Source organism: Epilithonimonas bovis DSM 19482, assembly GCF_900108115.1.
GTDB lineage: Bacteria > Bacteroidota > Bacteroidia > Flavobacteriales > Weeksellaceae > Epilithonimonas > Epilithonimonas bovis.
In genome coordinates this window covers 37,464-95,134 of sequence record NZ_FTPU01000007.1, presented here as the reverse complement: position 1 = coordinate 95,134, position 57,671 = coordinate 37,464, and the positions used below count along the sequence as shown (strand labels likewise).

59 protein-coding genes and 1 other RNA gene (1 of these 60 only partly in view) are annotated in these 57,671 nt (G+C 39.6%); 56 read left to right on the top strand and 4 right to left on the bottom strand.

Annotation, left to right across the window (positions count from 1 at the left end):
• The 41 genes from fusA to B0B05_RS04440 all read left to right on the top strand — a co-directional run.
• Nucleotides 1–707, top strand: partial view of an elongation factor G gene (fusA, locus tag B0B05_RS04645; RefSeq protein WP_076782313.1) — the 3' portion only. It extends 1,411 nt beyond the left edge of the window; 707 of the gene's 2,118 nt are visible here — the last part of the coding sequence; its start codon lies beyond the left edge, outside the window; it ends in the stop codon at nt 705–707.
• An 18-nt stretch (nt 708–725) separates the two neighbouring features.
• The gene (gene rpsJ, locus B0B05_RS04640) at nt 726–1,031 is read left to right on the top strand and encodes a 30S ribosomal protein S10 (RefSeq protein WP_002661363.1); all 306 of its coding nucleotides are present in this window, start codon (nt 726–728) and stop codon (nt 1,029–1,031) included.
• Between the two features lie 179 nt (nt 1,032–1,210).
• A complete protein-coding gene (locus B0B05_RS04635) occupies nt 1,211–3,391 on the top strand; it encodes a TonB-dependent siderophore receptor (RefSeq protein WP_076782312.1) in 2,181 nt (726 codons plus the stop codon).
• Between the two features lie 9 nt (nt 3,392–3,400).
• Nucleotides 3,401–4,021: a hypothetical protein gene (locus B0B05_RS04630; protein ID WP_076782311.1), complete on the top strand. Its 621-nt coding sequence runs from the start codon at nt 3,401–3,403 to the stop codon at nt 4,019–4,021.
• An 82-nt stretch (nt 4,022–4,103) separates the two neighbouring features.
• Nucleotides 4,104–5,303 (top strand): PepSY-associated TM helix domain-containing protein, encoded by a 1,200-nt coding sequence (locus tag B0B05_RS04625; protein WP_076782310.1) that lies wholly within the window; start codon nt 4,104–4,106, stop codon nt 5,301–5,303.
• 109 nt (nt 5,304–5,412) lie between these two features.
• The gene (locus B0B05_RS04620; protein ID WP_076782309.1) at nt 5,413–7,671 is read left to right on the top strand and encodes a zinc-dependent metalloprotease; all 2,259 of its coding nucleotides are present in this window, start codon (nt 5,413–5,415) and stop codon (nt 7,669–7,671) included.
• 91 nt (nt 7,672–7,762) lie between these two features.
• Nucleotides 7,763–8,227 carry a low affinity iron permease family protein gene (locus B0B05_RS04615; protein WP_076782308.1) on the top strand — a complete coding sequence of 155 codons (465 nt, stop codon included), beginning with the start codon at nt 7,763–7,765 and terminating at the stop codon, nt 8,225–8,227.
• Nucleotides 8,228–8,295: 68 nt separating this feature from the next.
• The gene (locus B0B05_RS04610; RefSeq protein ID WP_076782307.1) at nt 8,296–8,577 is read left to right on the top strand and encodes a hypothetical protein; all 282 of its coding nucleotides are present in this window, start codon (nt 8,296–8,298) and stop codon (nt 8,575–8,577) included.
• Entirely contained in the window at nt 8,577–9,401 is an 825-nt protein-coding gene (locus B0B05_RS04605) for a GLPGLI family protein (RefSeq protein ID WP_076782306.1), read from the top strand. Before B0B05_RS04610 ends, B0B05_RS04605 begins: the two co-directional genes overlap by 1 nt.
• Before the next feature lie 422 nt (nt 9,402–9,823).
• Nucleotides 9,824–10,039, top strand: coding sequence for a hypothetical protein (locus B0B05_RS04595; protein ID WP_143745944.1), 216 nt, complete (start codon nt 9,824–9,826; stop codon nt 10,037–10,039).
• Between the two features lie 40 nt (nt 10,040–10,079).
• Nucleotides 10,080–10,862 (top strand): GLPGLI family protein, encoded by a 783-nt coding sequence (locus tag B0B05_RS04590; protein WP_076782303.1) that lies wholly within the window; start codon nt 10,080–10,082, stop codon nt 10,860–10,862.
• Nucleotides 10,863–11,072: 210 nt separating this feature from the next.
• Nucleotides 11,073–11,699 carry a 50S ribosomal protein L3 gene (gene rplC, locus B0B05_RS04585; protein ID WP_076782302.1) on the top strand — a complete coding sequence of 209 codons (627 nt, stop codon included), beginning with the start codon at nt 11,073–11,075 and terminating at the stop codon, nt 11,697–11,699.
• Nucleotides 11,690–12,319, top strand: coding sequence for a 50S ribosomal protein L4 (gene rplD / locus B0B05_RS04580; RefSeq protein WP_076782301.1), 630 nt, complete (start codon nt 11,690–11,692; stop codon nt 12,317–12,319). Before rplC ends, rplD begins: the two co-directional genes overlap by 10 nt.
• A 3-nt stretch (nt 12,320–12,322) precedes the next feature.
• A complete protein-coding gene (rplW, locus tag B0B05_RS04575) occupies nt 12,323–12,613 on the top strand; it encodes a 50S ribosomal protein L23 (protein WP_072997618.1) in 291 nt (96 codons plus the stop codon).
• 19 nt (nt 12,614–12,632) lie between these two features.
• Nucleotides 12,633–13,454: a 50S ribosomal protein L2 gene (gene rplB, locus B0B05_RS04570; RefSeq protein ID WP_076782300.1), complete on the top strand. Its 822-nt coding sequence runs from the start codon at nt 12,633–12,635 to the stop codon at nt 13,452–13,454.
• 2 nt (nt 13,455–13,456) lie between these two features.
• Nucleotides 13,457–13,735 (top strand): 30S ribosomal protein S19, encoded by a 279-nt coding sequence (gene rpsS / locus B0B05_RS04565; RefSeq protein WP_048499083.1) that lies wholly within the window; start codon nt 13,457–13,459, stop codon nt 13,733–13,735.
• Between the two features lie 2 nt (nt 13,736–13,737).
• Entirely contained in the window at nt 13,738–14,136 is a 399-nt protein-coding gene (rplV, locus tag B0B05_RS04560) for a 50S ribosomal protein L22 (RefSeq protein ID WP_076782299.1), read from the top strand.
• Nucleotides 14,137–14,144: 8 nt separating this feature from the next.
• Nucleotides 14,145–14,888: a 30S ribosomal protein S3 gene (gene rpsC, locus B0B05_RS04555; protein ID WP_076782298.1), complete on the top strand. Its 744-nt coding sequence runs from the start codon at nt 14,145–14,147 to the stop codon at nt 14,886–14,888.
• 96 nt (nt 14,889–14,984) lie between these two features.
• A complete protein-coding gene (rplP, locus tag B0B05_RS04550; RefSeq protein WP_076782297.1) occupies nt 14,985–15,410 on the top strand; it encodes a 50S ribosomal protein L16 in 426 nt (141 codons plus the stop codon).
• An 11-nt stretch (nt 15,411–15,421) separates the two neighbouring features.
• Nucleotides 15,422–15,607 carry a 50S ribosomal protein L29 gene (rpmC, locus tag B0B05_RS04545; RefSeq protein WP_076782296.1) on the top strand — a complete coding sequence of 62 codons (186 nt, stop codon included), beginning with the start codon at nt 15,422–15,424 and terminating at the stop codon, nt 15,605–15,607.
• A 12-nt stretch (nt 15,608–15,619) separates the two neighbouring features.
• A complete protein-coding gene (gene rpsQ / locus B0B05_RS04540; RefSeq protein WP_076782295.1) occupies nt 15,620–15,874 on the top strand; it encodes a 30S ribosomal protein S17 in 255 nt (84 codons plus the stop codon).
• A 2-nt stretch (nt 15,875–15,876) separates the two neighbouring features.
• Nucleotides 15,877–16,245 (top strand): 50S ribosomal protein L14, encoded by a 369-nt coding sequence (gene rplN / locus B0B05_RS04535; protein WP_027383311.1) that lies wholly within the window; start codon nt 15,877–15,879, stop codon nt 16,243–16,245.
• An 18-nt stretch (nt 16,246–16,263) separates the two neighbouring features.
• On the top strand, nt 16,264–16,584 hold the full coding sequence (gene rplX, locus B0B05_RS04530) for a 50S ribosomal protein L24 (RefSeq protein WP_076782294.1): 321 nt from the start codon (nt 16,264–16,266) through the stop codon (nt 16,582–16,584).
• An 11-nt stretch (nt 16,585–16,595) separates the two neighbouring features.
• Nucleotides 16,596–17,147, top strand: coding sequence for a 50S ribosomal protein L5 (gene rplE / locus B0B05_RS04525; RefSeq protein WP_076782331.1), 552 nt, complete (start codon nt 16,596–16,598; stop codon nt 17,145–17,147).
• Nucleotides 17,148–17,150: 3 nt separating this feature from the next.
• Nucleotides 17,151–17,420 carry a 30S ribosomal protein S14 gene (rpsN, locus tag B0B05_RS04520; RefSeq protein WP_076782293.1) on the top strand — a complete coding sequence of 90 codons (270 nt, stop codon included), beginning with the start codon at nt 17,151–17,153 and terminating at the stop codon, nt 17,418–17,420.
• 138 nt (nt 17,421–17,558) lie between these two features.
• Nucleotides 17,559–17,957, top strand: a complete 399-nt coding sequence (gene rpsH / locus B0B05_RS04515) for a 30S ribosomal protein S8 (RefSeq protein WP_027383307.1) — start codon at nt 17,559–17,561, stop codon at nt 17,955–17,957.
• A gap of 18 nt (nt 17,958–17,975) precedes the next feature.
• Entirely contained in the window at nt 17,976–18,521 is a 546-nt protein-coding gene (gene rplF, locus B0B05_RS04510; protein ID WP_076782292.1) for a 50S ribosomal protein L6, read from the top strand.
• An 11-nt stretch (nt 18,522–18,532) separates the two neighbouring features.
• The gene (gene rplR, locus B0B05_RS04505) at nt 18,533–18,886 is read left to right on the top strand and encodes a 50S ribosomal protein L18 (protein WP_076782291.1); all 354 of its coding nucleotides are present in this window, start codon (nt 18,533–18,535) and stop codon (nt 18,884–18,886) included.
• 18 nt (nt 18,887–18,904) lie between these two features.
• On the top strand, nt 18,905–19,423 hold the full coding sequence (gene rpsE, locus B0B05_RS04500) for a 30S ribosomal protein S5 (RefSeq protein WP_076782290.1): 519 nt from the start codon (nt 18,905–18,907) through the stop codon (nt 19,421–19,423).
• Between the two features lie 10 nt (nt 19,424–19,433).
• A complete protein-coding gene (gene rpmD, locus B0B05_RS04495; protein WP_076782289.1) occupies nt 19,434–19,610 on the top strand; it encodes a 50S ribosomal protein L30 in 177 nt (58 codons plus the stop codon).
• An 80-nt stretch (nt 19,611–19,690) separates the two neighbouring features.
• A complete protein-coding gene (rplO, locus tag B0B05_RS04490; RefSeq protein WP_074236361.1) occupies nt 19,691–20,140 on the top strand; it encodes a 50S ribosomal protein L15 in 450 nt (149 codons plus the stop codon).
• Between the two features lie 10 nt (nt 20,141–20,150).
• Entirely contained in the window at nt 20,151–21,530 is a 1,380-nt protein-coding gene (gene secY, locus B0B05_RS04485; RefSeq protein WP_076782288.1) for a preprotein translocase subunit SecY, read from the top strand.
• A gap of 8 nt (nt 21,531–21,538) precedes the next feature.
• Complete coding sequence (gene infA / locus B0B05_RS04480; protein ID WP_076782287.1) at nt 21,539–21,754, top strand: translation initiation factor IF-1; 216 nt, start codon at nt 21,539–21,541, stop codon at nt 21,752–21,754.
• 10 nt (nt 21,755–21,764) lie between these two features.
• On the top strand, nt 21,765–21,881 hold the full coding sequence (rpmJ, locus tag B0B05_RS04475) for a 50S ribosomal protein L36 (protein ID WP_007839480.1): 117 nt from the start codon (nt 21,765–21,767) through the stop codon (nt 21,879–21,881).
• Nucleotides 21,882–21,895: 14 nt separating this feature from the next.
• Nucleotides 21,896–22,273: a 30S ribosomal protein S13 gene (gene rpsM, locus B0B05_RS04470; RefSeq protein WP_076782286.1), complete on the top strand. Its 378-nt coding sequence runs from the start codon at nt 21,896–21,898 to the stop codon at nt 22,271–22,273.
• A 15-nt stretch (nt 22,274–22,288) separates the two neighbouring features.
• Nucleotides 22,289–22,678, top strand: coding sequence for a 30S ribosomal protein S11 (gene rpsK / locus B0B05_RS04465; RefSeq protein ID WP_076782285.1), 390 nt, complete (start codon nt 22,289–22,291; stop codon nt 22,676–22,678).
• Between the two features lie 24 nt (nt 22,679–22,702).
• Complete coding sequence (gene rpsD / locus B0B05_RS04460; RefSeq protein WP_076782284.1) at nt 22,703–23,311, top strand: 30S ribosomal protein S4; 609 nt, start codon at nt 22,703–22,705, stop codon at nt 23,309–23,311.
• Between the two features lie 31 nt (nt 23,312–23,342).
• Nucleotides 23,343–24,338, top strand: a complete 996-nt coding sequence (locus tag B0B05_RS04455) for a DNA-directed RNA polymerase subunit alpha (RefSeq protein ID WP_076782283.1) — start codon at nt 23,343–23,345, stop codon at nt 24,336–24,338.
• Nucleotides 24,339–24,346: 8 nt separating this feature from the next.
• Nucleotides 24,347–24,865 (top strand): 50S ribosomal protein L17, encoded by a 519-nt coding sequence (gene rplQ, locus B0B05_RS04450; RefSeq protein ID WP_076782282.1) that lies wholly within the window; start codon nt 24,347–24,349, stop codon nt 24,863–24,865.
• Nucleotides 24,866–24,978: 113 nt separating this feature from the next.
• On the top strand, nt 24,979–26,346 hold the full coding sequence (locus B0B05_RS04445; protein WP_245799210.1) for a DUF4403 family protein: 1,368 nt from the start codon (nt 24,979–24,981) through the stop codon (nt 26,344–26,346).
• A 73-nt stretch (nt 26,347–26,419) separates the two neighbouring features.
• Entirely contained in the window at nt 26,420–28,966 is a 2,547-nt protein-coding gene (locus B0B05_RS04440; protein ID WP_076782281.1) for a M4 family metallopeptidase, read from the top strand.
• Nucleotides 28,967–29,041: 75 nt separating this feature from the next.
• On the opposite strand, the gene deoD is transcribed toward B0B05_RS04440, so the two are convergent.
• Entirely contained in the window at nt 29,042–29,749 is a 708-nt protein-coding gene (gene deoD / locus B0B05_RS04435) for a purine-nucleoside phosphorylase (protein ID WP_076782280.1), read from the bottom strand.
• A 148-nt stretch (nt 29,750–29,897) separates the two neighbouring features.
• Here deoD and B0B05_RS04430 point away from each other — a divergent pair, with 148 nt between their 5' ends.
• The 9 genes from B0B05_RS04430 (at nt 29,898) to B0B05_RS04395 (ending at nt 47,138) form a co-directional block, all read left to right on the top strand.
• Complete coding sequence (locus tag B0B05_RS04430; RefSeq protein WP_076782279.1) at nt 29,898–31,532, top strand: DUF6377 domain-containing protein; 1,635 nt, start codon at nt 29,898–29,900, stop codon at nt 31,530–31,532.
• A 205-nt stretch (nt 31,533–31,737) separates the two neighbouring features.
• The gene (locus tag B0B05_RS04425; protein WP_143745943.1) at nt 31,738–34,221 is read left to right on the top strand and encodes a T9SS type A sorting domain-containing protein; all 2,484 of its coding nucleotides are present in this window, start codon (nt 31,738–31,740) and stop codon (nt 34,219–34,221) included.
• Between the two features lie 18 nt (nt 34,222–34,239).
• A complete protein-coding gene (locus B0B05_RS04420; RefSeq protein WP_084173881.1) occupies nt 34,240–37,032 on the top strand; it encodes a SusC/RagA family TonB-linked outer membrane protein in 2,793 nt (930 codons plus the stop codon).
• A 94-nt stretch (nt 37,033–37,126) separates the two neighbouring features.
• On the top strand, nt 37,127–38,605 hold the full coding sequence (locus tag B0B05_RS04415; RefSeq protein WP_076782277.1) for a RagB/SusD family nutrient uptake outer membrane protein: 1,479 nt from the start codon (nt 37,127–37,129) through the stop codon (nt 38,603–38,605).
• A gap of 112 nt (nt 38,606–38,717) precedes the next feature.
• Complete coding sequence (locus B0B05_RS04410) at nt 38,718–40,184, top strand: SusE domain-containing protein (RefSeq protein ID WP_076782276.1); 1,467 nt, start codon at nt 38,718–38,720, stop codon at nt 40,182–40,184.
• Nucleotides 40,185–40,310: 126 nt separating this feature from the next.
• Nucleotides 40,311–42,776, top strand: coding sequence for a glycoside hydrolase family 31 protein (locus B0B05_RS04405; RefSeq protein WP_245799208.1), 2,466 nt, complete (start codon nt 40,311–40,313; stop codon nt 42,774–42,776).
• Between the two features lie 3 nt (nt 42,777–42,779).
• Nucleotides 42,780–44,936, top strand: coding sequence for a glycoside hydrolase family 97 protein (locus tag B0B05_RS04400; RefSeq protein ID WP_076782274.1), 2,157 nt, complete (start codon nt 42,780–42,782; stop codon nt 44,934–44,936).
• A 181-nt stretch (nt 44,937–45,117) separates the two neighbouring features.
• Nucleotides 45,118–45,420: a hypothetical protein gene (locus B0B05_RS16805; RefSeq protein WP_221406968.1), complete on the top strand. Its 303-nt coding sequence runs from the start codon at nt 45,118–45,120 to the stop codon at nt 45,418–45,420.
• On the top strand, nt 45,408–47,138 hold the full coding sequence (locus B0B05_RS04395; protein ID WP_221406967.1) for a glycosyl hydrolase family 95 catalytic domain-containing protein: 1,731 nt from the start codon (nt 45,408–45,410) through the stop codon (nt 47,136–47,138). Before B0B05_RS16805 ends, B0B05_RS04395 begins: the two co-directional genes overlap by 13 nt.
• A 151-nt stretch (nt 47,139–47,289) precedes the next feature.
• On the opposite strand, the gene ssrA is transcribed toward B0B05_RS04395, so the two are convergent.
• Nucleotides 47,290–47,689, bottom strand: a transfer-messenger RNA (tmRNA) gene (ssrA, locus tag B0B05_RS04390).
• Between the two features lie 379 nt (nt 47,690–48,068).
• Here ssrA and B0B05_RS04385 point away from each other — a divergent pair.
• The 4 genes from B0B05_RS04385 (at nt 48,069) to B0B05_RS04370 (ending at nt 53,461) form a co-directional block, all read left to right on the top strand.
• Nucleotides 48,069–48,884 carry a peptidase associated/transthyretin-like domain-containing protein gene (locus B0B05_RS04385; RefSeq protein ID WP_076782273.1) on the top strand — a complete coding sequence of 272 codons (816 nt, stop codon included), beginning with the start codon at nt 48,069–48,071 and terminating at the stop codon, nt 48,882–48,884.
• Between the two features lie 336 nt (nt 48,885–49,220).
• Entirely contained in the window at nt 49,221–50,195 is a 975-nt protein-coding gene (locus B0B05_RS04380) for a ribonucleotide-diphosphate reductase subunit beta (RefSeq protein ID WP_076782272.1), read from the top strand.
• Nucleotides 50,196–50,603: 408 nt separating this feature from the next.
• Complete coding sequence (locus tag B0B05_RS04375; RefSeq protein WP_076782329.1) at nt 50,604–52,259, top strand: ribonucleoside-diphosphate reductase subunit alpha; 1,656 nt, start codon at nt 50,604–50,606, stop codon at nt 52,257–52,259.
• A 206-nt stretch (nt 52,260–52,465) separates the two neighbouring features.
• Entirely contained in the window at nt 52,466–53,461 is a 996-nt protein-coding gene (locus B0B05_RS04370) for an OmpA family protein (RefSeq protein WP_076782271.1), read from the top strand.
• A gap of 74 nt (nt 53,462–53,535) precedes the next feature.
• On the opposite strand, the gene B0B05_RS04365 is transcribed toward B0B05_RS04370, so the two are convergent.
• Nucleotides 53,536–54,177: a hypothetical protein gene (locus B0B05_RS04365; protein ID WP_245799207.1), complete on the bottom strand. Its 642-nt coding sequence runs from the start codon at nt 54,175–54,177 to the stop codon at nt 53,536–53,538.
• Nucleotides 54,178–54,493: 316 nt separating this feature from the next.
• Between B0B05_RS04365 and B0B05_RS04360 the strand changes: the two genes are divergently transcribed.
• On the top strand, nt 54,494–55,381 hold the full coding sequence (locus tag B0B05_RS04360) for a DUF72 domain-containing protein (protein ID WP_076782270.1): 888 nt from the start codon (nt 54,494–54,496) through the stop codon (nt 55,379–55,381).
• A gap of 55 nt (nt 55,382–55,436) precedes the next feature.
• Here the strand turns inward: B0B05_RS04360 and B0B05_RS04355 are convergent, their stop codons facing one another.
• A complete protein-coding gene (locus B0B05_RS04355; protein WP_076782269.1) occupies nt 55,437–55,733 on the bottom strand; it encodes a hypothetical protein in 297 nt (98 codons plus the stop codon).
• 516 nt (nt 55,734–56,249) lie between these two features.
• Here B0B05_RS04355 and glyA point away from each other — a divergent pair.
• Entirely contained in the window at nt 56,250–57,518 is a 1,269-nt protein-coding gene (glyA, locus tag B0B05_RS04350) for a serine hydroxymethyltransferase (RefSeq protein WP_076782268.1), read from the top strand.
• Nucleotides 57,519–57,671: the final 153 nt, after the last annotated feature.

The following is a 57,671-nucleotide window of genomic DNA, read 5'->3' as shown; positions in this document are numbered from 1 at the left end:
ACATTATTGTTGACCGTATGAGAAGAGAGTTTAAAGTAGAAGTTAACCAAGGTCAACCTCAGGTAGAATACAAAGAAGCATTGACTGCAACTGCTAACCACAGAGAAGTTTACAAAAAACAATCCGGTGGTCGTGGTAAATTTGCGGATATCGTATTCACCATTGGTCCGGCTGACGAAGGTAAAGTAGGTCTTGAATTCGTAAACGAGATCAAAGGTGGTAACATTCCAAAAGAATTTATCCCTTCGGTTGAGAAAGGATTCAGAGAAGCTATGAAAAATGGTCCTTTGGCAGGATTCGAAGTAGAAGCAATGAAAATTGTTTTGAAGGATGGATCTTTCCACGCGGTTGACTCGGATCAGTTATCTTTCGAATTAGCTGCTAAAATGGGATTCAAAGAATCTGGTAGAGCTGCTAAGGCTGTTATTATGGAGCCGATTATGAAGCTGGAAGTTGTAACTCCGGAAGAATATATGGGTGATATCGTAGGTGACCTTAACAGAAGAAGAGGTACTGTAAACGGTATGGATGATAGAAACAACGCTAAAGTTATCAAGGCTTTTGTTCCTCTATCTGAAATGTTTGGTTATGTAACTTCTCTTAGAACTTTGTCTTCAGGTAGAGCAACATCTTCTATGGAATTCGAGAAATACGAAGCTGCTCCTAACAACGTTGCTGAAGATGTAATCGCTAAGGCTAAAGGTTAATATTTAAATTAGATTAAAATGTCACAAAGAATCAGAATAAAACTTAAATCTTACGATTACAACTTGGTAGATAAATCTGCAGAGAAAATCGTAAAAACGGTAAAGGCTACCGGTGCTGTTGTAAACGGACCAATCCCATTGCCAACGAACAAGAGAATCTTCACTGTATTGAGATCTCCGCACGTAAACAAGAAAGCTAGAGAACAATTCCAATTATCAGCTCACAAAAGACTGATGGATATCTACTCTTCTTCTTCTAAAACTGTAGATGCTCTAATGAAATTAGAACTTCCTTCAGGTGTAGACGTAGAAATTAAAGTGTGATAAAAGCGGTTGGCTGATAGCTGATAGCTATTTGCCAAAAACCAAAGCATCACTTTGCTATGATAAAAAATCCCTTTTCGAGAGAAGAGGGATTTTTTTATGGTTGAAAGTGAGATTTATCAGTTGGTTTTACTTATTTAGAATTAATAAAAATAATATTTTTGCTGCAAATAAAAGTTATGAAAAAAACTGTAGCAATTTCACTGTTGGTATTAGGTGTAGGAGCCACTCAAGCACAACAGGTAAAAGATTCTATCAAAAAAGAAACAGCAATAGATGAAGTTGAGCTTTTTGGTGAGCGAAACAAACAGCCCGAAGGTCTTGAGGTAATCACAAGGCTTCCGCTTAAAACCAGAGATCAAATCCAGAGTATATCCGTTGTATCCAACAAAGTAATAGAAGAACTTGGTGGTTTAACGGTAACGGATGTGGCAAAAAATATTCCGGGTGTTACACAATTCGGAAGTTACGGTGGTACAAGAGAAAGTATGTCTATACGTGGTTACCGTGGGGTTCCTGTTCTTAAAAATGGTGTAATGATGGATTCAGATTTTCGTACAGGCTCTATGCTTACTGATATGCAGGGTGTTGAGAGTATTCAGGTCATCAAAGGTTCAGCAGCGGTTACACAAGGTATTGGCGATGGACTTGGGAGTGCAGGTGGAGTGATTAATATTGTTACCAAAGTACCGAAGTTTATCAATCAGACCAATGTTGGCTTCCGATACGGGAGTTGGGATTTTTACAGGCCAACTCTAGATTTTCAGAGAGTATTGGATAGTAATGGTAAAGTAGCCGTTCGTCTTAATGCAGCTTATCAGGATAGTAATAGTTTTAGAAAATATGTAAACACAGACCGTATCTATGTTAATCCGTCAATTGCTTTCCGTCCTGATGATAAAACTGAAATTGTAGCTGAGATGGACTATATGCATAATAATACAACTCCAGATCGTGGAACAGTCAATCTTGCTGCAGGTGACATAGATGCATTGTACGAGATGCCAAAAGGGAAATTTTTAGGTTTTAAGTCAGACAATGCGAGAACAGAGACTTTCAATTATTCTACAACAGTTACTAGAAGATTGAATGATAAATTGAAGTTAAGGGCAGCATATATCAATTCTAACTATTCATTAGATCTTGTTGGCGCATCTGTAGGAGCAGGCAATGCAGCCACTGGCTACGCTATTAGAAGCAGAAGCCTGGCAAAATCAACAAGACAAGATAATAATCAGGTTTTTCAGTTTGATTTTATTGGTCTGGAGGTCAACACATGGAAATTAAAACACACCTTTCAGGTTGGCTTTGATTGGAAACAAACTGATGTTACAACAACAGCATATGCTTCAAAAAATGTAGATCAGATCAATGTCCTTAATGATATTGAAAATAATCTACCCTCCAATATTGATGGTGTTAATTTTGTGATTTCTCAGAATAATCCTGTTAATACTTTAACACCTACATTTGGCCTAATGGCACAGGATGTTATTACCATCAATAAGTATGTAAAAGCACATCTGGGCATTAGATACAGCAGGCTTAACGGTGCTGAAGAAAATACGGACAGAGAGGCTTGGAATCCTTCAGTAGGGTTAATGGTTTCCCCGATAGAGAATATGAATATTTTTGGCTCATACACCACAACTACTGGGTTAAGATCTGCTAATAATCCGTTGGAGAACGGCGGTACAGTGGGCGCATCTACTACTAAGCAGTGGGAGGTAGGGGTTAAATCTGACTGGTTGGATCAGAAGCTGAGATTCAATGTAACATTATTTGATATAGAAACAGAAAACTTATCCTATTCCATACTTAATTCTGCAGGTAATGCCACTGGTTTGTATGGTCTGGCCGGAAATCTTAAAAGACAAGGTGTGGAAGTTGAATTGATTGGACGGATTCTTCCTAACTTACAAATTATGACTGGTTGGGCATTTTTAGAAGCCAAATACCACGACAGCCCCGCTTATGTAGAGAATTCTGCACCAATGAATTCGCCAAAACATACGGCTAACGCTTGGTTGAATTATAGGTTTAATCAAGGTATATTAGACGGTTTGGATGTGGGAGCAGGGATATATTATGTTGGTAAGAGACCTGTGGACGATTATACCCAAAAAACTTTTCATACAGGGCATGAGTTATCTGTTCAGCCAGGTCTGAGACCATTTGATATGCCGGAATACACGACGGTGGACGCACAGGTTGGCTATCAGTTTAAAAATGGGCTGGGCTTGAGGGTTTTCTTTAATAATATATTTGATTCGGTTGGTTACAGTTCTTATTTCCGAGGCGGCTATATCGATCAGATCCAGCCAAGGAACTTCTCAGCACAAATTAATTATAAATTCTAAAATCTACATATGAAAAATATTAAAGCAGCACTATTAGCATTAGCTCTGGGAGCAGTTATCTGGTCCTGTTCCGGTGAGAATAAGAAAAGGGGTATTGATTTTAACGAATTCAAATCAGAAGTTAAGTTAACGGCTGATCAGGAAAAGAGATTTGATGAGATCACTACAAAATACCAAAAACAGCAGGAACAAAATTTTGAAGCGGCCAAAGCACAGGGTGGTGAGATGGATCGAGTAGCACTGGGGATAAAGAGTGAAGCATTGCGTGAGGAGCAGGCAAAAGAAATGTCTGGTGTTTTGGACGCCGGGCAGATGCAACAGTTTAACAAATTTGTAGACGAACGCGCAAGAAAAAGACCAAGGTATGATAATGCTTTGTTGGCCCGTATCAAGACAGAAGCAGCTCTTACAGAGGATGAATTTGCTGTAGTGAATGCAGCCAATGATGCTTTTGAGAAAGCCTTTAATGACGCTCACGATGTTTACCATGGCAATAACGATCTTGCAAAACAATATTGGGGGAAATTTGATGCCCAAAGAAAAGCGGCCATCAAAAAAGGATTGACACCACAGCACTACACAGCTTACGAAAGTGTGGTGAAGGACGTTCAATTCAAAGGCAGAAAGTAACTTTTTTTTCATATCAAATCAATTTTTAGTATTAATAAACATTAGGGCGGCCTTGTCCTAATGTTTTTATTATTTTGGCCCTATGACATTTTTGAAAAGCCTCTACCGGAAAAAACGTAAAAATGAGACGTTCATCAGATATATATCCTACCTGTTACACCTGTGGATGGGACTCTTATCTTGTATTGTGGTGATGGTCATTTGTATCGCCGGCTGCCTTTATGCTTTTAAAAATCAAATTATTGATTTCGCAAATTATGATCATGCCAGGGTGAGGGCAGTGGGTCTTAATCCTCAAACGCTTTCTCAGGTACAACTGGAGCTTGGTAAAAGAAATCAGATTTTAACATCGCTCATCATTCATGATAATCCTGCCAGAAGCTGGATAGTATCTTACAAAGAACAGAATGTTGATAAGACGGCTTATTACGATCCTTACATCGGGCAGGTAAAAGGTTATCCGGATACAGGATCGTCACGTTTTTTTGAAATTGTGTTGGATTTGCACCGCAATCTCATGATGGGTAATGTCGGTCGGCAAATAGTGGGGGCATCTGCATTGGTTTTCTGTTTTCTGCTCATTTCCGGATTAGTGCTTTGGCTTCCCAAGAAACTTAAGCATCTTAAACAGGCTTTAACGATCAAAACGTCAGCAAAGTGGGCAAGATTCAATTATGATTTGCATAATACGTTGGGTTTTTACACATGTCTGGTATTGTTCTTTATTGCAGTTACAGGTTTATACATCACTTATCCCTGGATGAAAAATGCGTTGATCGTCTCATTGGGGGGTTCTTCTGTTGCCGAAGCAACCGCCATTGGCAGCGCTGCAGGTGATGATGCATTTGATAAACTGATGTCTGATATGATAGAAAGGCAAAAAGAGAAAAAACAAAAAGCCGCAGAAGTTGTAAGCCTGGATGATATCCGGAATCTGGCCGATCAAAAACTTAATTATATGGCGGTAACCAGCATCACTTTACCCAATGATGAGAATCCGAGATATACTATTATAAAAACGAATACAGAGAATTTTTTTGGAATGATGCTCCCCGATGAGCTTACTTTCGATAAAGAAGGAAAGCTAAAGACCATCAATCTCTTCTCTGATCTGCCTCTTGACAAACAGTTTACAACTTTGGCAAAACCATTGCACACCGGAGAAATTATGGGACTAAAAAGCGTCGTGCTTTATTTTATCGTTTGTCTTATCGGGTTTTCCCTACCCATAACAGGCTTTGTGATCTATTGGCACCGTTATAAGAAAAATACGAAATTGTGATTAGTAAGTTTGTATCCATATTAAGTTATTTTTAATTTTAGTTAAAAGGTGATTTTATATGTCAATTTCGCATATTATATACTACATTTGCTTCCCTAATTTTAATAATATGAAGAAAAGTTTATCATTTTTAGTATTAGCTACGGGCTTGTCCTTGATCAATGCACAGTGGAGTAAGGTAATTCCTTCCGGAAATATTACAAGAAAAAGCGATAATTCAGTTTATTACAAACTTGATATTAATGCAATCAGAGGTCAGTTATTGGCAGCCGATAAATTGACAACAGGTAAGAATGTAGGTGCTGTGATTATTAACATTCCAACCAATAGTGGTAAGATAGAAAGATTTTCGGTTAATAGTTTCCCGGTTATGGATGAGGCATTGGCTAACAGATACCAATTGGGTTCTTATGTTGGTGTGGGCATAGATGATCCTACAAAGTACATCCGTTTTAGTGTTGCGCCGAATGATTTCCAGTCGATGATAATTGCGCCAGATGGTAGGTATGAATTTATAGAGCCGGCTACAGATGATAAGACCCTTTACTCGGTACGTGGGAAAAGTGGAAAAGACGGAATATTTAACTGTATCACCAAGGAAAGCCAGGAGTCTATTGACCAGTTGACTGAGTTAACCAAAAAAGGGATTGCTGAAAGATCCGGTAATAAGAAATTCCACACTCTGAGATTAGCTGTATCTGTTACCGGAGAATATGGTGCTTACTTTGGTGGTGTTGCTGGCTCATTAGTTCAGATTAATGCCACAATGACAAGAGTAAATGGCGTTTTTGAGCAAGAATTCAATACTCACCTTAATGTGATTGATGCTCCTGATCTTATCTTTACAACAGCAGCAACAGATCCCTATAGTAATGCTAACAGGATGTGCAACTGGAATAATGAGCTAATGAATGTTCTACATGGTGGAGCTTACGGCGTAACAGATGCTGACTTTGATATAGGACATTTGTTTGGAAGATCCGGAGGAGGAGGTAATGCCGGGTGTATAGGTTGTATAGGAAGCAATGACACATCTACAACCTCTTGGACAGCTTCCAACGGTGGTTGTGGATATGCCTATATTGCACCAGATAATTATAAAGGTAGCGGTATTACTTCCCCAGGGTCTGGTGTTCCGAAAGGAGATACTTTTGATATAGATTATGTGGCTCATGAGATGGGGCATCAGTTGGGTGATAATCATACATTCAGTTTTAATGAGGGGACAAGCGTAACTGTAGAACCGGGATCTGGCTCTACGATTATGGGTTATGCTGGTATTACCGGAGTCAATACTGATGTACAGGCAAATTCTGATCCTTATTTCCATTCATTAAGTATAGATCAGGTTCAAACTAATCTTGCTTCTAAAACTGCTGATGTGGAAACGGATATCACAAATAGTCCGCCTGTTGTGACAGCATTAACGGGTACAACTTATACAATCCCCCTGAACACTCCTTTTGTATTAACAGCGGCAGCAACGGATCCAGATGGGGACACATTAAGTTATTGTTGGGAAGAGGTTGATTCAAGTAATTTAGCTAATGGTATCGGTAAAGCTGCAGGGACTGGCGATGGAGCTTCTGCACTTGGAGCTACAACAAGAGGCGCTTCATTCAGATCATATCCACCAACGTCATCGCCTACCAGGTATTTTCCTAAATTATCAACCGTATTGGGAGGTGCTGTAAAAAATGTTGATGACTTTGAATCTACGTCATCAGTTACCAGAAATACAGCAACTACGAGAACAAAATTCCGTGTGACAGTTAGAGATAATAAAGGAGCAAATACACAGACGGCTTATACAACTCAAAGTATCAATGTTGGTCCTGCTGCTGCATTTACAGTGAGCACAACATCTTTATCAGCCGGAACCAACTCTACAGTTAATTGGGTACCTTCTGGTACTACAGCTTCACCTTACAATGTAGCTAATGTTAAAATAGATTTCACATCTGATAATGGGATTAGCTGGACTACTTTTGCAGAATCTGTCCCTAACTCCGGCTCCGCCAGTGTTGCGGTACCTGCTGCCCTAGCTGGTAAATCTGGGCATATAAGAGTGTCTGCTATTGGAAATGTGTTTTATGCAGTAAAAGCTGCAACAGTTGGAAATTTAGCAGTCAATGATATCAACAAAGCTTCTGTACAAGTATATCCAAACCCTGTAAAAGATGTACTGAACGTCTCTAATGTAGCTGCCAATGCTTCTTATGAAATCATGAATGTTGCAGGGCAGGTTGTAACCAAAGGCAACCTGGCTGAAGGCAAAGTGTCTGTTAACAGATTAGCAAAAGGTGTTTATTTTATCAATATTGATAATAAAGGTAATTTTGTAAAAACCAAGTTCATCAAGGAATAACGTGATTTACAATCCTAATTTTTAAGGCCTCAGTTTTGAGGCCTTTTTTTTGCTTGGTTTTTAATTGTATATTTAAGTAAAATTAATCACAATGAATAATAATAACCTCTTCGAAAGATTCGCCAATGCTGTAACCAATTTTACAGGCAGCTATTATGCTTTTGTAGGTGCTACAGTTGTAGTAGTAGTATGGGCTATATGTGGACCTTTTTTCGATTATTCGGAAACGTGGCAGCTTATTATCAATACAGGGACTACCATCATCACCTTCCTCATGGTTTTCCTGATACAGAAAGCGCAGAACAAAGACAGCAAAGCCATCCAGCTCAAGCTCAACGAGCTGATTGCTGCCAGCCGGCAGGCCAGCAACCGTATGGTAGATATAGAAGATCTTACCGAGAAAGAACTGGATCAGCTCCACCAATACTTTGTAAAACTCTCAGAATTGACCAAAAAGGATAACGATATCCATAAGTCGCACTCTATAGACGAAGCCATCCGTAATCATAAAAGGAAGAGTAATCCTGATATTATACAGAATACAATAAATGATTAAATTATTAACTAAAAACTTGTACAATTTAAATTTAAATTTAGCACTAGTTAAAATTAAAACTAATTATTATGAAAAAATTATTATTTGTGGCAGCTTTAGGAGTTGCCGGGTTCATGAGTGCTAAGAATATCTCTTCTACTGATCCTCAATTAAAGAAAGTAAAAAGAGATGCTAATAAGAATGGTCAAAACCAGGTTTTGAAAACAGATAAAAAGACTTCCCCTTGTTATTGGGTCGAATCATCTTGTGGCGAAGGAGGGGTTAAGTGTACAGATAATTATGAGGCCTTGGTAGAGTTTCAGTATTTGTTAGAAGACGCATTTTGTGGTGGATGTTATATAGGGTGTTAATGGTAAGGCGTTATTTTCTTTTTTTTCTTTTTTTAGTCAATGGTTTTTATCATTCGCAACAAAAAGCAGAGGATACTCCAAAAGTTGAGAATTTTAAATATGCATTAAAATATCATTCTGATAAAAACAATCCAAATTTCTTTCTTGAAGAGAGATTTATTTTAAGCATACAAGGTGGTAAATCTTTATTTTCCAGTATTAAGAATATTGAAAAGGATTCTATTTTAGCTGTAAAATTCAAAGAACTGGATCTCGGAGGGAAGGTTTTTACTCTAAAAGGCGTGCCTAGAAGTAAATTTACCTACTATATAGTTAAAGAAAATCCTGAAAAACCATTGGTGTTTTATGATGATATTGGTAAAGATTTTTTTTACTATAAAGAACCAATGATTGATTATTCTGAATGGATTTTAAATAATGAAGAAAAAGATATTGAGGGGCTTAAATGTCAAAAAGCTACAATTGATAAATATGGTAGAACATTTGTTGCTTGGTTTACTAAGAGTATTCCAATTCAAGATGGCCCATATAAGTTTTCGGGTTTACCAGGCTTGATTGTGGAGATTTATGATATAAACAAGGATTATCATTTTACCCTTATTGAATATAATTCTAAAGATGGCAAAATTGTTACACTGCCAAAATCTAAAGAAAGTAAATCTTTGGAAGTCAAAAAGGATAAGTTTGTAGTTTCAAAGAAACATTATACTGATAATTTAGTTGAAAGAGCTAAGCAAGCAGGTCTTACTATAGATGAGAATAGAGAAAGGGGTATAAAAAAAAGATTAGAAAATCAACCGAGTCAATTAGAGTTAGAAAATTGAATTGACTTAGATGTTAATAACTAAGAAGCTGTTTCAGGAAATTGAGACAGCTTTTCTAATGTTTTTGATCTTTTACTTTAAATATAAAATCCGAATTTGCCTTTAAAAATTTGGTAATATAAAAATATTCTCGTGTTTGCAAATTCTTTTAGGGCGGGAAGGAGTGTGTTTATTTCAGACAAGGAACATGAGCTATATCAGCTCCACCAATACTTTGTAGAACTCTCGGATTTGATCAAAAAGGAAAACGATATCCATAAGTCGCACTCTATAGACGCTGCCATCCGGAACCATAAAAGGAAGAGTAATCCTGATATTATACAGAATACAATAAATGATTAAATTATTAACTAAAACTTGTATAATTTTAATTTAGCACTAGTTAAAATTAAAACTAATTTATTATGAAAAAATTATTATTTGTGGCAGCTTTAGGAGTTGCCGGGTTCATGAGTGCTAAGTCTAATACAATGGGAAAGATTACACCCACTTTGGAAAATACCTCGGTTAATAAGAGTGCAGAGTGTTTGTTGATCCATTATGATTGTGGTACAAACGGAATAGCTTGTGGGAACAATCTAATGGAGATTCTGGAACTTGCCTGGAACGGATACGATTTTATGTGTGGAATTAACTAAATTAAAACAAAAGAGGTGATGGAAGTCGCCTCTTTCTATTATGAAAAATCTTATATTAATATTTCTTTTTATATCAAACCTGGCTAAAACTCAAAATAACGATGTTTATCAATACAAGTTTGAATACAGGCTACAATATCAATCTGATTCTACTAATCATGAAAATAAAGGTAATGAAGATTTTAGCTTATTTGTTGTTGGTAACAAATCCTATTTCGCAAGCAATAATTTTTTAGTTAAAGATTCTATTTTGCAATCGATTAAACTGACAGGAGATCTTAATTTTTCTAAAGTACCTAATACACGGTTTCGTTACATTATTACTAAGGAAAATAATAGAGTTAATTTTTATGATAACATCATGAAGTACAAATTTGCTTACGCAGAGCAGCCGTTGTTCAATTGGAAGCTTACAGGCGAGAAGGCAAAAATTGATAATTACAATTGTCTCCAGGCAGTAGGTGTGTATGCAGGGCGTGTATGGGAAGCATGGTTTACCAATGATATTCCACTAAGTTCGGGACCGTATAAATTTGGTGGTTTACCAGGATTAATTGTTAGAGTGTCTGATAAAAAGATGCATTATGTATTTGATCTTATTAGTGTAAAAAAGAATGTTAAATATGATAATACACTATTTAAGGATCAATATTATAATTCATTTAAAATAATATCAAAAGCGGAATACATGAAAACGGTAAAGAATATTAATGAAAATGTAATATCAGAATTATCTTCATCTGGCTTAACGGTTTCTCCAGAAAGTATTGAAAGGGTAAAAGCTAATGTTAAAAGAAGAAATAATCCTATAGAGTTGGAATGATCTCGTTAACATAATATTTAGAAGCCTCTCAAAATTTGAGAGGCTTTAACTTTCTATAATTCAAATAATTTCTTTTAAAAATTTGCCAATAAAAAAAATATTCTTACATTTGCACACTCATTTTAGGGAAGGAGTATGCCTATTTCAGACATAGAACATGACGAAAACCGCTAAAATGCTGAAACAAAATATAATAGATATATATAAATAATGTCAGGTATTATTGGTAAAAAAATCGGTATGACATCTTTGTTTAACGAAGACGGGAAAAACATTCCTTGTACAGTTATTCAGGCTGGTCCATGCGCGGTTTTACAGGTCAGAACCGAAGACGTTGACGGATATACTGCCGTGCAACTAGGTTTCGATGACAAGAGTGAGAAGAACGTTGGTAAAGCGTTGGCTGGCCATTTTAAAAAGGCTGGTTCTACTCCTAAAGCTAAGATCGTAGAATTCAGAAATGAGTTTTCAGGCGATGTAAAAGCAGGAGACAAGATTGAAGTGGATCTGTTTGCAGAAGGCGAGTATGTGGATGTAACAGGAACTTCTAAAGGTAAAGGTTTCCAGGGTGTTGTTAAAAGACATGGCTTTGGAGGTGTAATGCAGGCAACTCATGGTCAGCACAACAGACTTAGAGCTCCAGGTTCTATCGGTGCTGGTTCAGACCCTTCAAGAGTATTCAAAGGGATGAGAATGGCAGGCAGAATGGGAGGTAAGCAGGTAACTGTACAAAACCTTCAGGTGTTAAAAGTGGATCAAGAACAAAATCTTTTAGTAGTAAAAGGTGCTGTTCCGGGAGCTAAAAATTCTTATGTAATTATCAAGAAATGGAACTAGTAGTATTAAGTACATCAGGAAAAGAAACCGGAAGAAAAGTAACTCTTGACGAATCTGTATTCGGGATAGAGCCAAATCAGCACGCGGTTTACTTAGAGGTTAAGCAATATCTTGCCGCTCAGAGACAAGGTACGCATAAATCAAAAGAAAGAAGCGAAATTACGGCTTCTACAAGAAAGCTTAAAAAGCAAAAAGGTTCAGGATCTGCGAGATATGGTGATATCAAGTCGCCAACTTTCAAAGGTGGAGGTAGAGTTTTTGGTCCAAAACCAAGAGACTACAGATTCAAACTGAACAAAGCGCTTAAAAGATTAGCTAAAAAATCTGTTTTGTCTCAAAAATTGAGAGATAACAGTATCAGAGTTTTAGAAAACTTGAGTTTTGATGCGCCTAAGACTAAAGAATTCATCACATTGTTGGATGCTTTGACACTTACAGGTAAAAAATCATTATTCGTGCTTCCTGAAGCTAACAAGAATGTATATTTATCTTCAAGAAACTTGCCTAAAACGAGAGTTTTGAATTATAACGAGATTTCTTCTTATGATTTGATCAACGCAGGTGAGATTATTTTCTTAGAAGGTGCAGTAGAAAAATTTCAGGACAACTTAAAGAAATAAATCATGTCACTTATTATTAAACCAATTATTTCAGAAAAAGCAAACTATCTTACAGATCTAAGAGGTGCTTATTCTTTCTTGGTAGCTCCAAAAGCTAACAAGATCCAGATTAAAGGTGCTATAGAGGCAGCTTACGGTGTAAAAGTAGCGGACGTTAGAACCATGATTTATGCGCCTAAAGTTTCTTCTAAATACACAAAAAAAGGACTTCAAGTTGGGAAAACCAATAAGTTGAAAAAAGCAGTTGTAACATTAGCTGCCGGAGAAGTTATTGATATTTTCGCAACCAATTAATTAATTATAAATAATAGTAATGTCTGTTAGAAAATTAAAACCTATCACCCCGGGACAGAGATTCAGAGTTGTTAACAATTTTGAGGAAATTACTACCAACAAACCAGAGAAATCTCTAACTGTTGGTATTAGTAAGTCAGGTGGACGTAACCAAACTGGTAAAATGACCATGCGTTACACCGGCGGTGGACACAAAAAGAAATACAGAATTATCGACTTCAAAAGAAACAAACACGATATTGAAGCTACGGTAAAAACTGTGGAGTATGATCCAAACAGAACTGCATTTATCGCTCTTGTAGAGTACGCAGACGGAGAGAAGAGATACATCATCGCTCCTAACGGGATCAAAGTTGACCAGAAAATCATTTCTGGTGAAAACGTAGAACCAAACATCGGTAACGCAATGAAATTGAAAAATATTCCATTGGGTACTGTTATCTCTTGTGTTGAGATGAAACCTGGACAAGGTGCAATCTTGGCAAGAAGTGCTGGTTCTTCAGCTCAATTGACTTCAAGAGATGGTAAATACGCCATCATCAAATTGCCTTCAGGAGAATCCAGAATGATCCTTACAGAATGTTTCGCAATGGTAGGCTCTGTATCTAACTCAGATCATCAGTTAACCGTTTCCGGTAAAGCTGGTAGAAGCAGATGGTTAGGCAGAAGACCAAGAACAAGAGCGGTTGTAATGAACCCTGTAGATCACCCAATGGGTGGTGGTGAAGGACGTTCTTCAGGAGGTCACCCAAGATCTAGAAACGGTATGCCGGCTAAAGGTTACAAAACCAGAAAGAAAAACAAAGTGTCTAACCGTTACATCGTATCTAAAAGAAAATAATTATGGCAAGATCACTTAAAAAAGGACCATTCATTCATCATACTTTAGATAAGAAGGTTCAGGCAAATATCGAGTCTGGTAAAAAGACTGTAATCAAAACATGGTCTAGAGCATCTATGATTTCTCCAGACTTTGTAGGACAAACTATCGCTGTACACAACGGGAAATCTTTTATCCCTGTATATGTTACAGAAAACATGGTAGGTCACAAGTTAGGCGAATTTTCTCCGACAAGATCTTTCAGAGGTCACGGTGGTAACAAAAATAAAGGAGGTAGATAATCATGGGATCAAGAAAAAGAGAAAGTGCATTAGCACGTAAAATAGCAAACCAAGATGTGGCAAAAGCGTTGCACAACGACTGCCCTTCTTCTCCCAGAAAAATGAGATTAGTTGCGGATATTATCAGAGGTGTAGAAGTTGACAAAGCTTTGTATATCCTGAAATATTCTAAGAAAGATGCTTCTAACAAATTAGAAAAAGTATTGCTTTCTGCAATTGCTAACTGGCAATCAAAAAACGAAGGTGCTGATATCGAAGAAGCTAACCTTATCGTGAAAGAAATCTTTGTGGATAGTGCAAGACAATTGAAGAGACTAAGACCAGCACCGCAAGGTAGAGGTTATAGAATCAGAAAAAGATCTAACCACATTACATTAATCTTAGGTACAAAAGAAAATTAATTCAAGGTATGGGACAGAAGACAAATCCAATTGGTAACAGATTAGGTATCATCAGAGGATGGGATTCAAACTGGTTTGGTGGTAAAAACTACGGTGACAGAATCGCTGAAGACTACAAAATCAGAAGATACCTTGAAGCTAGATTATCTAAAGGTGGTATCTCAAAAATTTATATTGAGAGAACCCTTAAATTAGTAACTGTAACGATTACGACAGCAAGACCAGGTTTAATCATCGGTAAAGGTGGTCAGGAAGTTGATAAATTGAAAGAAGAGCTTAAAAAATTGACGGGTAAAGATATCCAGATCAATATCTTCGAAATCAAAAGACCAGAACTGGATGCTGTATTAGTAGCAGACAGTATTGCTAAGCAAATCGAAAACAGGATCTCTTACAGAAGAGCTGTTAAGATGGCAATGGCAAGCACCATGAGAATGGGCGCAGAAGGTATCAAAGTGATGATCTCCGGAAGATTGAACGGTGCAGAGATGGCGAGATCAGAATCTTTCAAAGAAGGAAGAATCCCATTGTCAACTTTCCGTGCAGATATCGATTATCATATCGGTGAAGCATTAACCCAATACGGTAAGTTAGGTGTTAAAGTTTGGATTATGAAAGGCGAAGTTTACGGTAAAAGAGAACTTACACCACTTGTAGTACAACAGAAAAAAGCACCAGCTGGCGGTAGAGAAAGAAACGACAGAGGTGGTGACAGACGACCTAGAAGAAATAATAATAACAATAATAATTAAAAATTTTAGATAGAAATTTTGAATTTTAAATTACCGTTACTTTTTTAAAATAGAAAAATCTAAAATCTAAAATCTAAAATCTAAAATTTAGAAATTATGTTACAACCAAAAAGAACCAAATTCCGTAAGGTTCATAAAATGAAGATGAAAGGCGATGCTCAGAGAGGATCCCAATTAGCTTACGGTACATTTGGAATCAAAGCTCTTGAAGGAGCTTGGGTTACAGCAAGACAAATCGAAGCAGCGCGTATTGCTGCTACGAGATATATGAAAAGAGAAGGTCAGCTATGGATCAAGATATTCCCGGATAAGCCAATTACCAAAAAACCAGCCGAAGTAAGGATGGGTAAAGGTAAAGGTGCTGTAGAATATTGGGTAGCCGTAGTAAAACCAGGCAGAGTAATGTTCGAGATCGGAGGTGTACCTTACGAAGTAGCGAAAGAAGCTCTTAGACTGGCAGCGCAAAAACTGCCTGTAGTTACCAAATTTATAGTTGCTAACGATTTTGTTAAACCTCTTTAATCTCTATTAAAATGAAAAAAGCTGACATCAAGAATTTAAGCGTAGAGGATATCAAAGTTCAATTGGAAGGTGCAAAAGCCAATTATGCCAAGCTAAAACTAGCTCATAAAATCAGCCCAGTTGAAAATCCTATTCAGATCAGAGATTTGAGAAAAACAATCGCTAGACTTAACACAGAATTAACTAACAAACAATAATTCCTTTTTACAATGGAAAGAAATTTAAGAAAAGAACGAATTGGAGTAGTTTCCAGCAATAAAATGGAAAAAACTATTGTTGTTAGTGAGACTACAAGAGTAAAGCATCCAATGTACGGTAAGTTCGTTTTGAAAACGAAAAAATATACTGCACACGATGAGAACAATGAGTGCAACGAAGGAGATACAGTTTTGATTACAGAAACTAGACCTTTGAGCAAGAACAAGAGATGGAGATTAGTAAGAATCATTGAAAAAGCTAAGTAATAATGTTACAAACAGAATCAAGATTAAAAGTTGCTGATAATACTGGTGCTAAAGAAGTATTGGTTATCAGAGTTCTGGGAGGAACCAGAAGAAGATATGCTTCAGTTGGTGATAAAATCGTTGTTACTATCAAAGATTCTACACCATCAGGAAACGCAAAAAAAGGACAGGTATCAAAAGCGGTAGTTGTAAGAACTAAAAAAGCAGTTAGAAGAAAAGATGGATCTTACATCAAGTTCGAAGATAACGCTTGTGTATTGCTAAACGCTGCCGGAGAAATGAGAGGAACCCGTGTTTTCGGACCGGTTGCCCGTGAGTTGAGAGACAAAGAATATATGAAAGTGATTTCATTAGCTCCTGAAGTACTTTAATTTTAAAATTTTAAGAAAATGACAAAAGTTAAAATAAAAAGAGGAGACAACGTAATCGTTACTACCGGAAAAAATAAAGGAAGTAAAGGTGAAGTTCTTGAGGTAATCAGAAAAGAAGGTAAAGATCCTAGAGTAATTGTTGCAGGTATTAATATTGTTAAGAAACATACTAAACCATCTGCTCAAAATCCTCAAGGTGGAATCGTTGAGAAAGAGGCTTCACTACATATTTCAAACGTATCATTGGTTGATAAAAGCGGAAAAGCTACAAAAGCTGGATACAAAGTAGAAGGTGATAAAAAAGTAAGAGTTGCAAAAACAACCGGTGAAACTTTATAATTAAAATGAAAATGGAATATATAGTAAGACCAAAACAAGCATATAAAGAAAAAATTGTTCCTGCAATGATGGAAGAATTTGGGTACAAAAGCGTAATGCAAGTGCCTAAATTAGAAAAAATCGTTGTATCACAAGGTTTGGGTGCTGCTACAGCCGACAAGAAGATTGTAGACTATGCAGTAGAAGAACTTACAGCAATTACCGGTCAAAAAGCTGTTGGTACTTTGTCTAAAAAAGATGAGGCTGCCTTCAAATTGAGAAAGGGAATGCCAGTAGGAGCAAGAGTAACTCTAAGAGCTGATAAAATGTATGAGTTCCTTGACAGATTAACTTCTTCTGCACTTCCAAGAATTAGAGATTTTTCTGGAATCAAAGCTGATGGTTTTGACGGTAGAGGTAACTATAACTTGGGTATTACCGAGCAGATTATCTTCCCAGAAATCGTTATCGACAAAGTGAAAAAAATCCAGGGGATGGACATCACTTTTGTAACTTCTGCTAAAACTGATAAAGAAGCAAAATCTTTATTAACTCACTTCGGTTTACCTTTCAAAAAGAACTAAGAAATGGCTAAAGAATCAATGAAAGCGCGCGAGCGCAAAAGAGAAGCTACAGTTGCTAAATATGCTGCGAAAAGAAAGGCTCTTAAAGAAGCCGGAGATTACGAAGCATTGCAAAAACTTCCAAAAAACGCCTCTCCTGTAAGATTGCACAACAGATGTAAACTGACAGGAAGACCAAGAGGATATATGAGAACATTTGGTATCTCCAGAGTAACTTTCCGTGAAATGGCAAACAATGGACTTATCCCGGGCGTTAAAAAAGCAAGTTGGTAATTATTATTAACTAATCGAGGCAATTAAGTTGTTGAGATACTAAAGATAAAATAGATGTCAGGTCCAGGATCTGATATCTATTATCTTCAAGTCTTTTCAATACTGGTTGTCATTAACCAATAATTTTAAAATAAAGAAATGGTAACAGATCCAATTTCAGATTTCCTAACAAGAGTAAGGAACGCACAAAGCGCAGGCCACAAAGTGGTGGAAATTCCTGCATCGAAAATCAAAAAAGAGATCACAAAGATTCTTTTTGACCAAGGTTATATCTTGAACTACAAGTTCGAGGATAATGCCGTTCAAGGAGCTATCAAGATCGCTTTGAAGTATGATAAGCAAACCAACAAACCTGCTATCAAGTCTATCCAGAGAGCGTCAAGACCAGGTCTTCGTCAGTACAAAGGTTCTGAAGAACTTCCAAGAGTACTTAACGGCCTTGGTGTAGCGATCATCTCTACTTCTAAAGGAGTAATGACTGATAAAAAAGCCAGACAAGAGAAAGTAGGAGGTGAAGTAATTTGCTACGTATATTAATTTTTTAAAACAAGGAAAATGTCAAGAATTGGTAAAGCAATTATAGAAGTTCCTGCTGGTGTTACAGTTACCGAGAACAACGGTGTTGTAACGGTAAAAGGTCCTAAGGGTGAATTAACTCAGGAGCTTACTTCAGGAATCAGCTTAGCGCAGGAAGATGGTGTACTTACGTTTACACGTCCTTCTGATTCAAAAGAACATAAGGCGCTGCACGGTTTGTACAGAGCGCTTATCAACAATATGATTGTTGGTACATCTACAGGTTTTACAAAGCAATTGGAGCTTGTAGGGGTAGGATACAGAGCATCTCACAGTGGCCAAAGATTAGAATTGGCACTTGGATTTTCTCACGGTATCGTAGTAGAACTTCCAAAAGAAGTAACTATTGATACTTTGACTGAAAAGGGTAAAAACCCAATCATTACATTATCTTCTTACGATAAACAACTTCTTGGAATGGTGGCTGCAAAGATCAGATCTTTCAGAAAACCTGAACCTTACAAAGGAAAAGGTGTGAGATTCGTGGGTGAAAACATCAGAAGAAAAGCCGGTAAATCTGCATAAAATTTAAGAAAATGGCATTAACAAAAGTTGAAAAACGAATCAGAATCAAAAGAAGAGTAAGAGGTAAGATTTCAGGATCTGCAGAATTACCAAGATTATCTGTATTCAAAAGTAATAAAGAGATCTACGCTCAATTGGTAGATGATAAAGACGGAAAAACATTAGTATCAGCTTCTTCCAGAGAGAAAGGCGTAGATGCTAATGGGACAAAAATTGAAGTATCTGCAGCGGTTGGTAAAGCTATCGCAGCCAAAGCTAAAGCAGCAGGTATCGAGAATGTTGTGTTTGATAGAAATGGTTTTGTATACCACGGTAGAGTAAAAGCTCTTGCTGACGGTGCTAGAGAAGCAGGTCTTAAATTCTAATTTTAAAATTCAGAACATATGTTAGATAGTAATATAGAAAGAGTTAAACCTGGAGGATTAGAATTAAAAGATCGTCTGGTTGCTGTTAACAGAGTAACTAAAGTAACTAAAGGTGGTAGAGCATTCGGTTTTTCTGCAATTGTTGTTGTAGGAAACGAAGATGGTATCATCGGATACGGACTTGGTAAATCTAAGGAAGTTGCTTCTGCTATTGCTAAAGCAGTAGAAGATGCAAAGAAAAACTTGGTAAAAGTTCCTGTAATCAACCATACAATTCCTCACCAGACTTCTGCAAGATATGGTGGTGCTGATATCTTCTTGAGACCAGCATCCCACGGTACAGGGCTTATCGCCGGTGGTGCGGTACGTGCAGTGCTAGAATCTGCAGGTGTGCATGATGTATTGTCAAAATCAAAAGGTTCTTCTAACCCGCATAACGTGGTGAAAGCGACTTTCAACGCATTATTGGATATCAGAAGACCAGAAGAGATTGCAAGAATGAGAGGAGTTTCTCTAAGTAAAGTGTTTAACGGTTAATATTATAATAATGGCAACAATTAAAGTAAAACAAGTAAGAAGCGCTATTAATAGATCAAAAACCCAAAAAAGAACGCTTGAAGCTTTAGGATTTAAAAAACTTCACCAAGTTGTAGAACATGAGGCAACGCCTTCCATCTTAGGAATGATTGCTTCTGTAAGCCACTTATTAGAAGTTCAGAAATAAGACAATAGACATAGAGACAGGAGACTCTGGTTCAGCAGTCTCTTATCTCTTATCTTTTAATCTATAATCTCAATACAATAATGAATTTAAATAATTTAAAACCATCAGCTGGCTCTACTTTCAGTACAAAAAGAATTGGTAGAGGTCAGGGAAGTGGATACGGTGGTACTTCAACTAAAGGTCACAAAGGTCAAAAAGCCAGAGCTGGTTATTCTCAGAAAATCGGTTTCGAAGGTGGACAGATGCCTTTGCAAAGAAGACTTCCGAAATTTGGTTTCAAAAATATTAATAGAAAAGAGTTTAGAGCAATCAATCTTGATACGATCCAGACTTTGATCGATACTAAGAACATTACTGGTGACATCACTAGAGACGTATTAGTAGAAAACGGTCTTGCTTCTAAAAACGAATTGGTAAAAATCCTTGGTAGAGGTGATTTGAAATCTGGTGTTTCTATCTCTGCTGATAAATTTACCAAGTCTGCTGAAGAGGCAATCAACAAAGCAGGAGGTAAAGCAATTACTCTTTAATTAATAACTAATGAAAGAATTTATACAAACACTCAAAAACATTTGGAGCCTGAAAGAGCTGAGAGATAAGATTATCCTTACACTTTCTCTGGTCCTTGTGTATAGATTCGCATCGTATGTTTCTCTTCCGGCTATTAACATGGCAGAAGTAGGGAACTTACTACAACATTACCAAAAACAAGGCGGGAACCAACAAGGTGCCGGCCTTTTGGGTTTATTATCATCATTCACCGGAGGCGCATTTAGCCGTGCGTCTATTATGGCATTAGGTATTATGCCCTATATCTCGGCATCCATCATTGTACAGCTGATGGGTATGGCAATCCCATACCTGCAGAAGTTACAGAAGGACGGGGAGAGTGGACGTAATACACTAAACCAAATTACCAGATGGTTAACCATCGGGGTTTGTCTTGTACAGGCTCCATCATATCTTACCTCGGTAACACAATTCTTTTTGCCTTACTCACAGTTCCAGTCAGCGTACTATATAGATCCCGCATCTATCATGTTTTGGCTGCCAAGTATTGTGATCCTTGTTGCAGGTTCTGTGTTTGCAATGTGGCTTGGTGAAAAGATTACTGATAAAGGTATAGGTAATGGTATCTCTATTCTTATTATGGTGGGTATCCTTGCGGATCTCCCAACAGCATTTTACCAGGAGGTTATTACACAGAATGGTAAAGGCGGGCTGGGCAGCATCATGATTTTGATCGAGATCGTATTCTGGTTATTGGTTATTCTGTTGGCGATTGTTCTTTCTGTAGCAGTAAGAAAAATCCCGATCCAGTATGTCAGCAGAGCGCAGGCACGAGGTGGCGTTAGCAGAAACCTGATGGAAGGAGCCAGACAATGGATCCCTCTTAAGGTCAACGCAGCTGGTGTTATGCCGATCATTTTTGCCCAGGCATTAATGTTTGTACCCGGACTATTAACCAAGGTAGACGAATCTAATACATTTTTGGCAGGTTTCAAGAATGTGTTTAGCTGGCAGTACAATGTGCTGTTTGCGTTATTAATTATAATATTCTCATTTTTCTATACGGCAATTACCATTCCTGTAAATCAGATGGCTGATGATCTTAAGCGTAATGGTGGATTGATTCCTAAAGTAAGACCCGGGAAAGAAACGGCAGATTATCTGGATGATATTTTATCCAAAATAACCTTGCCAGGTGCAATTTTTTTATCTATCTTTGCAGTCCTTCCGGCCATAGTGCACGGAGCGTTTGTTCAGACAGATAGATTTGCCCTGTTTTTTGGGGGAACATCCCTGTTAATTATGGTTGGCGTTATCCTGGATACCGTTCAGCAAATTAACACCTATCTGCTGAACCATCATTATGATGGGTTGATGCAATCTAAATTATCAAGATCATCAAACCTTTAATAGAATAAATGGCAAAACAGAAACATATAGAACAAGACGGCGTTATAACGGAAGCACTTTCCAACGCGCAGTTTCGTGTAGAGTTGGAAAATGGGCACATGTTAATTGCCCATATTTCTGGTAAAATGAGAATGCATTATATAAAACTCTTACCTGGAGACAAGGTAAGACTCGAACTCTCTCCTTATGACTTGACTAAAGGGAGAATAACTTTTAGATATTAAAAATAACAAAATGAAGGTTAGAGCATCTATCAAAAAAAGAAGTGCTGATTGCAAAATTGTACGCAGAAAAGGTGTGCTTTTCGTAATTAACAAGAAGAACCCTAAATTTAAACAAAGACAAGGTTAAGAACCGATTAAATTATGGCGAGAATTTCAGGTATTGATTTACCAAAGAACAAAAGAGGCGTTATTGGACTTACTTATATCTACGGTATCGGTAAGAGCACAGCTTCAGAAATTTTGAAAAACGCTGGAATCAGCGAAGACAAGAAAGTCAACGAATGGAATGACGATGAATTGGCTGCAATCAGAAACTACATCACCGAAAATGTAAAAGTAGAAGGTGAGTTGAGATCTGAAGTGCAATTGAACATCAAGCGATTGATGGACATAGGATGCCAACGAGGAATACGTCACAGACTGGGATTACCTTTAAGAGGCCAAAGAACGAAAAACAATTCTAGAACCCGTAAAGGAAAGAGAAAAACTGTTGCTAACAAGAAAAAGGCAAGTAAATAATCTGTAGAATTAATTATGGCAAAACAAACTAAAGTTGTTAAAAAAAGAAAAGTAAAAGTTGAGGCTATTGGCGAGGCACATATTCAGGCTTCTTTCAATAACATCATCATTTCTTTAACAAATAAAAACGGAGAGGTAATCTCTTGGGCATCTGCCGGTAAAATGGGTTTCAGAGGATCTAAGAAGAATACGCCATTCGCAGCACAAATGGCAGCTGAGAACTGTTCTCAGGTAGCTTTTGAAGCTGGTCTTAGAAGAGTTAAGGTATATGTGAAAGGTCCTGGTGCAGGTAGAGAATCTGCGATCAGAACACTTCACAACTCAGGTATCGAAGTAAGTGAAATCGTTGACGTGACACCTATGCCACATAACGGATGTAGACCACCTAAAAGAAGAAGAGTATAATCTTTTAATCTCAAATCTAAAACAATGGCAAGATATATTGGACCTAAAACAAAAATTGCTAGAAAATTTGGTCAGGCAATTTACGGAGACGATAAAAACTTCGAAAAAAGAAAAAATCAACCACCAGGACAACACGGTCCTAACAAAAGAAGAGGTGCAAAAAAATCAGAATACGCTACTCAGCTGGCTGAAAAGCAAAAAGCGAAGTACACTTATGGTATCCTGGAAAGACAATTTGCTAACCTTTTTGATAAAGCACACAGAAGCAAAGGCGTAACAGGTGAAGTTCTTCTTCAACTTTGCGAATCAAGATTGGATAACGTTGTATACAGATTAGGTTTTGCTAAAACCAGAGCTGCTGCAAGACAATTGGTTTCTCACAGACACATCACTGTGAACGGAGAACTGGTTAACATCCCTTCTTATTTGTTAAAAGCTGGTGACGAGATCGCTGTAAGAGAGAAATCAAAATCTCTGGAAGTAATCTCTGATGCTTTAGCTTCTAAAGCAAATTATGAGTGGTTACAATTCAATGACGAGAAAAAAACTGGTACTTTCACAAGTGCACCTGAGAGAATTCAGATCCCTGAAGACATCAGAGAACAGTTGATCGTCGAATTATACTCTAAATAATAATTTTTTCAAATTTTTGCTCAACCAGACTATGGCAATTTTAACATTTATAAAACCCGATAAAGTAATCCTGTTAAACTCCACAGATTTTAAAGGACAATTCGAATTCAGACCTTTAGAACCAGGTTTCGGGCTTACAATCGGTAATGCATTGAGAAGAGTTTTACTATCTTCTCTGGAAGGATATGCTATTTCATCTATCAAAATAGAAGGCGTAGAGCACGAATTTTCAACTATACCGGGAGTGATCGAAGATGTTACTGAGATCATTCTTAATCTTAAACAATTACGTCTAAAAGCTAAAACAGAAAACCCAGGTAACGAGCAGGTAACTGCTAAAGTTTCTGGTAAAGATATTGTTACAGCCGGCGATCTTGGTACTGCAATGGCAAACTTTGAGGTTCTTAATCCAGAATTGTTAATTGCTACCTTAGCTAAGGATGTTACTTTTGAAATTACTTTCAATATCGAGAAAGGCAGAGGATATGTTCCGTCTGATCAGAACAAATCAAACAATGCTCCTGTTGGGACTATTGCGATTGACTCGATCTTTACACCGATTAAGAAAGTACAGTACAGTATAGAAAATTATCGTGTAGAGCAAAAAACAGACTACGAAAAATTGGTTTTGGATATAGAAACTGACGGATCTATTACACCTCAGAACGCTTTAACAGAAGCTTCTAAGATATTGATCTATCACTTTATGTTGTTCTCTGACGAAAGAATCACTCTTGAGACAGAAGCTGTAAAGGCATCCATCCAATATGACGAAGAAACACTTCACACAAGACAATTACTTAAGTCAAAACTAGCAGATATGGATCTTTCTGTAAGAGCCCTTAACTGTCTGAAAGCGGCTGAAGTAGAAACGCTTGGAGAGCTGGTTTCTTTCAGTAAGTCTGATTTGATGAAATTCAGAAATTTTGGTAAAAAATCTTTAACAGAACTTGAAGAATTGGTTCATTCAAAAGGACTAAATTTCGGGTTTGATGTTGCAAAATATAAGTTAGACGCTGATAAATAATCCTTACAATGAGACACGGAAAAAAAATAAATCACTTAGGCAGAACAGCTCCTCACAGAAAAGCATTGCTTTCTAACATGGCTTGTTCACTAATTGAACATAAAAGAATCAACACTACTGTTGCTAAAGCGAAAGCTTTAAGAGTTTACGTGGAACCAATCCTGACTAAAGCGAAAGAAGATACAACGCACAATAGAAGAATCGTTTTCTCTTACCTACAAAGTAAAGAAGCGGTTACTGAATTGTTCAGAACTGTAGCTCCTAAAATTGCTGAAAGAAACGGCGGTTACACAAGAATCATCAAAACTGGTTTCAGAGCTGGTGATGCTGCTGATACTGCATTAATTGAGTTGGTAGATTTCAATGATATCTATAATCCAAACGAAGCAGAGAAGAAAACAACAAGAAGAAGCAGAAGATCTACTGCGGCTCCTAAAAAAGAAGCTGCTGTTGTAGAAGCTCCTGAGGCTAAAGTGGAAGAAACTCCTGCTGCAGATACTGCTACAGAAGAAAAAGCTGGAGAATAATAGTATTCTAAGTTTTTTTTAAATTATAAAAACCATCTCTATTGAGATGGTTTTTGTTTTTTTAGGATTAATAAAACCTATAATTTTGCGTTGGATTATTATTACATTTTTTTATGAAATTTAAGTTGAGAGTCAGCCTGTTATTTTTATTTATAAGTATTGTATTTTTTGCTCAGGTAGATAACCCTGTTTTTACATTGCCCAAAATTAAATCTAATATTACACTTCCGATCTCGCTTCCCATTTCGGAAATTAATAATCTCATCAATCAGAACGTAAAAGGCATTCTTTACGAAGACCAATCCTACACAGATAATGACAATGACCAGTTCAAAGTCAAGGTAGAAAAACAAGATAAGATCACTATAAAAGCTTTGACGAACAATCGTTTGATGATCTCTGTACCTTTGAAAATCTGGGCAGAGAAAGGCTACGGAACCCTGGGCTATTATGTGTATCAGGATACGCAGTTTAACCTGATTATGAATTTTATTACCAGTATTTCTGCAACGCCGGATTGGAAACTTAATACTCAAACTACAGCTGCAGGCTTTGTTTGGACTCAAAAACCGGTATTGGATTATGGTAAAATCAAAATTCCTATTGCGCCCTTTATCGAATCTGTTCTCAGAAAACAACAGTCTGATTTTACTTCTGTCATAGATAATCAAATCAAATCAAAATTTAACCTGCAACCTTACCTTGTGACAGTCTGGAATCAGTTTGCTCAGCCAATTAATATTTCAGAAGAGTATAATACATGGCTCAAAGTCAGTCCTCAGGGTACCTATATGGCACCACTTCAGGTTTTTGCGGATAAAATCAAAACGACGGTAGGTATCGATTTGTATTCTGAAACCTTTGTCGGGCAAATGCCTTTGGCGGGACAAAATATCAGTACGGTTCCTAATTTTCAGCTGATGAACAACCTGCCGAGTGTTTTTAACCTGCAAACGACCGCCAATATTAGTTTTGATGAAGCTACAAGATTGGCAAAAAATCAGTTTCAGGGTAAAGAATTTGATCTGAATAATGATAAGGTAAAAATCACGGATATTTTGGTTTACCCGGAGAAAGATGATGTTGTAATAGAAGCAACCACGGAAGGTAAGGTAAAAGGGAAAGCTTTTATAAAAGGCAAAATGGCATACGACAGTGTTAACCATAGGATTGTATTGAGCAAAACCGATTTTAATCTCAAAACAAAAAACTTTTTCCAAAAAGCATTGACTGTCTTATTCGAAGGCAAGATTCGGAAAATGATTGAAAAGGATTATGGCATTCCACTTTTGGACATAGAAAATTCGTCCAAAAAGAGCCTGAATGAAAATTTTAATAAAGAATATGTGAAAGGAGTCCGCCTAAAGGGAAATGTTATAGACCTTAGGCCTACTCAGTTCTTGTTGTCAGAAAAATATATTACTGTCGTGATAGATACCAAAGCACAGTTACAAATGAATATCTCTGGCTTGAGTTTTTAATAATAATCTTTCAGTTTTATTGGTTATTTTGCTTTAAATATTAGCAATATTTGTGAGTAATTTAATTAAAAAAATGAAGAAAACTCTATCTGTTGCCTTGGCCCTAGCTTATATATGCGGTTTCTCGCAGGAGTCTAAGGAATTGGCAAAGCTTAAAAAAGAAACCAGCGCCCAGGTTACAATCAGTAACAGTACATCAAACCCTAACTTTATATTTTTTGCAAACCCTGTCCGTCTGAAGTCTTCTACTGCTAAGGGTAAATCTACAGAATTTTTAACGGATTATTATAAAGCATTCAGCCTTAATACGGCTTATGATCTTGTTTTTACAGAGGAGAAAACTGATAATTATGGCCTGAAAAATGTGATCTACAGGCAACAATACCAAGGTGTCCCGGTTTATGACGGTGTTTTGAAATTTCACTTTAATAAACAAGAAGAGTTGACTTCTGTGAATGGCAATACGATTTCAAAAATCAAAGTCAATACAACGCCGGATATTTCTGCTTCAGAAGCCGGAAACATTGCCATAGGTCTTGTGAATAAGCAAAACCTGAATGTTTCTAATACACCATTAGAAGTTGCAAAGTCACATCTGTGGATATTTCCAAAAAATCTTGCGCAGGGAGGTGTCGCAACGCCTTATCTGGCTTATGAGGTAGAAGTGACCAATAAAAATGATGTAAGAGAATATCTTTTTATCAATGCCCATACTGGGGAATTGGTAGATCAGTTTACAGGTATTCATCCAATAGACAGGAAGTTATATGAAAAAAGTGTTACAAGCAGTAATCTGAAGTGGAAAGAAGGTGATGCTTTGCCCGGGACATTAGATCAGTGGCAGCAGAACGAAGTTGTGACTGCCGAACAGGTTTATAATTTCTTTAAAAATGCTTTTGGTTATGTCTCGTATGATAATGCAGATCACACGATGACAACCATCAACAACAATCCCAACATCAATTGCCCCAATGCCAACTGGAATGGTGTAACGGCCAACTACTGCACCGGCGTAGCGGCAGATGATGTGATTGCTCATGAATGGGGCCATGCTTATACAGAATACACAAGTGGGTTAATTTACCAATACCAGCCGGGCGCGCTTAATGAGTCTTACTCTGATGTTTGGGGAGAGACAGTTGACCTTCTTAACAATTATCAGGACGAAGGGGAGAATCTTAATGTAAGGACAACAACAGCCTGCTCAGGTTCATTAAGATGGAAGATGGGAGAAGATGCTACAGCTTTTGGCGGAGCCATACGTGATATGTGGTACCCTAACTGTAATGGCGATCCGGGGAAAGTGTTGGATGCAGCCACTTATTATTGTGGCACTTTAGACAGTGGTGGTGTACATACCAATTCCGGGGTGACCAATCACCTGTATGCATTGCTCGTAGATGGCGGTACATATAACGGGTATACCATAACAGGTATTGGTTTTGTAAAAGCGGCACACCTGTGGTGGAAGGCACAAACAACATATTTAACAGCAACCAGTGATTTTGCTAATTTTGCAGACGCATTAGAAGCATCGGCCAATGATTTAATTGGGATTAATTTACAGGGTCTGTCAACTACAGCTACACCAGCTGGGCTCAGCGGACAGTCTTTTTCCCCTGAAGATCTCACAAATATACAAAATGGTATTCTTGCAACCCAATTGAGAACTTCGCCTGCAACACAATGTAATTATGTACCATTGCTCAAAGCGACGCCTGATCTTTGTGCAGGTGCTACCTCCAATCCTCTTTTCAAAGAAGATTGGGAGAATGGCCTTGGGAACTGGACGGTCTCTAACATCCCAACCAAAGCGTCAACATGGGAGGCCAGGGACTGGTCGGTAAAAACTAACTTGCCAAAATCACGCACCGGAAAAGCCATTTTTGCAGTTGATCCAATTAACGGAGATTGTATAACCGATCTCCAGAATGGTATCCTGCGACTTGAGAGCCCGCTGATTACTTTTCCGGCCTTTACCTCCGGAAAATATGAGATGGCCTTCAATCATTATGTAGCAACAGAATTAACATGGGACGGTGGCAATATCAAATACAGTTTGAATGGTGGCGCATGGACTTTGGTACCGGCAACAGCCTTCTCTCAGAATCCTTATAACAGTGCGTTGGACGGCACATCCAGCAGTGATAATCCGCTGAAGGGGCAAGCCGCTTTTACAGGAACTGACGGGGGATCGTTAGGTGGCAGCTGGGGACAAAGTGTCGTGGATTTGTCAAAATTAGGTGTAACTTCCGGATCTAATATCAAATTCCGTTTTGAGCTTGGTACCGATGGCTGTAATGGTATAGAGGGCTGGTATCTGGACGAGGTTTATGTTTATAATTGCAGCACTTTGGCAGTAGAAGACAGTCAGAAAAAGAACAGCATCACTATTTTCCCAAATCCTACTTCAGGATTTGTTACAATACAGAATAAAAGCAATGATAATCTGAAAAATGTGGAGGTCTATAATGCTGCAGGGCAATTGATCAAAAATTTTAACCTGAATAACGGATTCAACAAGGCTTCGCTTGATATGAGCCAGCTCGCTAACGGGACTTATATCCTGAAAGTGAAATCTGAGACAGAAAGCAATACGGTAAAAGTGATTAAGAAATAATTTCTCAATCCTAAACCTATAAAAAATGCTTCTGATTTTTTCAGAAGCATTTTTTTTATTTTGATAGAAGATTGGCTAGAATTTTAAAGCAGTTTCCAGGGACAGCTCCATCATGGTTCTGAGAGCCTGCTCGCGTTGGTCGGCAGAGATAAATTCTCTTGTTGGGATAATGTCCGAGACAGTTAATATAGTCGCTGCATTTTTGCCCAGATATTGTGCATTAGCGAACAATGCAAACGCCTCCATCTCCACCGCAGGGCAATTGTACTTTTGAGCAATGGCTGGGACAGCCGGGTCTTTTCTGTAAAAAATGTCGCTGGAGTGTATATTCACAGCTTTTGTGGCCAGGTTTAATTCTTTTGCTGTTTCATTAATTTTATCAAAAGCATTACCCTGATTGGCGATCGCTTCATCTTCTATTCCCCAAGCAAATTTGGCATAAGTACTTTCGCTGGCTGCTTTATCTACATTCAGGATATCAAAAAGCTGAAGATCTGTGGTGTAAGCTCCGCAAGTACCAATTCTTATAATGGTATCCACATCATACTCTGTGAACAGCTCATAAGAATAGATCCCGATACTTGGGAAGCCCATGCCGCTGGCGCCAACGGATATTTCTTTCCCTTTGAATTTCCCGGTGAAATAATAGATATTTCTGGTTTTGCTAACCATGGTGACATCGGTTAGGTAATTGTCGGCAATATATTGGGCTCTTAGCGGGTCGCCTGGCATCAAAACTGTTTTTGCAATTTCTCCTTTTTTAGCGCTGATATGGACACTCATAATTTATTTTTTGAAACCGTGAATATAAAATTTATAATCTGATTACAAAATGCTTTGTCTTAATTATTATGCTTATTCTGGTGATGTAAACGGCGCATTTTTTTAATCATCCGAAAAAATCATATCTTGGTCAAAATTATTCACAAGTATGCATAAGCCGTTTGGGTTTTACTTTTCCTTTTTGATTCTGATAGTTTGTTTTAATTGTAAAAAAAACAGTGCGGAAAACAATGAAAATGAAGCACTTCTAAAAAAACTTGATCAGAAAATCAATGCTAAGAAAAGGTACGAAAATATAAAAAAAAGAAAAATATTTATTCTTAAGAATGATTTGCACCAGCATTTGTCCAACGACAGTATGACGTATGAAATCAACAACCAGATTGTAGAGGAATATCTTGGATACCAGTGCGATTCTGCTTACATCTATTCTGATAAAAATAAGGCGCTTGCCATCAAAAATCATAATAACTACTGGCTCTACCAGACATTGTTGCAAAGGTCTGTACTCCTTTCTACCACTGGCCTTTTTACAGAATCTAAGGAAATTCTCGATAATATAGATCCTAAGAGTTTACCTCCCAAACTCCGATTTGCCTACAATTCGGCGTACGAATGTCTGTACTCTAACCTTGTAGATTATAGCGGGGATAACAATATGTACGGCAGAAACTACAAGCACAAACTGGCGGACTATTATAATTCTGCATATAAATCATTAGCCCCGACAGATCCGTTCTATTACCTCTTTCTCAGCCATAAAAACAGAATTAGTAATGAATGGGAACAAGCCAATTTTAATATTGATAAATTTCTGAAAACCACTAAGAAAGGTACCAGGCTGCATGCTATCGGCAGCTTTTGTAAAGCGGTGATAGAGGCCAAGTTGGGCAATGTAGATTCTCAGGAGCAGTGTTTGATCTACTCCGCCATTTCGGACATCGAATCTTCTACCAAAGAAAACCGATCTATGCAGGATTTAGCTGGTATTCTTTATAAAAAAGGCGATAATGAGCGCGCTTACCTATATATTCAGTCCGCACTGGAAGACGCTAACTTTTATAATGCCAGGTTCAGAAGTATACAGATCAGCAAAGTTCAGCCAATTATAGAGGAAACTTATCTTCTTACCATTAATAATCAGAATCGGAAACTCAGGTTGTCCGTCATTATTATTAGCCTGTTAATGGTAGGATTGGGAATTACAGTTTACTTTATTTATAAACAGCTGAAAATGATCGCAAGGTCCCGTAATGAGCTGAAGAAAGTTAATCACGATCTCAAACTGGTTAATGTGAAGCTGGATGAGGCCAATACTGTGAAAGAAGAATACGTTGCATTTTTTATCAACCAGTGTTCCATCTATCTGGAAAAATTTGAGCGTTACAAAAAATTGATCTCACGACGATTGTCTCTCGGGCAGGTAGATAAGCTGACAGATATGGTTAATAATAAGAAAAGCGATGAGATGGATCTTAACGAATTATACCAAAATTTCGACAGCGCATTTTTAAGACTATATCCAAATTTTGTGGACGAAATTAATAAATTGATAAAGCCCGATGAACAGTATTTGATCAAAAACGGAACGCTTAATACAGAGTTAAGGATCTTTGCATTGATCAGATTAGGCATAACAGATTCTAATCAGATTTCTGATTTTTTAAGATATTCTGTCCGTACTATATATAACTACAGGAGCAGGGTGAAAGCAAAATCTGTGATTGAAAATGATGATTTTGAGAAGAAAATCATGCAAATCGGGACCATTTCTGATGCATAGCGTTTACTTTAAGACAGATCTTTACAAATACTAAAAATTTGTAAATCAATTAATTAAGTTTTTATTCCTTGTGAAATCGTTTACCTAAACCTTACAAAGGATCAATGCGGTAGCAAAATCGACCTTAACAGAAATATATTAGCAACACACAATTAACATTTCATTAATGTTATGTTAATACGATCCAAACGCTAATTATTTCTTTATGAAAAAAATTATACAATATCTAACTTACTGCCTTATCGGGATGCTTATCCTTGGCGGTAATCTATATAAGGCACAAACAAATCCTTATAAAGCACCATTATATTGGAACCCTTACGAATATCATATTGTTAAGGAGATGGCCGGTGTTCAGGACAATTATCTGACCGAAGAGGCTCTTACAAACAATATTAATTGGCTGGACCAAAACCTTAAGTCATATGGTTATAATATGGTGTGTATGGATGGTTGGGGTGACACTAGCCAAATAAATGAGAATGGTTACAGAAAAAGCCACTCATCCCATTGGGTACATGACTACGCTTGGTGGTCAACTTATCTGCAAGGGAAGGGAATGACTCTGGGCATGTATGAAAATCCATTGTGGATTCATGTTGATCCTAATGATACTACAAAAAAAATTGTTGGGACTAATATTAATGTATCATCTCTTATAGATCCTACAGAAAATGCCAAGTGGTTTACCTGGGTGCAGGTAGACAGGCCTGGGGCTGAAGCGTACGTCAAAGGTTATGTAAAATACTATGCCGACATGGGGATTAGGTATCTCCGTGTGGATTTCCTCTCTTGGTTCGAGTCCGGTTACGACCGTAATATAGGAACTGTAGGTCCGCAAAGAACGAAAGACCAATATGAGAAAGCTTTGCGATGGATGCGGGAAGCTTGTGACGCCAATGGTGTTTATCTGAGCCTTGTAATGCCAAATCTTTTTAATACTGCAGAACTTGAGCAAAAATATGGGCATCTCATCAGAATTAATGAAGATGCAGGAGAAGGCACATGGTACAAATTCAGTGATAAAGACAGAGGCCACCATTATGAGACATGGTCACAGTACGCTAACGCTTTTGACGGGTTTGTGTATTGGTCAAGGCTTACAGGTAATAGCAAGGTTCAGCTGGATGGCGACTTCCTGAGAATCAACACTTTTGCAAACGATACAGAGAAACGAAGCGTAATTTCTCTTAATGTCCTGGCTGGTGGCCCGGTAACTGTTGCAGACCAATACAACACCATTGGTAATGATCTTTGGCTTTACCAAAATTCAGAATTACTGGAGCTTAATGCCGCAAAATTTGTAGGGAAACCTCTTAATAACGACCCGACCAATGTAGGAAGCCAAACCTGGAGAGGACAATTATCCAATGGAGACTGGATTATCGGATTCTTTAACAGAGAAACGACTGCCCAGACAAGAAGTCTTAATTTTCAAAATCAACTGGGACTCTCCGGACAGGTTATGGTACGCGATCTGTGGCAACATGCCAACTTAGGGAAGATGAGCGATATCTCTGTAACAGTGCCACCACACGGATGTGTCATCCTAAAATTAATTAAAAACTCGTCAGAAAGCTGCAATTCACAAAGCATAACTTTCCCGGCTATTCCTAATAAAAATTATAACGATCCGGCATTTGATCCAGCTGCTGTTTCCTCTGCTGCTCAAGCAATAAGCTACGAGGTAACTTCAGGTCCAGCCAAGATTGTTAACAATCAGGTCCAGTTGACCGGTGTTAATGGTACTGTTTTTATTCAGGCAAAACAAGGGGGCGGTAACGGCTACTGCGCTGCTATTCCTCAGTTACAGAGTTTTGACGTTACAGGAGGCCACAGCGCACAGATGTTTGTTGGTGGTACTTACAACAATTGGGGGATGAAGCCAATGACTTTTGAAAATAATTCCTGGAAACTTAAAAACCAGATATTTTTAGCGGGTAATTATGAACTTAAGTTTGCCAACACCAATAATTTTACCGGTGAAGATTGGGGTAATGCAACAGGATTGTCCGGATCAGCACAACAGACGACAGGCGGTGGCGGCAATATCAGCTTTAGCATTACAACGCCAGGCACTTATACCATAGATTTTAACGATATTACATTGCAGTATAGCATTCAGTTTACACCATCTCATCAGCAGGCTATGTTTGTCGCAGGATCATTCAGTAACTGGGCACCACAGCAGATGACATTACAGAGTGACAAATGGCAAAAAACAGGTATTGCATTGGCTGTAGGCGATTACGAAATGAAGTTTGTCAATACCAATAACTGGACAGGCGACGACTGGGGAAATGCCACAGGAACCAATGGCTTTGCACAACAGACGACTGGTGGAGGAGCTAATATCACGTTTAACATTCCTACTGCCGGGAATTACAATATCGATTTCAATGATATGACATTGCAATACAATGTTTATAATCAGCTCGCCGTATCGGATATTACAAAACAAAATCTGATGATTTATCCTAATCCTGCAGACAAAGCGGTCTTTTTATCTGCTAAAGATGCTAAGATCAAAAGCTATGAACTATATGATATGAGCGGAAAACTCATCAAAAAAGAAACAGTTGGATCCAATAAATATGAAATCAATGTATCTAATATGACTAGAGGCAGCTACCTGCTGAATGTAAATCTTGATAACAGGATTGTTGGCCAAAAAATTATTATTAAGTAAAATATAAAACCTTTATAAATGAAATCAAAATACCTGAGATGTACCGTTGCTGTGGCGGCTCTCTATTTTTCTGGAAATTTATATGCGCAAGAATCCGATACTCTTCAGAAAGAACAGAAGATTGACGAGGTTGTTGTCATAGGCTACGGAAAAGCTAAAGCCAAGGATCTTACAGGTTCTGTATCTGTAATCAACCTGACAAAAGCAGGAAACCAGCCTGTTGCTGATATTGGGCAGGCCATCCAGGGCCGTGCATCGGGAGTTAGCGTTATCAATTCCGGGGAACCGGGGAGTAATGTGACATTCAGGATCAGGGGAACCGGAACTATTCAGAACAATGATCCGCTTATCGTTGTAGACGGTATGCCTCTTAATGGGGGACTTAACCAGATCAATATGAACGATGTGGAGTCGATCAATATCCTGAAAGATGCTTCTTCTACAGCCATCTATGGTGCACGTGGAGCTAATGGCGTAGTCATGATCACCACAAAACGGGGCGCGAAAGGAGGAATCCTTAATTTCGATACGTTTACAGGGGTACAAAGCGTAACCAACATGACCAAAGTTCTTAATGCATCGCAATATGCACAGTTAAATAATGAACTTTTGGCCAATGGAGGGCAGGCAACTAACCCAGAATTTGCTAACCCGGCAGCTTTAGGCAACGGGACCGATTGGCTCAAGGCTCTTTTTAGCCCGGCAATGATGTCCAGCTACTCTTTATCTTACGGAGACCGGTCGGAGAAAAGCAATATTTACGTATCTGCCAGTTATTTTAACCAGAAGGGTGTTGTGCTCAATACCAACTATGACCGTTATATTGTACAGTTGAACGGTGATACCAAGATCAAGCCTTTCCTAAAAATTGGTAACAGTGTTAAGTTGCAACATGATGTAAAAACCAAAGGAAGCTATGATATCAAGAATACCATACTTTCTCTGCCAACAAGGGCAATATATGATGCTAATGGCAATTTTGCAGGTCCTGGTAGTAATCCAATGCTGTACGGTGATATTGATAACCCAATTGGGAAAGCTACCATTGTAGATAATTCGACTAAAGGCTATAACATCCAGGGAAATATCTACGCAGAAATTGACCTGATCAAAGATCTCAAATTCAAATCTTTGGGCGGTATCGAGGCCAACCTTTGGTACGACAGAACCTGGTCGCCAAAATACGCATGGGGGATCAAAACTCAGGAGAACTCTTATCTCTATGAAGGTAGCAACCGCAGTATAACCATGCTTTGGGATAATACGCTGACCTATGACAAGAATTTTGGAGAGCACCACATTAATGCGGTAGTGGGTACCAGTGCGCAAACCAATCAATACAATTATCTTAATGCATCGGTATCAAAATTTGCCAGCGATAACACTCAGCAGATTGATAACGGTATTTTGCAACCAGTACAACATGGTAACATGTCAGAATGGGCATTGATGTCTTATCTTGCGCGCGCCACATATAATTATGCCGATAAGTATTATTTGACAGCTACTATCCGTCGTGATGGTTCTTCAAGATTTGGAGAAGGTAATAAATGGGGTTGGTTCCCTTCCGCCGCATTGGCATGGAGGATTTCCAATGAAAATTTCCTTAAAGACTCTAAAACCATTAATAACCTGAAGCTAAGATTAGGCTACGGTATTACTGGTAACCAGAATATCGGAAACTATGCATTTGCATCTTCTTACAATACTTATCAGTACAATTTTAACAATACCTACGTAAGTGCTGTGATGCCAACGGTTTTGCCTAACCCGTATGTAAAATGGGAAGGCCAGGAGCAGTATAATGTTGGATTCGATTTGGATATACTTAATAACAGGATCAGCTTAATCGTTGATGGTTATATTAAAAATACCAACGATATGCTTGTCCCAATGTCTGTACCCGTAACCTCTGGTTATTCGGATGTTTATACGCCGTCTATTAATGCTGGTAAAATTCAGAATAAAGGTATTGAGGCTACTTTATCTACTAAGAACTTTGTAGGCGAAAACTTTAAGTGGTCGACAGATGTTGTATTTTCTTATAATAAGAATAATGCGGTAGATATCAATAGCAAAACGCCAATCATTACGGCGTCAGGAGGTTTGAACAGTACTTTTGCACAGATTATGGCAGGTTATCCTGTAAATGTGTTTTATGGTTATGTGACAGATGGTATTTTCCAAAATCAGGCAGAAGTTGATGCCCATGCGGTACAAATGCCTGGATCCAGCTCTACTACCAGTACGTCTCCTGGGGATATCCGTTTCAAAGATCTTAATAACGACGGTGTTATCAATGACAAAGACCGTACAATTATTGGGAATCCAAACCCAAAATTCACATTTTCCCTTAATAATACCTTTACCTACAAAAATTTTGACCTGACTATTTTCCTTCAGGGCAGTTATGGTAATGATATTCTCAATGCCAACAGAATGTATACAGAGGCAATGTCTGTAATCCAGAACCAGAGCACTGCTGTTTTAGGCCGCTGGACAGGTGAGGGAACAAGTTACACGATGCCAAGGGCTGTTTTTGGTGATCCTAACCAAAACTCGCGTGTGAGCGACCGTTATGTAGAAGATGGTTCTTACATCAAAGTAAAAAACATCAACCTTAGTTACACGCTTCCAAAAGGTGTTTTTGGAGAAAATCTAAATATGGTGAAGGTTTTCTTATCTGCACAGAACTTAATCACTTGGACAAAATATTCTGGTTTTGATCCGGAAGTACCGGTAAACGGAATTGATAACGGGACTTATCCTATCACAAGAATTGTTTCTCTCGGACTTAATATCGGATTCTAATTAACAAAACAATGACATTGCTATAATTTTGGAACTCCAATAGATACGAAAATTAAGCGATGGCATATAACCATTAAAAAAGTATAATCTACACATGAAAAAGATAAAAATAACATTATTCGCGCTTCTTACACTTACAATGATCAATTGTAGTGACGACTTTTTGGACAAAGTGCAGCCTGATACAATTAATACAGGCAACTATCCAAAAACTGCAGAAGAGCTGATTACGATGGTAAACGGAGCTTATCAGCCATTGCAGTGGCCAAAGCTTTATAATATGAGAATGTGGACTACCGATATTTTTGCAGGGAACAGTATTGTAGGTGCTGGTGGCGGAGATGACGGTATAGAAACTACTCAGCTTTCCAATTTTGTTACCAGTACAGACAATCAAGGTGTTTTGGATCTTTGGAGAGGGCCATGGCCAGGTATTCTGTCCTCCAATATTGTGATCAAAACAGCACCAACGCTTAATATTGATGATGCTGTCAAAAACAGAAGTTTGGGAGAGGCTTATTTTCTTAGATCACACTATTACTTTGTTTTAGTAAGGTTTTTCGGTGATGTGCCTATTGTTACAGAGCCACAGGATGTTAACGGAGACCTTTATCCGGCAAGATCACCAAAGGCTGATGTTTACAATCTGATTATTTCGGATTTGGAAAAAGCAATACAATTATTACCTATCAAACAAACTTATGGCGATGCAGACAAAGGCCGTGCAAGCAAAGGCGCTGCGATAGGGCAATTGGCAAAAGTATATCTTACATTGGGTAACTGGCAAAAAGTGGTTGAGCTAACTACACAGCTGGAAGGGATGGGTTATTCGCTTAATGCAGATTATTCTAATAACTTCAATGTGAATACAGAGAACTCTGTAGAATCTTTATTTGAAGTTCAGTATGCATCAGATGGTAATTATGATTTCTGGGGTAACCAGAATCAGGCATCATGGGCGAGCCCGTTCATGGGGCCGCGGGGATCTAACTTTGTTGGTGGCGGAGGTTACGGCTGGAACCAGCCAACTCAGGAGTTTGTAGACAGCTACGAGGCTGGCGACAACAGAAAAGAAAAAAGTATCTTCTATGAAGGTTGCCCACAGTATGATGGTAAAGATTACAAAGCATCTTACTCGTTGACAGGTTATAACGTAAGAAAATTCTTGGTGCCGCTATCGGCATTCCCGTCATATAACAACAGCCCGCTTAACTTCCCGGTGATGCGTTACTCAGAAGTTTTGTTGATGAAGGCTGAAGCACTTAATGAATTGGGGCAAACTGCTCAGGCAGCAGTTCCGCTAAACCTTGTAAGAGCCAGAGCCGGATTATCTCCTGTATCAGGACTTTCTCAGACAGCTTTCCGTGATAAGGTTCTTCATGAGAGAAGGATAGAATTAGCTTTTGAGGGGCAAAGATGGTTTGACCTTGTACGTGTAAATAACGGGCAATACGGGCTTAACTTTTTACACTCTATTGGAAAATCCAATGCTTCCAACAAGCATCTTCTTCTGCCAATTCCTCAAATTGAGCGAGACAGAAATCCAAACCTGACTCAAAATCCTGGCTATTAATTTAATATTATAACCAAAATATATGAAATCGCCATAATCTGATTTGGAAAGCCAAATACCAATGAGGGTTAGGCGATTGCATATGACCTTTGACAAAAATTAAAATCAATATATGAAAAAGCTATATAATTTAAAGAACTGGAATAAGAAACTGTTGTTTCTTTTACCATTGGCTGCTTTCCTTGTCATAATGGGCTGCAGAGAGGAGCTTGCAAGTCAGGAGTTTGAGAAGAGTGAGCTCTCTTTGAAAACTTCGGAGATCAGTGAGCTACTTCCTAATATGTATAATTCTGGCTATAATTTTTCGTGGACAGCGGGAAATAATATGGGGACCGGTTCAGCCATTACTTATACACTGGAGATTGATAAAAAAGAAAACAATTTTGCACATCCACAGGTTTATGAGGTTGGTAAAAATGTCTACTCTTATGACATCAAGATTGGTGAGCTTAATACCATTTTGGTGAAAACTTATGGTGCAGAGCCGGGTAAGCCTTTTACTATGCAGGCCCGTATTACCGCAACATTTGCAGATAGCTCTGTAAAGGCGCAGGCAGCGGTTACAGATTTTACGGTAACACCATTCAAGCCTTTTACAGATCATCTTTTTATCGTTGGTGATGCAACACCTGGCGGTTGGGATATCACCAAATCTGTAGAGCTTACAAAAAGTACTACAGATCCGTCAGAATTTACTTATTATGCGCAATTGTCTACTGGTAATTTCAAATTTGCAGTGAGCCAAAGTACCACAGGGACACAGGATTTTTATACCCGTGATCCATCGGATGATAATAAGATTGTGTATAACGAAGGCGGTAGTGGAGCAGATCTGCAATGGGTCATTGATACTGCGGGTTTATACAGAGTTACGGTCAATCTTATCAGTCTGTCTATCAAGATCGAGAAGATGAATGCACCACAATTTAGTGATATCTATATTGTGGGGGATGCTTCGCCAAGCGGCTGGGATGTTAGCAATCCGGTAGCTTTCAAGCAGGATACAACCAATCCGTTTATTTTCACTTTAGAATGTTCGCTTAAGGAAGGTAATTTTAAAATCCTTGCCGGTACTACGGGTGACTGGTGTGGCGATTGGTACCGTCCTATGGTAGATAATCAGGGGTTAACAGATGGTGCAATACAACAGTTGAAAGGTTGTGATCCGGATCTTAAATGGAAAGTTTCTGCTTCTGATGCAGCCCGATATAAGATCACGCTAAATGCCGCTAACAACACGATCAAATTTGAAAAGATTAACGTCTATATGATCGGAGATGCAACACCTAACGGCTGGAACATGGGAACACTGGCACCAATGCAGAAAAATGGCAGCGTCTATACTTATACAGGGGAGTTAAATCCAGGTTCTTTTAAGTTTACCAAGTTTAATACCTCATGGTGCGACGGGACAGAACTGGTTGCTAAAACCAAAGACCAAAGCATTACAAATGGCGCATTTATGGAGCGTGAAAAATGTGAAGGCGGAGATGCTACAGACCTCAAATGGAAAGTGACTACCAAAGCAACTTATACCGTCACACTCAACTTAGATACTAATACACTCAATATTCAGTAATTTTTTCTTATCAATAAGTCACACGGTATTAATGCCGTGTGATTTTTATGATGATATAAGGATAATTGATTTGAGCGCAAAAACTTCAGATAACATCTGAAAAAATAACAAAATATGGTAAAAAAAATGATCTTTCTTGTTATGGCATTGTTGTGTTCATCAATGTTTATGGCAGCCGAATGTACATCTTATACCAAGAAAGGAAATCAGGTAATTTTTAATTGTAAGGATGGTTCCAAATTATCCTTAACCATCAACAGCAATGCTGTTGTAAAAATATGGTACGACAAATCCGGAAAGCTCACCCGAAGCAATCCGTCTTTTGCGGTCGTTAATGATAAGCTTGAAAATATGGGTGAAGTAACTGTTAACGAAGAGACTTCCGCATACGAGATTTTTACATCAAAACTTCGTATACGGATCAACAAAAACCCCATGCAGCTTCAGATTTTTGATAAATATCAGAAGTTGATTTTCAGTGATTTCAAAGATCAGGGACATGTTTCCGATGCAAAAGCCGTAAAAGCTTACAAGGTTTTGCGCAACGATGAGCAGTTCTTTGGACTGGGCGAAAAAACCGGGACGCTGAACCGCAGAGGCAAGAACTACAAAATGTGGAACAGCGACAAGCCTTGCTACAGCGTTACCGAAGATCCCATTGCCAAGAGCATCCCATTCTTTATGAGCAGTTACCGCTACGGGATTTTCCTGGATAACACCTATAAATCCGAATTCAAATTCGGTACAGAGTCGCAGGACTATTATTCTTTTGAAGCTCCGGATGGCGCTTTCGTCTATTACTTTATTTATGGTAAAGATTACAAAGAAATTCAGCAGCAATACATTGCATTAACGGGACAACCAATTATGCCTCCAAAATGGGCACTGGGTTTTGCACAAAGTCGTGGACTTTATACAAAAGAGAATCAGGCACTGGAAGTGGCGGCAGAATTCCGTAAACGCAAAATTCCTATTGATATTATTTATCAGGATATCGGCTGGACGCAGAATCTTCAGGATTTCGAATGGCGAAAAGGCAATTACACCGATCCCAAAGGAATGCTCAAAAAACTGAAAGCTAATGGTTTCAAAATGATTGTCTCCCAGGATCCTGTAATTTCTAAAAAAGATAACAAACAATACCTCGAAGCCAATAAGTTAGGCTATTTTGTGAAAGATGTCCGTACAGATAAAGCTTACGAAATGCCTTGGCCATGGGGCGGCAATTGTGGCGTTGTAGATTTTACACTGCCTGCAGTGGCCGACTGGTGGGGCAAATATCAGCAAAAACCATTGGATGACGGTATCAGTGGTTTCTGGACAGATATGGGTGAACCAGCCTGGAGTAACGAAGAAGATACAGACCGACTCAATATGAAGCACCATCTCGGGATGCATGATGAGATCCATAATGTTTTTGGATTAACCTGGGACAAAGTGGTAAAAGAACAGTTTGAAAAACGTAATCCCAACAAACGTATTTTCCAGATGACACGTTCTGCCTATGCAGGTTTACAGCGTTATACATTTGGCTGGACCAATGACAGCGGAAACGGGAACGATGTTCTCGATGGCTGGGCACAGATGGAAAATCAGGTCGCTGTGGGAATCTCTGCCGGATTGGGCGGAATCCCGTTCTGGACCACTGATATTTCAGGCTATTGTGGTGAAATTACAGACTATCCGGCAATGGCAGAACTCTATACAAGATGGATGCAGTTTGGTGTCTTCTGTCCGCTAAGCCGTGCACACCACGAGGGCGATAATGCTGTAGAACCATGGATGTTTGGCGAAGTAGCAGAGAAAAATACAAAAGCTGCCATCGAGCTGAAATACCAGTTGTTTCCTTATCTTTACACCTACTCTCGTAAGGCGCACGATACCGGACTGCCGATTACCAGAGGATTGTTTATGGAATATCCTAATGATACAGAAGCGGCAAAGATTGATAATCAGTTTATCTTCGGAGAAGAGTTACTGGTTGCTCCGGTTCTCAAAAAAGGCGAACGTGTAAAAAGAGTTTACCTGCCCGATGGCGAGTGGATCGACTTTAATGATAAAAAAACAGAATATCTCGGTGGCCAGACTGTGGCTTACAAAGCGCCGCTTAATACAATCCCGATTTTTGTAAAAAAAGCATCCATTATCCCAATGATGCCGGTGATGCAGTATATTCACGAGAAAAAGGATTATCCTGTATTCTTCCATATTTTCCCTAATTACGAAGATGAGAAAACGAGTTTCACTTTGTACGAAGATGAAGGTGAAAATCATGATTACCTAAAAGATATTTTCTCTAAAACTAATATCACCTGCACAACAAAAGCCGCCGGTTATGACATCGAAATTACTCCGGAAGACAAAGGTTTTCGCCAGTCCGATAAACGTAATTTTGTTTTGAGCATCTTAACAGAACAAAAACCAAAAAGTGTTTTGGTCAACGGAAAAGAAATCACTTTCTTAGCGGTTGATGCGCTGGATATAGAAAAAGATACCACTAAGATCCAATGGAGCTGGGACGAGAAAGGAAGCAAGCTCCTTATCAAGATACCCGATAACAGAACTAAAATAAATATTAACGTTAATAATTAGTAAATGAAGAAGTTTTTTTTAATTGTAGCATTATTTCTCGTTGGGCTCGTTACAGCTCAAAAACTCCAGTCGCCAGACGGAAAATTCGTTATGAATTTTTCTGTTCAGAGTGGTGGCTATCCTTCTTATCAGTTGAATTATAAAGGAAAAGAAATTATTAAGCCGAGCAGGCTTGGTTTTGAACTAACGACCAAAGACGCACAGGCCAATGATCCCCGCAATTTTTTAAATAATAATTTTGAAGTTGTTGGCTCAAAAACAGCAACTTTTGATGAAACCTGGCAGCCGGTTTGGGGCGAGGAAAAAAACATCAGAAACCATTATAACGAAATTTTAATCAGCCTTAAACAAAAAGGGACAGACCGCTTAGTGGATATCCGGTTCCGTTTGTTTGATGACGGTTTAGGTTTCCGTTATGAGTTTCCTCAACAGAATAATTTGGTTTACTTCACGATAAAAGAAGAGAAAACCCAGTTCGCCATGACTGGTGACCACACGGCATACTGGATTCCAGGCGATTACGATACGCAGGAATACAACTATACAACCTCCAAATTATCCGAAATCAGAGGGCTAATGACGAAGTCTTATGAAAAAGGGAATGTTTCCCAAACGTCATTTTCTCCAACAGGGGTTCAGACATCATTGATGATGAAGACCAAAGATGGTGTTTATATCAACCTTCACGAGGCTGCTTTGATTGACTATTCTTGTATGCACCTTAATTTGGATGACAAAAATATGGTTTTTGAATCTTGGTTAACACCGGATTCTCACGGTGACAAAGGCAAAATGCAGGCACCACGCCATACACCATGGAGAACCATTATCGTTAGCGATGACGCCAGAAATATTTTGGCTTCCAAAATGACTTATAACCTGAATGACCCAAGCAAAATTACCGATACATCATGGATCAAACCAACAAAATACGTAGGCGTTTGGTGGGAGATGATCTCCGGAAAAAGCAGCTGGGCATATACAGACGAGTTTCCTTCTGTTCAGTTAGGCCTTACTGATTATGCTAAGGCAAAACCAAACGGAAAGCACGGCGCTAATAATGCCAATGTAAGAAGGTACATTGATTTTGCTGCGAAAAATGGTTTTGATGCTGTTTTGGTAGAAGGCTGGAATATCGGTTGGGAAGACTGGTTCGGTAACGACAAAGATTATGTATTTGATTTCGTGACACCTTATCCTGACTTTGACATCGTAGCACTTAATGCCTATGCACATTCAAAAGGGGTAAAACTGATTATGCACCACGAGACTTCGGGTTCTATCAGAAACTACGAGCGCCACATGGATGCAGCCTATAAACTAATGAATAAGTATGGTTATGATGCTGTGAAAAGTGGATATGTAGGAAACATTCTTCCTGTGGGAGAAACGCATTACAGCCAATGGACTAATAATCACTATCAATATGCCATAGAAAAGGCGGCAGATTACAAGATTATGGTGAATGCTCACGAGGCGGTTCGTCCAACAGGAATTGCGAGAACTTATCCAAACCTTATCGGAAACGAAGCGGCTCGAGGAACAGAGTATCAGGCTTTCGGTGGTGAAAGAAACAATCCAAACCACGTGACTATTTTGCCATTCACCAGATTAATTGGTGGCCCAATGGATTACACGCCAGGGATTTTCCAGATGGATGTAACTAATGGTTCCCACGTAAATGCAACGATTGCGAACCAATTGGCACTGTATGTTACCATGTACAGCCCGTTGCAGATGGCAGCAGATTTCCCAGAAAATTACGAGAAATTTGCGGATGCTTTCCAGTTTATCAAAGATGTTGCTGTAGATTGGGATGAGAGTAAATATCTTGAGGCAGAACCAGGGCAATACATTACTGTTGCCAGAAAAGCTAAAGGTTCTGACAAATGGTTTGTTGGGAATGTAGCAGGTTATACGCCATTCACTTCAAAAATTTCATTAGACTTCTTAGATGCTGGCAAGCAGTATATCGCAACAATCTATTCGGATGCTAAAGATGCAGATTACCTCAAAAATACGCAGGCTTACAACATCCGTAAAGTTGTGGTTACTAAAAAATCAAAACTGACTCAGGTTTCTGTTGCAGGCGGCGGGTATGCAGTAAGCATTGTGCCAGTAAAAGATAAATCAGAAACAGCAGGCCTTAAATCATTATAATAAGTCCTGTAAAGAATTTAGTAATGGTTTAAAACCTTATTAAATTGATTATTACTTCGGCTTCGCTTAGGTTGACAAATTGATATTTTTATGATAGATTGTCAGGTTAAACGGAGCCGTTTTTTTAATATAAAATTCAAGTAAACAAAAAGCCAATAGTATTATTAATGAAAATTGAGATATGAATAAAAGATTTGGAATCACGCTTTTTTTGGTTTTATTTTTAGCGGTTAATAGCTTTGCTCAAAGCAAAAAATCATTATGGACGATCGACGCAACCAAAACCGACAATTATGTAGGCGCGCCCATTGCAAATGGGAAAATCGGGATTCTTCCTTGGAAAGAACCATTCTCTGTGCGACATGTGATGCTGAATCACGTTTTTGATATTGGTGATGCCGGTGTCAACCAGGCTTTGCAGGGCATCAATCCCTTTCATCTGGAGCTGTCTCTTAACGGGCAAAAGTTGAGATGCAATCGGTAAGCAACTGGAAACAATCATTAGACCTTAAAAAAGCCGTTCATACCACATCATTCATCATTCCGGGGAAAGCGGAAATCAAATACAATATCACAGCCTTGCGGAATCTGCCATATTCTGGGCTGATCGAGGTTGAGATCAAAGCTTTGGATCATATTCAGATACAAGGTCTCAATACAATGGATGTTCCGGATGGTTATAATGATATCAAAAAAAGAATTGTATCTGCTAATGTAGGCCTGGATGGTGGCAAGGAGATCATTCTCCAGACCGAGGCCTGGTCTTCGCACAAAGCTCATCAGGTTTTTGCTTCATCCGAATTTATTTTTGACCATAAAAAATTGACCATCAGAAGTGAGGATCAAAACAAAAATGTGATTGAAGGCACATTGAAAAAGGGAGAAACTGCCAAATTCTCACTGGTAGGTTCGGTCTGTACCAGCCGGGATTTCAACGACCCGAAAAGCGAATCAGAGAGACAGGTGATTTATGTGTCTTATTTAGGTACAAAGCGGATTCTGAAAGAGCATTTTGCGCTCTGGGAAGATCTTTGGAAAGGCGATATCGAGATAGAAGGCGATGATGAAGCCCAATTGGTGGCAAGATCGGCATTGTTCAATTTATATTCCAATGCTTTGGAAAACTCGAGGCTAAGTATTTCACCGATGGGATTATCCGGCACTTTTTACAGTGGGCATATTTTTTGGGATTCGGAGATCTGGATGTATCCGCCAATGCTGTTTCTGAATCAGGGCATTGCAAAATCAATGATTGATTATCGTACGGACCGGCTAAAAGCAGCGGAAAACCGGACGTTAACGTATGGTTACAAAGGCGCGATGTTCCCTTGGGAGTCCGATGACAAAGGTGAGGAAGCGACACCAATTAATGCGTTAACTGGTCAGTTTGAGCATCATATTACGGCAGATATTGCGATTGCCTTCTGGAATTATTTTGGGATGACTCAGGATAAAGACTGGATGGTAAAAGAAGCCTATCCGGTTATGGAGAAAATTGCTGAATTTTGGACCTCAAGAGCTGTTAAAAATCCGGACGGGAGTTACTCTATCCGCTATGTGATTGGCGCAGATGAGTATGCAGAAGGCGTGGACGATAATGCCTATACCAATGCAGCTGCCAAAAAAGCATTGGAATATGCCACACTGGCTGCCGGAATTTGTGGGAAAACAGCACCCAAAATCTGGAAACAGATCAGTGATAATCTGGTTATTTCCAAGATGAGCAATGGCGTAACCCAGGAGTATCAAGGCTATAAAGGTGAGATGATTAAACAGGGGGATGCTAATCTCCTGGCATATCCTTTAGGCATCATTACAGATCCGCAGCAAATTAAAAAAGACCTCGAATATTATTCTGCAAAAGTGGATAAAGACCACGGTCCGGCAATGACATTTTCGGTTTTTGCGGTTCAGTATGCGAGATTGGGTGAAGCAGAAAAGGCTTATTCTTATTTTAAAAAAGCTTATCAACCCAACCAGCGACCGCCATTCGGGGTTTTAGCAGAGACACCATCCAGTTCCAATCCGTATTTCATGACAGGGGCAGGTGGTATTTTACAGGCTTTCATCAATGGTTTTGGAGGGCTTGATATTACAGAAAAAGGAATTATCCAGCATAAAACTGTTCTTCCTAAACACTGGAAAAAACTCACTATAAAAGGTGTGGGACCAGAAAGGAAAGATTTTATTGTTTCACAATGAAGTATTACAAATAAACACTTTTTTAGGTTGGATTTGTTCCAGCCTTTTTTATTGAATAAATATCAGAATAATGTTAAAAAATAAAAAGGTTTGCAAGATGTTTGCATGTTAAAACAAAAACGCTCTGATAATCAGAGCGTTAAAGTTGTATTTGTGGAGTTGGAGGGATTCGAACCCTCGTCCAAACAAGCAATACATAAGCTTTCTACATGCTTATTCTGTTATTGGTTTTCGAACCGGGACAGAGAACAGACGCCCAATTCCGGCCTTAACTTCTAAAGTTTTCGAGCTTTGGTCGAAGTACCCAAAACCTTATTTCTGCATTGCTATGCCCCAGGATCAAACGCCGCAGAACAGAGCGTTTGTGAGACATCTTGCTTCCTTACTATCTTCGGGAAAGCGCTTGAAACCTACTAAACTTCGGATTAAGCTGCAAGAGCGAACTCTTCGTTGCCAGTTAAAATTGTGTAGCAAGGGATTTAAGAGATCGCGCTACGGTTCTCTGCATGCTTACTTACCCATTGGTCTTGCTGTCGAAACCAGTCAACCCCATAGTGTAAGAGTACAAAGTTACATAAAAATTATTGTCCTGTCCAAATGATTATTGCTGAAGCTGCTATAGTTTTTGCTTTAACCCGTCCCTTGTTTGGAGGCCGCTGCCTCTGCGCTCTCTTATCTGGCAGCTCCCATCAAGGTCCGTTCGTCGGCCATCGCTGCCTGTCAATTAAAAACATCGATAGGTTGAGTTCCAACAATACTCTGCGACTTCAGGCAGCTTTCCCCATACTTACAACAATTTTAACATAATAGCATGTAGCATTTTCCCAAAAAATCATAACAGTGGTTAAATCGGGTTAAACTTTGATTGTAAACCTTATCATAAATAGATGAATCTCAGTAATCCCAGTAATTTTGTATCAAAATAAAACTATGAATACAGCTCGATTTTTTCTCTTACTGCTGTTCTTTTCCGTACGGCTGTTTTCGCAATCCGGTTATGTTATAGGCAGTATTACCAATGAGAATGGCGACAAGCTTCCAGGTGCCAGCATTTATAATGTGCGCACAGATCAGTTTGTAATTTCCGACAAAACGGGGAATTTCTCTATCGCGGCAAAAACGTTGGATGAACTGCGTGTTGCGCGCCAAGGCTATGAAAGAAAAAACCTGGCTGTAACCGAAGCTAGTTTTACAAAAAGCGTTGAGGTTCAGCTGGTGACTATTCCTGTTGAGATAGAAGCACTCAGCCTCACCTTCCGCCCGACAGGTAACCTGAAAAAAGATGTGCCAAGGCTTAATCCGCCGCCCAAAGTTATGGCGCTCAACGGTGAGATGAACAGTTATATGCGCACCCCACTTACAGAGGTTATTCCCCGGGCTACAGCGCCTTCGGCCTTCAAGCAGCCAGACTTCTCTGCCGGACAGATGGATCTGGTTAAATTGGCAGGAGCCATTGGCAGACTTATAAAAAAAGCCGGCTCATCCCCAAAAACCACAGCCAACTATGGCGAGACACAAGCCTTCTACAGCAGTATAAAAGCTGCCATAGATATGAACTACTATACCCGTTACGGTATGGATGAATATGATGTGGATGTTTTTCTGGCCTATGCAGACCGCGCATATGACCTGGCCAAAAATTACCGCAACAACTTCAACAAAGCCGCTATCGAGTCCAGGCTCAAGGAAGCTTTCGCAGAATATATCAAGACCCATCATTTCAATAAAAAATCCGAAGAAGGATAAAGTTATCAGTTTTATTTTAGCTGTTTAGTTTTTAACGCCTTTTAGTAGGTATTATTTTTGATTCTGTTTAAAACATAATAGACGGTTTAAAGCACTTTTAGGCTTGCTTTTCGCGGTAAAATGCCTTCTGTAAAGGCTTTGCAAAAATTGTGGAAAACTTTTACCCATGATTGTCAGATTTTTGACGTTTTAGGGTCCTGTTCTATTTTATTTATTGGATTCAATTTCTATTTTTGTAAGGCCGGTTTTGCGGAAACAATGTTGGGTTTAAACACCTGGTTTCCTACGTGATAACGGTATTTTAACTAATACATACAACAATAAAAGCGTTACGTTATGGGGATTTTTGATAAAAGAATAAGTTATAAGCCGTTTGAATATCCGGAAGTTTTACAATTTATAGAAGCTATCAACAAGGCCTATTGGGTTCACTCCGAGGTAGATTTTACTGCCGATGTTCAGGATTTCCACTCCCAACTGGAGCCCCATGAGAAAAACGCGGTCAAAAACGCACTTCTTGCTATTGCCCAGATTGAGGTGAATGTTAAAACCTTCTGGGGCAACTTGTATCAGCATCTTCCAAAACCGGAACTTAACGGCCTGGGAGCAACCTTTGCCGAGTGCGAATTCCGTCACTCCGAAGCCTACTCCAGATTGTTGGAAGTTTTGGGTTATAATGACGAGTTTCTGGAGGTGGTGAAGATCCCGGCCGTGCGTGACCGTATCGAATACCTGGGTAAAGTGCTGAAAAACGCCAATTCTCAGGACCCTAAGGCTTACGTTTCCTCACTATTGCTGTTCAGTATTTTGATAGAGAATGTATCTCTTTTCAGTCAGTTTGCCATCATCCTTTCTTTCACCCGTTTCAAAGGGTATATGAAGAATGTTTCCAATATTATTGCCTGGACCTCTGTGGATGAGCAGATCCATGCCAATGGCGGGATTTACCTGATCAATAAGATCCGCGAAGAGCAACCCGACCTGCTGAACGATGCAGATATCGAGGCTATCTATGACCTTGTGGACGAATCTATTGAGATGGAATCCAATATCCTGGACTGGATTTTTGAGCTGGGCGAGCTGGACAAAGTTTCCAAGAAAAACCTGCTCGACTTTATGAAGTACAGAGTAGATGATTCACTGAAAAAAATCGGGATGAAAACCCGTTACAACGTGACACCGGAGGATTATAAACCGATGATATGGTTTGAAGAAGAAGTTTTTGCCAACTCTATGGATGACTTCTTTGCCAAACGCCCGGTAGATTATACCAAGCACGACAAGTCTATCACGGCGAACGATTTATTTTAGAATTATTTGGGCGCCTTTTTCCGCCTTCCGCTCCCAATCTTTTGTTTGTCGTTCCTCCTCACAAAAGGATTTCCGCTCAAGTCGGGGCGCAGCCAACTCGCAAGCAAAACGAGTATTGAAAGCAATAAAAACCCTTTCGCATTGTCAACGCTGAAAGGGTTGATTGAAAAATAAAATCTTGAGAACGATGTATAATTCTTAGGTTTTCTTTTTTATGTGAAAACGTAAATAGAAGCACAGCGCGCCCCGGCTTGAGTGGAGCTCTTTTTTTGGCATTGCGGTGTGAAACGTTCAAAAGTATACTTTCACCTCGTTCGCAATGACAGAAAAAAGCGGGAACGGAAGACGGATACAGGCGCCCAAAACTGGATAAACACAATTATATTAATAAGAAAAAATAAAGTTATGATGGACGAAAATATCGATATATGGTGGCTCAATGAAGAGTCTGAGCAAATGCTAAACCGAGGCTATCTGCTAAAAGGTGAGACTGTGGAAGGTGCAATCGACAGGATTACAACCGCGGCAGCCAAACGCCTTTACAAACCGGAATTGCAACCGGCTTTCAAAGAGATGATTGTGAAAGGCTGGATTAGTTTTTCTTCTCCGGTTTGGGCGAATATGGGAACACAGCGTGGTTTGCCGATATCTTGTTTCAACGTTCATATTCCGGATAATATCGAAGGAATTACTCACAAATTGGGTGAGGTGATTATGCAGACCAAGATAGGGGGCGGAACATCCGGTTATTTTGGAGAGCTAAGAAACCGTGGTACAGCCGTTACCGACAATGGGAAATCCTCCGGTGCTGTATCCTTTATGAAACTGTATGACACTGCTATGGATGTGGTGTCGCAGGGTGGCGTAAGACGCGGTGCCTTTGCAGCCTACCTGGATATCGACCATGGTGACATCGAGGAATTTTTGAGTATCAAAGATATCGGAAGCCCAATCCAGAACCTCTTCACGGGGATCTGCGTGCCGGATTACTGGATGCAGGATATGATCAACGGGGATGTGGACAAACGTAAAATATGGGCCAGAGTATTGGAAAGCCGCCAGCAAAAGGGATTGCCTTATATCTTCTTTACCGATAATGTGAACCGTAACAAGCCTCAGGTGTACAAAGATGCCGGACTGATGGTCAACGCCAGTAACTTATGCTCCGAGATTATGCTGCCGTCCTCTGCCAACGAATCATTTATCTGCTGCCTGTCATCCATGAACCTTGAGCTGTATGACGAGTGGAAAGATACTAATGCAGTACAACTGGCTATCTACTTCCTGGATGCTGTTTTATCAGAGTTTATAGAAAAAACGGAAGGTAATTACTACCTGACTTCTGCCCGAAACTTTGCGATGCGCCACCGCGCACTTGGTTTGGGTGTATTGGGTTACCACTCATACCTTCAGAAAAATATGATTCCGTTTGAGAGTTTTGAGGCAACACAGTTCAATGCCCGCGCTTTCCGCCATATCAGGGAACAATCAGAAATCGCTTCCCGTGAACTCGCCAATATCTATGGCGAACCGGATATGCTGAAAGGTTATGGTATGAGAAATACCACGCTCATGGCTGTCGCACCAACTACCTCCAGCTCTGCGATCCTGGGCCAGACTTCTCCGGGTATAGAGCCGTTTGCTTCCAACTACTACAAAGCCGGCCTTGCCAAAGGTAACTTTATGCGTAAGAATAAATACCTGGCTAAGCTGCTTGACGAAAAAGGACTGGATAACGAAGAAACATGGAGAACCATCATGCTGAACCACGGCTCTGTGCAGCATCTTGAGGGGCTTACGGATGAGGAGAAAGCCGTGTTCAAAACCTTCAGGGAGATTTCACCAATGGAGATTGTGTCCCAGGCGGCACAAAGACAGCAGTATATAGATCAGGCGCAATCGCTGAACCTGCAGATCCCTTCTACCATGCCGGTAAAAGATGTTAATTTTGTGATGATAGAAGCCTGGAAAAAAGGTGTGAAAACATTGTATTACCAGAGAAGTTCTTCGGTTTCCAAAGAGCTGATGGTGAATTTTGTAAGCTGCTCTTCGTGTGAGGCATAGGCTGATAAAAGACGTTTGAGACTTACGGACTTTGGATTTGGAGACACTTGACCAAAGATCTGAGTTTATAGGTCAAACGATATAAACTAAAGTAAAACGCCGCAGGATTCCTGCGGCGTTTTTAGTGCCTGTTCATAAAAATTAGCATTTCATTAACACAACCAAATCCAATAAAATTTTATTTTTAATCAACCAAATTATTAAATATGAAAAAACCAGTTGTGATTTATGCTTTGATTATGAGCAGTTTGATATTGTCATCCTGTAAAAAAAGCGCTAACGAGCAAAGTGCAGCACCGGCTACAGACAGCGTTGCACAAACCCCGCAGAAAGAGACAGGCTTTGACATCAGCAAGATTCCTGTTTCAGACAAGGATTTGGGGGATTTCCCATTTTTCACCGTTCCCGAAGGCCTGCAGGTACAAAATAAGCCATTGCAGCGGGACTTTGACCAGGTTTATTTTCCTGTAGACGGGAAATTTGTACCCATTGAAGGTAAATCCTGGAAGACTTTTATTGTAAAAAAAGACGGCAGCAGCAGCGAATTCTCTTACCCTTATTTTGAGAAAAGCTATGATGAGGCTATCAAAGAAGCCGGCGGTGTAAAGGTTTTTGACGGAAAAGTTTCCAAAGAGGAATTAGACGAGCTTAAGGAGAAGGCCAAATACCTGGGCGAGGAAGGTTCGCAGGATTATTGGAACGAGCCCGTTAAGGTCTATGTGATCCGCCGTGCTGCCGGCGATGATATTTATATCCAGTTTAGTGGCAACAATGCGAGCGGTGCGATCGAGATGGTACAGAAAAGCCCGTTTAAGCAGACTATTTCCAAGGTTCAGTCGGAGCAAATCCGTAAAGACCTGAACGAGAAAGGTAAGTCTGTCCTTCATATTAATTTTGATACCGACAAAGCGACCCTGAAACCCGACGGGAAAGAAGCCGTTGCAGAGATTGTCAAAGTTTTGGACCAGGATAAAACGCTGAAGCTCGATATCAATGGTTATACAGACCAGTCCGGCAACAGCAGCCATAACCAGCAGTTGTCCAAGGACCGTGCAGATACTGTTTTGAATACAATTGCCCAGGCGGGGATTGATAAAAACAGATTGTCTGCCCATGGTTATGGTGACAGCAGCCCCATTGCTTCCAATGATGACGAAGCCGGAAAAGCCCAAAACCGCAGGGTAGAGCTGGTGAAAAGGTAGTCCTGACACGATGTATATTATAAAAAGGCTGCCCATAATCCTGAGCAGCCCACTGAAGAAAAAAAAGTAAAAAATTAAAAGTTATATCTTAATCCAAGCTGTGCCTGTACCCTGGATGCAAACTGATCTATGGTATATGTCAATCCAGGAGTTTTGGTATGGTTGCCCACTTTGTAGGTTAAATTATCTGTGATTTCAAAGGTTTTCTGCTTCATATTAAAAACGCTGGCCTCCCGGTCGTTACCCAGAAATATGGTGCCACCATTGTAGGCAATCTCCACCTGTGGGAACATCACGTTGGACGAGGTCGGGTTTCTGTAATCGCGGATAGCCGAGTAACCTAATAGCAAAGTATTGTTGAGCTGGTCGCTGAAGCGGCTTTTAAGTTCCAAAGTGGTGGTTGAAGCCTGATTCTTCTGCACAAAATCGATTCCCGAGAAGCGGAAATTGGCACCATCGCGCTCAAGGTTGGACGCTTCTGAGAAGACCGTGTTGTTTTTAAGTGACAAGGTATGGCGGTCATTTATTTTCCAGTCCAGCTTGTTAAACAATTTGGAGCTTTGCGAGTAATTGTTATACTGGTCGTAGCTGCCTGTATCAAAACCATATTTGGATTTTACAAAGCTGGAGATGGCCTGCGCCGTGGAGTCGTCAATAAGAGCGCCGGCATCTCCTGCGTTATAGAAGACCGGGTCCGTCCTTCGCGTATACTCCATATTGGTGAAGAGGAAAAGTTTGTCTTTTACCACAGGCAGTCCAACGCGGCCACCAAAAATGTCGTCGTCAAAAGAGCTGTACGAAACAGAAAATTAATATTACATCATAGAATTATTAAAATAAAATTAAAAACAGCTTAAAAAAGCTAAGTAACCCGAGTGTTGTATGAATAATTTATGAACCGAAATTTAAAAAATTATCAAAGGTACACTGGGAGCTTGTTTTCCCTGTTGATGATAAAATAACCAAAATCCGCAGCAAGCAGTTTTTTATCCCGTGAATTATTATTAATTTCAGATTTTTAAACTTGATATTATGAAATTCGGACAAGTAGATGATCCGTCGGGTATAGATTTTACCCTGCCCAAAGACCATCCTCAAACCAAAGAAATCCTGAAACAGAATAAGAAAGGGCTGCAGGACATATCGATAGGCTGTGCCAAATGGAACAAGACCGACCTGAAGGGGTTTTATCCCCGCGGGACCAAGGATGAATTAACCTATTATGCCACGCAGTTTAACGCCATAGAGCTGAATGCCACTTTTTACGGTATGCCCACCGCAGAGCAGGTGCAGACATGGAAAGAAAAGACCCCGAAAGGATTTAAATTTTTCCCGAAGATTACCAACACCGTGTCACACTTCCGACGCCTGCTGAACGTGACCGATGCCGTCACCCATTTCGCCAGTGCGGTACTCAACTTCGATGAGAAACTGGGAATGGTATTCCTGCAGCTTCATGACAATTTTAAGCCCAAAGATTATGACCGCCTCGAAGCTTTTGTCAAGCACTGGCCACAGGAGGTTCCCCTTGCTATAGAACTCCGCAACACCGAGTGGTTTACGGATGAGGCAATCCTGGATAAAACCTGCCAGCTGTTTGAGGATTACCATATTACCAATATCATTGTAGACACGGCAGGCCGCAGGGATATGCTGCATATGCGGCTAACGACGCCCAATGCATTTATCCGCTATGTAGGAGCCAATGCCGAGAGCGATTATCAGCGGCTGGACGACTGGCTCGCACGCCTGAGTACCTGGAAAAAAGAAGGGCTGGAGAACCTGTACTTTTTTGTGCATCAGAATATAGAAAAAGCCTCACCGCTATTGTCTGCCCATCTGATTAAAAGCATGAATGATGCCTGGGGCACCGATATCCATATTCCGGTGATGGCCACCGACCAGCCCAGTCTGTTTTAACATAAAAAGCCTGCTGAAACAATCAGCAGGCTTTCTTTTTCTGTCAAAGCAGGAATCAGGCCAGGAAGCTGAGTTCCTTATCTTTAAAATCATTTTTATTTACCAGCTTTGTCATGACTTTGAGCATTTTTTTGCGAAGTTTGGCCAGCTGGCGGATGTTTTTGTCCTCGCTGTAGTTAAAGATACTGTCTTCAAACGAGAAGGCATCCCCTTTTTTGAAGGAGATATTATTCTTTTTAAGTTCTTTCAGCAGCATGAGGTTGGTCATGGTTTCCAGAGTGGCATGTTCTGCCGCTTCGAGATTTTGGAGCGATTTCAGGAGCTCTTTTTTATATTTTTTCTTCGTCTTCATAATAAACGGGTTAATCTCTGAAAGGTACGGAAAATATTCGAGAGTTGGGGAGGGTTTGAGGTTTAGGGTTCAGGGTTTAGAGTTTAAGGTTCAGAGTTGACGGTTCAGGCTTTCGAGAGCCTAAGGCTGACATGTGAGTGGAGGGTTTGAGGGTTCAGGGTTGATAGTTCAGAGTTCAAGGTTCAGGGTTCGAGCCTTCGAGAGGCGTAGGCTAACATAAGTGAAGGGTTTGAGGTTTAGAGTTCAGAGTTTAAGGTTCAGGGTTGACGGTTTGAGCCTTCGAGAGCCTCAGGCTGACATACGAGAGGAGGGTTTGAGGGTTCAGAGTCGGGAGTTCAAGGTTCAGGGTTGATGGTTCGGGCCTTCGAGAGGCTCGGAGCTCAGCGTTCAAAGGCATAGGATATGCGGATCAACTATTTTTTAGTGACAATGATTTTCGGTTTTGTGATTAATCCATCTAATGATTAGGACTGGCTGTCAGGAATTTCTTATTTTTGGAGAAAATAAATCTATAAAATGCAAGACCCTATTTTTGACCTTATTGAAAAAGAAAGACAAAGACAGACCCACGGCATAGAATTGATCGCTTCGGAAAATTTTGTGTCCGATAACGTGATGAAAGCCATGGGCAGTGTACTCACCAACAAATATGCAGAAGGCTACCCCGGCCGCCGCTACTATGGAGGCTGTGAAGTGGTAGATGAGGTAGAGCAGCTGGCGATAGACCGCGCCAAGGAACTCTTTGGTGTAGACTACGTTAATGTGCAGCCCCATTCCGGGTCACAGGCCAATGCGGCTATTTACCTGTCGGTGCTTAAACCGGGGGATAAAGTCATGGGCATGGACCTTTCTATGGGTGGGCACCTGACGCACGGCTCAGCAGTGAATTTCTCCGGTATCCAATACCAGGTTTGTTCATATGGTGTACAGAAAGAAACCGGGCTCATTGATTATGACCAAATGCGCGAAGTGGCCCTGAAAGAGCGCCCTAAGATGCTTATTGCCGGTTTTTCTGCCTATTCCCGCGATCTGGACTATGCTAAATTCCGTGAAGTAGCCGATGAAGTAGGTGCCACGCTCTGGGCTGATATTGCCCACCCCGCAGGGCTCGTTGCGAAAGGCCTGCTCAATAATCCCTTCGATCATTGCCATGTGGTGACTACTACTACACACAAGACCCTGAGAGGGCCGCGTGGCGGCATGATTATGCTGGGCAAGGATTTTGAGAACCCCTATGGGCACAAGACACCCAAAGGCGAAACCAAGCTGATGAGTGCCGTATTAGACAGTGCCGTCTTCCCAGGTATCCAGGGTGGGCCGCTGGAGCATGTTATCGGGGCTAAAGCCGTGGCTTTTGCAGAAGCGATCGATGACCGTTTCGCCACCTATGCCAGACAGGTGAAAGCCAATGCACAGGCTCTGGCCAAAGCGATGACCGGGCTGGGCTTCGAGATCGTGAGTGGCGGTACCGATAACCACCTGATGCTGATTGACCTCCGTAACAAAAACGTGAATGGTAAAGAGACCGAGAAAGCCCTTGTGAAAGCTGACATCACCTGCAACAAGAATATGGTGCCTTTTGATGACAAGTCACCGTTTACCACATCGGGGATCCGCCTGGGAACAGCTGCCATCACCACTAGAGGGCTTAAGGAAGCCGATATGGCGACCATTGCCGGCCTGATTTCGGAAGTGGTAGATGATATCAACAACACTTCGGTTCTTGAATCGGTAAAGAAAAAAGTGAATGACCTGATGGCGGGCAGAGCCCTTTTTAATGATTAAGTATTTTATTTTTAATATAACGGCCCGCCGGAATCCTTAGATTCCGGCGGGCTTTTTTGTGGGAGTTCAGGGTTCAGGGTTCAGAGTTCAGGGTTCAGAGTTCAATGTTTTAGAGTTTGAAGTTCGATGATGTTGATGGGTGCGGGAAGATGG

Coding starts and splice junctions, on each gene's coding strand:
- rpsJ (WP_002661363.1), top strand. CDS start 726: ATGTCACAAAGAATCAGAATAAAACTTAAATCTTACGATTACAACTTG.
- B0B05_RS04635 (WP_076782312.1), top strand. CDS start 1,211: ATGAAAAAAACTGTAGCAATTTCACTGTTGGTATTAGGTGTAGGAGCC.
- B0B05_RS04630 (WP_076782311.1), top strand. CDS start 3,401: ATGAAAAATATTAAAGCAGCACTATTAGCATTAGCTCTGGGAGCAGTT.
- B0B05_RS04625 (WP_076782310.1), top strand. CDS start 4,104: ATGACATTTTTGAAAAGCCTCTACCGGAAAAAACGTAAAAATGAGACG.
- B0B05_RS04620 (WP_076782309.1), top strand. CDS start 5,413: ATGAAGAAAAGTTTATCATTTTTAGTATTAGCTACGGGCTTGTCCTTG.
- B0B05_RS04615 (WP_076782308.1), top strand. CDS start 7,763: ATGAATAATAATAACCTCTTCGAAAGATTCGCCAATGCTGTAACCAAT.
- B0B05_RS04610 (WP_076782307.1), top strand. CDS start 8,296: ATGAAAAAATTATTATTTGTGGCAGCTTTAGGAGTTGCCGGGTTCATG.
- B0B05_RS04605 (WP_076782306.1), top strand. CDS start 8,577: ATGGTAAGGCGTTATTTTCTTTTTTTTCTTTTTTTAGTCAATGGTTTT.
- B0B05_RS04590 (WP_076782303.1), top strand. CDS start 10,080: ATGAAAAATCTTATATTAATATTTCTTTTTATATCAAACCTGGCTAAA.
- rplC (WP_076782302.1), top strand. CDS start 11,073: ATGTCAGGTATTATTGGTAAAAAAATCGGTATGACATCTTTGTTTAAC.
- rplD (WP_076782301.1), top strand. CDS start 11,690: ATGGAACTAGTAGTATTAAGTACATCAGGAAAAGAAACCGGAAGAAAA.
- rplW (WP_072997618.1), top strand. CDS start 12,323: ATGTCACTTATTATTAAACCAATTATTTCAGAAAAAGCAAACTATCTT.
- rplB (WP_076782300.1), top strand. CDS start 12,633: ATGTCTGTTAGAAAATTAAAACCTATCACCCCGGGACAGAGATTCAGA.
- rpsS (WP_048499083.1), top strand. CDS start 13,457: ATGGCAAGATCACTTAAAAAAGGACCATTCATTCATCATACTTTAGAT.
- rplV (WP_076782299.1), top strand. CDS start 13,738: ATGGGATCAAGAAAAAGAGAAAGTGCATTAGCACGTAAAATAGCAAAC.
- rpsC (WP_076782298.1), top strand. CDS start 14,145: ATGGGACAGAAGACAAATCCAATTGGTAACAGATTAGGTATCATCAGA.
- rplP (WP_076782297.1), top strand. CDS start 14,985: ATGTTACAACCAAAAAGAACCAAATTCCGTAAGGTTCATAAAATGAAG.
- rpmC (WP_076782296.1), top strand. CDS start 15,422: ATGAAAAAAGCTGACATCAAGAATTTAAGCGTAGAGGATATCAAAGTT.
- rpsQ (WP_076782295.1), top strand. CDS start 15,620: ATGGAAAGAAATTTAAGAAAAGAACGAATTGGAGTAGTTTCCAGCAAT.
- rplN (WP_027383311.1), top strand. CDS start 15,877: ATGTTACAAACAGAATCAAGATTAAAAGTTGCTGATAATACTGGTGCT.
- rplX (WP_076782294.1), top strand. CDS start 16,264: ATGACAAAAGTTAAAATAAAAAGAGGAGACAACGTAATCGTTACTACC.
- rplE (WP_076782331.1), top strand. CDS start 16,596: ATGGAATATATAGTAAGACCAAAACAAGCATATAAAGAAAAAATTGTT.
- rpsN (WP_076782293.1), top strand. CDS start 17,151: ATGGCTAAAGAATCAATGAAAGCGCGCGAGCGCAAAAGAGAAGCTACA.
- rpsH (WP_027383307.1), top strand. CDS start 17,559: ATGGTAACAGATCCAATTTCAGATTTCCTAACAAGAGTAAGGAACGCA.
- rplF (WP_076782292.1), top strand. CDS start 17,976: ATGTCAAGAATTGGTAAAGCAATTATAGAAGTTCCTGCTGGTGTTACA.
- rplR (WP_076782291.1), top strand. CDS start 18,533: ATGGCATTAACAAAAGTTGAAAAACGAATCAGAATCAAAAGAAGAGTA.
- rpsE (WP_076782290.1), top strand. CDS start 18,905: ATGTTAGATAGTAATATAGAAAGAGTTAAACCTGGAGGATTAGAATTA.
- rpmD (WP_076782289.1), top strand. CDS start 19,434: ATGGCAACAATTAAAGTAAAACAAGTAAGAAGCGCTATTAATAGATCA.
- rplO (WP_074236361.1), top strand. CDS start 19,691: ATGAATTTAAATAATTTAAAACCATCAGCTGGCTCTACTTTCAGTACA.
- secY (WP_076782288.1), top strand. CDS start 20,151: ATGAAAGAATTTATACAAACACTCAAAAACATTTGGAGCCTGAAAGAG.
- infA (WP_076782287.1), top strand. CDS start 21,539: ATGGCAAAACAGAAACATATAGAACAAGACGGCGTTATAACGGAAGCA.
- rpmJ (WP_007839480.1), top strand. CDS start 21,765: ATGAAGGTTAGAGCATCTATCAAAAAAAGAAGTGCTGATTGCAAAATT.
- rpsM (WP_076782286.1), top strand. CDS start 21,896: ATGGCGAGAATTTCAGGTATTGATTTACCAAAGAACAAAAGAGGCGTT.
- rpsK (WP_076782285.1), top strand. CDS start 22,289: ATGGCAAAACAAACTAAAGTTGTTAAAAAAAGAAAAGTAAAAGTTGAG.
- rpsD (WP_076782284.1), top strand. CDS start 22,703: ATGGCAAGATATATTGGACCTAAAACAAAAATTGCTAGAAAATTTGGT.
- B0B05_RS04455 (WP_076782283.1), top strand. CDS start 23,343: ATGGCAATTTTAACATTTATAAAACCCGATAAAGTAATCCTGTTAAAC.
- rplQ (WP_076782282.1), top strand. CDS start 24,347: ATGAGACACGGAAAAAAAATAAATCACTTAGGCAGAACAGCTCCTCAC.
- B0B05_RS04445 (WP_245799210.1), top strand. CDS start 24,979: ATGAAATTTAAGTTGAGAGTCAGCCTGTTATTTTTATTTATAAGTATT.
- B0B05_RS04440 (WP_076782281.1), top strand. CDS start 26,420: ATGAAGAAAACTCTATCTGTTGCCTTGGCCCTAGCTTATATATGCGGT.
- deoD (WP_076782280.1), bottom strand. CDS start 29,749: ATGAGTGTCCATATCAGCGCTAAAAAAGGAGAAATTGCAAAAACAGTT.
- B0B05_RS04430 (WP_076782279.1), top strand. CDS start 29,898: ATGCATAAGCCGTTTGGGTTTTACTTTTCCTTTTTGATTCTGATAGTT.
- B0B05_RS04425 (WP_143745943.1), top strand. CDS start 31,738: ATGAAAAAAATTATACAATATCTAACTTACTGCCTTATCGGGATGCTT.
- B0B05_RS04420 (WP_084173881.1), top strand. CDS start 34,240: ATGAAATCAAAATACCTGAGATGTACCGTTGCTGTGGCGGCTCTCTAT.
- B0B05_RS04415 (WP_076782277.1), top strand. CDS start 37,127: ATGAAAAAGATAAAAATAACATTATTCGCGCTTCTTACACTTACAATG.
- B0B05_RS04410 (WP_076782276.1), top strand. CDS start 38,718: ATGAAAAAGCTATATAATTTAAAGAACTGGAATAAGAAACTGTTGTTT.
- B0B05_RS04405 (WP_245799208.1), top strand. CDS start 40,311: ATGATCTTTCTTGTTATGGCATTGTTGTGTTCATCAATGTTTATGGCA.
- B0B05_RS04400 (WP_076782274.1), top strand. CDS start 42,780: ATGAAGAAGTTTTTTTTAATTGTAGCATTATTTCTCGTTGGGCTCGTT.
- B0B05_RS16805 (WP_221406968.1), top strand. CDS start 45,118: ATGAATAAAAGATTTGGAATCACGCTTTTTTTGGTTTTATTTTTAGCG.
- B0B05_RS04395 (WP_221406967.1), top strand. CDS start 45,408: ATGCAATCGGTAAGCAACTGGAAACAATCATTAGACCTTAAAAAAGCC.
- B0B05_RS04385 (WP_076782273.1), top strand. CDS start 48,069: ATGAATACAGCTCGATTTTTTCTCTTACTGCTGTTCTTTTCCGTACGG.
- B0B05_RS04380 (WP_076782272.1), top strand. CDS start 49,221: ATGGGGATTTTTGATAAAAGAATAAGTTATAAGCCGTTTGAATATCCG.
- B0B05_RS04375 (WP_076782329.1), top strand. CDS start 50,604: ATGGACGAAAATATCGATATATGGTGGCTCAATGAAGAGTCTGAGCAA.
- B0B05_RS04370 (WP_076782271.1), top strand. CDS start 52,466: ATGAAAAAACCAGTTGTGATTTATGCTTTGATTATGAGCAGTTTGATA.
- B0B05_RS04365 (WP_245799207.1), bottom strand. CDS start 54,177: ATGGAGTATACGCGAAGGACGGACCCGGTCTTCTATAACGCAGGAGAT.
- B0B05_RS04360 (WP_076782270.1), top strand. CDS start 54,494: ATGAAATTCGGACAAGTAGATGATCCGTCGGGTATAGATTTTACCCTG.
- B0B05_RS04355 (WP_076782269.1), bottom strand. CDS start 55,733: ATGAAGACGAAGAAAAAATATAAAAAAGAGCTCCTGAAATCGCTCCAA.
- glyA (WP_076782268.1), top strand. CDS start 56,250: ATGCAAGACCCTATTTTTGACCTTATTGAAAAAGAAAGACAAAGACAG.